This is a genomic window from Vreelandella piezotolerans, assembly GCF_012427705.1.
Taxonomy (GTDB): Bacteria; Pseudomonadota; Gammaproteobacteria; order Pseudomonadales; family Halomonadaceae; genus Vreelandella; species Vreelandella piezotolerans.
Genome location: NZ_CP048602.1, coordinates 2,068,231 through 2,125,901 on the forward strand (window position 1 = coordinate 2,068,231; position 57,671 = coordinate 2,125,901).

Consider the following 57,671-nt stretch of genomic DNA (forward strand, 5'->3'; position numbering starts at 1 on the left):
CGTGCTCGTCTGCGGGATATTCCAGAGCGTGACCGGTTGCGTGGCCATGGCTTTAGAGACAAAGCCATTAACAAGTTCCAGCCAGCGGCTGGGAAGTTTCCCAATGCGGACTACCCGCTAGCGGTCATGCAGATTGACCACACGCCTGCCGATATTATTTTAGTCGATGACGTGCATCGCAAACCGATTGGTCGACCATGGATCACATTGGCCATGGACGTGTGTACCCGTGTGGTCACGGGGTATTACTTATCGTTTGATCCACCCTCTGAAACATCCGTCGGCATGTGTGTGGCTCAATCAATGCTGCCTAAAGATGAATGGCTGCTGCTGCATAACGTGGAGGCTGAGTGGCCGGTATGGGGCACTCCCGCCACGATTCATGTCGATAACGGCCCCGATTTTCGCTCAGAGACGTTTCGGCGCTCATGCCTAGCCTATGGAATCAATCTTGAATTTCGGCCTGTTAAGCAGCCTCGTTACGGTGGCCACATCGAGCGGTTGCTGGGCTCTCTTCTCAAAGAGATCCATAACCTGCCTGGGACGACCTTTTCCTCCATTAAAGAGAAAGAGGGGTACGATCCAGAGAAGCACGCGGCCATGACGAAAAGCGAGTTTGAAGAGTGGCTGGTGACGTTGATTTGTAAGGTTTACCACCAGCGTCTTCATTCTGGGATTGGTATGTCACCGATGCGGAAATGGGAAGTCGGTGTGTTTGGCAATGCCGATGTGCAGGGAGTGGGCTTAGCGCCACGGCCTGCTGATAGACTTTCTGTACTGCTCGATTTTTTGCCCAGCTTTCAGCGCACGATCCAGACTTTTGGTGTGACCATCGATGGCATGAACTATTACGATGAGGCGCTCAGGCCATGGATCAATGCCAAAGATCCAGACACGCCGAACAAGAAACGCACCTTTGTGTTTCGGCGTGACCCTCGTGACATTAGCGTCATTTGGTTCAAAGACCCGGAGCTCGGGCAGTATTTTCGTGTGCCCTTTGCCAATCTCGCTCTCCCCTCAATGAGTGTTTGGGAGCATGCCCAGGCCAAAGCACGCCTTCGCCAGGAAGGCAGGAGTTCGGTCAATGAGTCTGAAATTCTACGCGCTATTAGTGAACTGCGAACCCATGTGGAGGAGTCGCAAGCACGTACCAAGCGAAGTCGCCGTCAGGCACAACGACGTAAAGAACATGAGAAAAAGGTGACGCCTGCTGATCCCCTTTTACATGCGCCCTCAACCGCGGCCCCCAAAGAGTCAACCGCTCAGGCAGACGGTCTCTTGTCGGGTGATATCGATGTGAACTGGGACATATCATGAACACACACCTTCATCCTGATCTTCGTTATGTCTTGGGACTGTCCGCCAAAGAGCGAATGGAGTTTATGGATCAACCTCGATGGTTGGGATATCCATTGGCCAATCGTGTCATCGAGGTCATGCGTGGGCTGATGGAGAAGCCTAGCCGTCCTCGTATGCCTAACCTGTTGCTCGTGGGTGATTCCAACAACGGAAAGACAACCATCGTTCAACGGTTTCGTAAACAGTACGGTGAGGGCTACGTGAATGAAGACGTAGAACCGGTGAAACCCGTGATCGTCACTCAAGCCCCACCGAGTGCCGATGAGAAAAGTCTGTATATTGCAGTGCTAGAGAGCTTTTGGGCTCCCTATCGGCCTTCAGACCCGGTACCCAAGCTACGCTACCAAGTGATTCATCAACTGCGGGCTTGCCATACGCGCCTGTTGATCATTGATGAGTTCCACTCATTGTTAACCGGTGGAGCCGTCAAGCAGCGGGAAACGATGAATGCCATTAAGCTCCTATGCAATGAGTTGATGATTCCCATCGTTGGCGTGGGCACGCAGGATGCCGTGCGGGTGCTGCATTCAGACCCGCAGCATGCGAGTCGCTTTGATGTGGTCGCGTTACCCAAGTGGGAGCTCAATCAGGAGTTTCAGAAGCTGCTCGCTGGCTTTGAGAAGATCCTGCCGCTCAAACACCCCTCCCAGTTACATGAGCCACAATTGGCTACCCAGCTTCACGCGATCTCTGGCGGTAATTTGGGTGACCTTCACCGGCTGCTGATTGAGTGTGCCAATGCCGCTATTCTGTCCGGGGCTGAGCGTATCGATGAGAAAATTATCCAGAGTAAATCGTGGGTGCGACCAACCCGTGGCATTAGGGAAGTGATGCTGTAATGCCCTGGGCGCTGAGTGTGCCCCTGTTGCCTGAGGAGTCCCTTTCCTCATGGTTCGTTCGGGCGGCGTTGAGGCAGGGATGTGATCCTTTGTCGCTCACCGGGGCTATTTGGCCAACATGGCGTATATGGACGAGGGATATTGACAGGGAAATTCCCTTCGTAAGAATGCGCCCATTAGTCAATGCCTCGGGGATCTCTTCTGCTGAGTTTCAGAAGGCGGGGATGCGGGACGATTGTGAGAAAGTGGTCGGTTACTCATTACCGGAAACGCGGACTTGGCCCTGGTTGTTAGCACTCGGCAGCCGAAATCGAACCCGCCATGGAGGACAACAGGTATGCACGTTGTGCTTGGCAGAGGACTCAACCCCCTACTTGCGCCGATAATGGCGATTCGCTTGGCACACTGGGTGCCGCTTTCATGGGGTGCAGCTGATAGATGAGTGCCCAGCATGTAAGGCCCCGATAGAGCCCCATCGCCTGTCAGCGGAAGATCAACATTTAGCTCAGTGCAGCCGGTGTCATGACGATTTTAGAAAGGCGGTGCACACGTCGCATTTACCTGAAGCGTTCAGTTTCCAAGTGATGGCGGATCGTGTTTTAAAAACGGATAACGTGACGTTTAGGCAGGCCTCTATCGCACCCGCCGATTGGTTTTCTATGGTGACCTTCTTTCTTGGCGTTGTACGGCGTGCAAGTCGGCGGCCTTCGTCACCCCTCGGCGATGCGCTTCTGTCATTGGGCGTTTCGGTTACGGATAGCCGGATGCCTTTGTCTGGGTTAGCGTTTGAGCTGTTGCCTGTCAGCGAGCGTCGTGCTTTATTAGCGCGGGTTGAGCGGTTAGTGAGCATAGGCGTTGAGGAAACGTTCAATGCGTTGGTCGCGTTCAATGTGAAAACGAGCGCGCTTCATGATCCCCGAAAGTCACCCCCCGTTGTGCTGTTGCCAATGTTGTCACGATTATCTCATCACCCTCATGGGCCACATCGCCGCCGCGTTCAACCGGATCATCGCCCTACGTCGGAACGTGCTGTTAGAGCCTCTTGGGCGCGTTTAAAACGCAGAATGAAAGCGGAGCCAACCTTTTGAATCAACACCAAACGGTCGGCTGCGATGAGTGTGGCCGGGAAGTCTCCAAGTTGTGGCGACGCCACAAGGGGCATGGTTACTGCTCAACCTGCTATGCCCGGGTGTTTAAGCGACGGATGTGCCCACGATGCGGTGAGTTAGCCCGCCTGCCGAAGAATGACCCAGAAGCCGTCTGTCGCCAGTGTGATGTCGACAAGCCGTGCGCAAGATGTGGAAAAGCCAGCTCAGACTACAACATCGGCAAGGTTACTCCATACGGCCCTGTCTGCAACGCATGTGCTCCCTATTTTCGAGAGCCGGAACCCTGCGAGGCGTGTGGGAGGCCGTCTCAACGTCTTACCCGGGTGACTCGCATGGGTCATGATCATCGCTTATGTCCAAGCTGTGCGACTGCAGACCACGGTACCTGCTCTGCGTGTCGTCGACATCGTTTATTGGTGGTGGTACCCAACGGGGATGCGTTGTGCAAAGCCTGTTATGAGCAAGGTGAGGTTGCCTGCCCATCGTGTGGCCATCCTATGCCAGCGGGTCGAGGCGATGCTTGTGAGCCTTGCTACTGGACGCGGACATGTCGTAAGCGGATCACCATTGGCCAAGCTGGTATCAGTGCCAAAGCGTTAAGTGAGGCATTTGGGGAGTTTGGTGAATGGTTGATTCGCACCACGGGGCCGCATAAGGCTGCCCTCAAGATCAACCATTTCTTATCGTTCTTCCTGGAGCTCGACCAGGCATGGTCACGCATACCAAGCTATACGGAACTGCTCCATCACTTTGGGGCTGAGGGGTTGCGGCGTGTGAGGCTCCCTATGCGCTGGTTGCATGAAGAGAAAGGGGTTGAGCCGGATCATCAGGCCAAGCGCATCAGCTCGGAGAAACGGCGTATTCAGGCGTGCCTCAGTTCCATGCCGTCCGCTTCGTTATCAGAAGGCGTGCTGCAAACCTATTGGCAGCAATTGGAAGCACGTATTGAGGCGGGCAGAACGTCGCATACGTCCGCACGCTTTGCACTAAGCGCAGCAGCCGCATTGTTACTCAATACTGACCGAGAGGGACAGCGGCTACCTAACCAGGGCGATGTGGACAGTTACTTGAGTGCGGTGCCCGGACAAGCAGCCTCGGTGACGGGGTTTACCAATTTCTTAAATCGCCAACATGCCACCACACTGACCCCTAGGGTGGATGAGAAACGGGCAAGAAAACGGCGAAAAGAAAAGTTGGCTCGCACCATGATGCAAATGGCTAAGTCCGCTGATCAAGGGGAGGAGTGGAAGGAGCGGTGGGTCGTCACTGCCATGGAATACTTTCATGACAAGAAAGTATCTAAAAAAGCACTCCGTCAACAGACCATAGAACATTCAGGAGACGGGGTACGGGTTAGCATGAAGGGTGTGAGCTACTGGCTGCCTATTGCATAAGGGCTCAGATGCCTTATTGATACGTTAACAAGCACCAAAGCACACATAAGTGTAAACCCTGTTGTTTGTCGTTAGATGCGTTATGGGTGTACCGCCCCGGCCTATTGGCCGGGGCGGTTCAGGTGAGATATCAAAGCATTTGCTTCAGTTCCCCATAGTCCCCCCCAACACGCAAGACGATGGTCACGTCGTTGTCATTGCGGTTACGGAAGAACCAGCCGTGATTGCCAGTGAAAGCAGCTTCAAGCTCACCTTCATCTTCGGGCACACCACGGCCTTTCTCGTAGCTAATGGAGTTCCCATTGCCATCACCGTGCGTGTCAAAGTTGACGGGGCCACCTTCGGATACCCAAGCAAACGTCGCCACCGCCCCTTCTTGCATGGTGAGTTTGTACTCCGTGCCTTCTCCTGGCGTCAGGGTAAAGCTCACCTCATCGCTCCACGGGGACGCTTCTTCCGCTTGCGCCGTCTGTTAAGCAGCTTCCTCCGTCGCTAATGCCTCCGCCAGTGCCATGCTGGCATCGGTCATCACCCTGTCAGAATCTTCGAGTGAAGGTGCTACGGGATCACTCGCTGAGGCTGAATTGGCTGTTTGGAGAGCTATCTCTGCCTCGGACGTCGCAGTCTGAGCAACAGCATCGTTTACCGGCGCAGGCTGGCGATCACTGACGATCTCTTGAGATGCCGAGGGTTGAGACGCCTGTTGGGCCATGGCTTGATCGTTGGCCTGGTCAAGCTCGGCTTCCTCAGCCAACTGGGTCTTGATTTCCCCCATCTCAGTCAGCCCCAACAAGCGCCCAGCACCGGTGGGGTCAATGGCATACTCGGCAGGCAGCACGACGGTGATCAGCAAAGCGACAGCAATAACGGCGGCCATCAGCGTAGAGCGAAGTAACTTACCCGTTGACGGTAGTTCGGCACGGGTTGGAAGATCAGTGTTATACATTAGGGACTCCCTCAATTAGGCAATGAAATAGCCGGTCAGTTGATAACCCACCAGCATAAAACCAGCACACATCATGGCGACGTTGGCGGTATACGCGTGGCGTAAGAAGCCCGTCGTGCGTCGCCAGAAGCCCATCACAATGAGAATGGCGCTCAATGCCAGTAGCTGGCCGATCTCTACGCCTACGTTGAATGCCAGGAGGTTAGGGACGAGACCATCAGGCGAGATATCGTATTCAATGATCTTGCTCGACAGGCCAAAGCCGTGAAACAGACCGAACACCAAGGTGGCGACCTTGGTGTTGGGCTGAAAGCCGAACCAGCGCTGATACGCCCCGATGTTATCGAGCGCCTTGTAGACAACGGAGAGTCCGATGATGGCGTCAATTAGGTAGCTATTGATGCCGATATTGAAGTACACCCCTAACAGCATCGTCGTCGAGTGACCGATGGCAAAGAGGCTGACGTAAATAGCGATATGCTGCATTCGGTAGAGGAAAAAGATGACCCCTAGCAAAAACAGTATGTGGTCATACCCCGTTACCATGTGCTTGGCACCGAGATACATAAATGAGATCAAATGAACACCATAGATCTCTTGGATATAGCCCTTGTCACCTTCAGCCACCGCGTGAGCAAGTACCTCACCACTGGCGCCCAGTAGCATTAACAGCAGGGTTAGAAAGGCTAAGGCGTGGCGTCGGGCCATCATAGGCAAGCCGAGCGCACCCCTTACTTGGGATGGAAACATGCAACCTCCACGGGTCTGTCATTAGTCTTGGCCATCGGATGGATGGCCCCAGTCATCAAGCGACGACTGGCCGTGGAGGCCGCTCCAAGCGGTAGACACGACGCAGGGGAAAAGCGTGTCGTTCGCCTAGCCGCAGGGCATGACGGACGTTGGGTGCCAGGGCAATGCTCGCCCCCAACCGATCCGCTTGTTCGTGGAAGTGACTGCCGCTCTCATGAGGGAGCTGGCGACCGTCTTCATGCATGTGGCCATGGGTATGCCCATGGCCGCTTAGATCACTCTTGTGGTCAAACGACGCAACGCTCGCCGCCCCATGGGCTTGCGCCTCGCCGAGGCTGGAGATGACCAGGCTCGGCAAGAACAATAGTAAGAACATAAGGTAGCCAAGACGGTGGCGCAGCCGATGGAGCATGACAAAACAACCAGAGTGAAAGTGATAACCAAGCAACACATGCTGTTTCAGCGCGAGCGTTGGCAGCATGATACCAATAGATTACCATCCCCCCTAGGGGGATAGAAACAATGAAAAGGAAAAGAACATGACACCGCATACCCACCAGTCGCATCCCGATATCATCAAGCGGCTCAATCGCGCTCGCGGCCATCTACAAAGCGTGACGCACATGATGGAAGAGGGTCGTCACTGCCTTGACATTGCGCAGCAGCTCCACGCGGTCGAGAAAGCTGTCCAGCAGGCTAAGCGCGTATTGATCCATGACCATATTGAGCACTGTCTGGATGACGCCCTTAGGCCGCTCTCACCGGAACAGCAACACCATGTCGACGATTTCAAAGCGATTGCGCGTTATCTGTGAGGAGCTAACGCCAGGCCAGCGCTCTGGTCTTCCTCACAGGGCAATATCTCAACCGTGATGTGAACGAGAGAGGAACAGTGGGCCTGGATATGGCGTTTGTAAGCCGTGGGCGACTCGGGTTCATGGGCCACGATGGAGACGATAGCGGCATAAATATTGGGGCCGATCGACCACACATGAAGATCAGTAACACGGGCATCATCGTTCTCAACAGCTTGCTTGATGGCGTTTTCCATCGATTGATGCTGATGATCCAGCAGTACTGTCCATGTCTCTTTAAGCAACTGCCATGACCAGCGGGTGACCAAGATAGCGCCCACGATTCCCATGGCAGGATCCATCCAACCCCAACCTGCATATTTACCCGCCAGCAGAGCCACAATCGCGAGCACTGACGTCAGTGCATCCGCCAATACATGCAGGTAAGCAGCACGACGATTATGGTCATGATGATGGCTGTGGTCATGATCGTGATCGTGCCCATGATGGTGATCATGACCGGCCTCGCCTAATATCCAAGCAGAAATACCGTTGACCACCAAACCGATGAAAGCGACAAAAATAGCCCCGTTAAACGAGATCTCAACGGGTTGAATAAAGCGGCCCACGCTTTCTATCACCATGTAAAGGGCGAACACGGCCAGCAGTATCGCGCCGGTAAATCCCCCCAGCGCGTTGACCTTTCCGGTGCCAAACGAGAACCGGTCATTCGTAGCATGCTTACGGGCATAGGCATACGCAAAGGCGGCAATACCCAGTGCCACCGCATGGGAGCCCATATGCAACCCATCGGCTAGCAGCGCCATTGACCCGTAGATCACCCCCGCCGTAATTTCCCAAACCATCATGGCCAGGGTCAGCCCGACCACAATGAGCGTCCGCAACTCACCGGAGCGTTTATGGTTCTGGCCAAACGTATGATCGTGCTGCCATTGGTCAAGGCGATGGTGATGCATGACTAGCGTACCTAATGGAAGAAGAACATGTTCAGCGTATGCGCTATCGAGCATTGCGACGCCACCTATCCCCCCTGGGGGGATAGGTGGGATACTAGTGGAGATCAGGTGGGTTCACAACCGGACTTGCGATAGCAAGCACAGCAAAACACAAAAGGCGATACAGGCGAGCCGGAAACGCCATCAGCGGGTGACTGCTGGCTAAAAAACCACAAGAGACGCTAAGACACCAATAAGCGCGCACCCTGCCAGCACTTTGAGCATGCCCACCTTGAAATGAAAAATCGCGACCATCGCGCCTGCCGCCAGTAATAACGCCAGTAAATCGAGGGACGCTAAGTTCGGCGCTAAAAGTCGTGCCCCCATCACGTGCCATTCGCCTACGTCAGCGAAGATAACGTGAAGTCCAAACCAAATGGCTAGGTTGAGGATAACCCCGACGACCGCAGCGGTAATGGCGGACAGCGCAGCGCTTAAGGAGCGGTTGTCACGTAGACGCTCCACATAGGGAGCCCCTAAAAATATCCAAAGAAAACAAGGAACAAACGTTACCCACGTGGTCAGCAATGCGGCCAGCGTTGCCGCCAACATGGGATCAAGGCCTGTGGCCTCACGATAAGCGCCCATAAACCCAACAAACTGCACGACTTGAATTAACGGGCCCGGTGTCGTCTCCGCCATGCCCAGGCCATCCAGCATCTCGCCCGGTGCCAACCATCCATAATTTTGCACCGCCTCTTGAGTGACGTAACCTAGCACCGCGTAGGCACCGCCAAAGGTGACCACCGCCATCTTGCTAAAGAAGAATGCGATCTGACTGAACACATTCTCGCCGCCGAATAGGGCCAAGAGCACCACCACCGGCGTTAACCACAATAGAAGTAACGTGCCTGACATGCGTAGTGACCACTGGCGATTGGGGCGAGCATGGGCAGGCAGCCCTTCACCCAGTAGGGAGTCTCGGTCGCTAAGCACTGACTCGTCGGCATCACCGTGGCCACCTCCTACCTGAAAGGCTGTCATGCCACGCTTCCCTCCCCAATACCCGAGAAGGGCCGCGCTTAGAATAATCAGCGGAAACGCCACCTCAAAAAAGAAGATGGCGACAAACGCGGCAGCGGCGATGCCAAGCATTATCTGATTTTTCAGTGCCCGCTTGCCTATACGTACGACAGCGTTAAGCACCACGGCCAGAACCGCCGCTTTTAGGCCAAAGAAGAGCCCCTCAACGGCCCCCACATTGCCCAAGGCGGCATACAGGTAGCTCAGAGCCAGAATGGCGATGAAACCAGGTAACACAAAGAGGCTGCCCGCCACCAAGCCCCCTTTGGTACGATGCATTAACCAACCGATATAGATAGCCAACTGTTGCGCTTCTGGCCCCGGTAGCATCATGCAGTAGTTAAGCGCGTGCAGGAAACGGCGCTCGCCAATCCATTTTTTTTCTTCGACAAGGATGCGATGCATCACCGCTATCTGACCGGCGGGGCCACCGAAGCTCAGTATTGCGATTCGTAACCAGACCCTAACGGCCTCACGGAACGGTACTTGATGGGGCGACTCAATGTTGGGCGGCATGGCACACTCTTTAGCGATGTAGGGGTGTTATTTTGTAGAATGTATAACAGTTAGGTTATACATACAACGAAAGAGGCGGTATGACAGATAACGTACAACACTGGTTAATCCTGATCATGCGTCTCAGTGGGCGGGCGGGCACGCCCCGTATGAGGATCTGGCGGGCGCTTCGTGGTTTAGGTGCCGTGGTACTCAGAGATGGTGTGTACTTACTGCCTACTAGCCCCTCGCGAAGGGAAGCGCTGGAGCAGCAAGTCGGCGCTATTCGGGAGCTGGGGGGTAACGCGCTGCTGATCGAGGTAGACGATTCAGCCATAGATAGCGTCGATGCGTTGCCTTCGCTCTTTGATCGAAAGCCAGATTTTCAAGCCTTACGGGCGGCGGTGGTTGAGTGGCAGCAGGCATGCCCTCAGTTGGAGGAGCGAGAAGCGCAGCGTCAATTGACCCAGTTGCAACGACGTTTACAAGGCATTGTGGAGATCGATTTTTTTCCAGGGTCAGAAAGCGAGCGCGCCATTATGGCCTTGGCAGAGGCGGAGACCGTCTTTAATCGCTATTTTGTGCCAGACGAGCCCCAGCCGATCCAAGCCGAGATCCCGCGGCTTGATCACGCTGCATTTCGTGGGAGATCGTGGGCCACGCGCTGTCGCCCTTGGGTGGACAGGCTAGCATCGGCTTGGTTGATCAAGCGCTTTATTGATCCCGAGGCTCGCTTCGTGTGGCTTGAGCATCCAAACCAGTGTCCGCAAGACGCGCTGGGGTTTGATTTTGATGGAGCCCCTTTCACCCATGTTGATGACAAGGTGACGTTTGAAGTGCTGCTCGCGAGTTTTAGCCTTGAGTCGCAGACAGGTTTGAGCAGAATTGCGGAGCTAGTCCACTACTTGGATGTGGGGGGCACCCCCGTGCCGGAGGCCGTGGGGCTAAAACTTATGCTGGCCGGGGCCAAGGAGCGTTGTGACGACGATGATGCCCTACTGCAACATACCGATATGTTGTTTGATGACCTTTACCAGGCGTATTTGGCAGGAGACCCAGGCCGGGAGTGAGCATGCGCTAATAGTGAACAAGCTGTCACACAACACAGATGAGCTGTGCTCTACCACCTGAATCCGTGAAGCCGGCGCCGACACTTTCCCTATCACCGCCAGCGAGCACTTTTTGATCATTCGCCCCGTGCAAGTTGGCTTTCGCAAGCCCGTTATTGCCAAAACCCACCGTGCTGATCGGTGCTGACGGCCCGTTTTGCCATGCCTTTCCACCCGCCAGGCACGACATATCTGGCGATCGCGTGTCGCTTGGAACTGCTTGTGGATAGAGTGTCGCCGATTGACGGTCAGCATGGCGTTCCTCGTGGATAACGCACTCGGCTCCGCAGCGTCTTGAGCACCGTCATGCGCCCGATATCCTGCCCGAAGTCGAGGATGATCTGCCGTGCCTTGTGAATCACGAGAGCCGCACGGTGCACCAGCTCTTGTAGCACGGTGCGCAGCCGGAGCCGCTTGGCCGGGTGGCGAACCGGGCTCAGCTCGCCGGTCATGCCCAGCTGTCCCATCAGGCGCAGGATGTTGTAGGCCAACTGGGCGAGATGCAGGATCAGATCGTTGGTGGCGAACTTGCCGGACGGCAAGCGCTCCAGGTCGAGATCGGTCTTGATCTCGCTGTGAAACTGCTCATGGGTGGCATGCGCCTGGTAGCGTTTGATCACCGCCTCCGGCGCCTCGTCCAGGCTGGTCCACCAGCCTTCCAACTCATAGTCCGGTTCGAGCAGCAACTGGCCATCGCGATCGGCGGTGCGCTCTACCAGGCGCATCACGCGTTGGACGACGTATTCGGTCTTGTTGTCGTCGTGGATCGAGACGGTCTGCGACCACAGCGCCTGGCGCTTGCCAGGACGCAGCTCTTCCCAGTAGTCCGCCGCCACCGCCAGCCAGGTATCTCGATCAGCCGTGGCCGAGCCACGCGGGTTCCATTTGACGACATAGTCGAGCCGGCGCCCCTCGTCGGCAAAGACCTGGCGTTGCTGTTCGAGAAGCGCCAGGTGCGCCTGGCTGTCGAAGCCGCTGTCCTCGCGTAACAGGATCGGTTGCTTGGTCAAGCATTGGGCGCGAGGCAGTACCCGCTCCAGGAAGGCGTTGCTCTCCTTCATGGTGTGCTGCTTGCCAGGCCGCAGTTCCAGACCCAGGCACCACCCTTCGTTGCCCAGATAGGCGGCGATCGGGGTGTAGCCATCGACCTTCTGGTAGGTCCGCGAGACGCCTTCCTTCTTCGAGTTGCTGTTGTCCATGACGAAGGTGTCGATGTCCAGGCAGACGTGCGTCGTCTCGGCGGTGATCGGTGCTTCGATCAGTGACAGCAGGGTCGTGGACCAGGTGGCGGTGCGCGCCTGCAGGTCGTTGGCGGCAAGTTTCTCCAGCCGCTGTCGCAGCGTCGCCGCGCTCGGCACCTTCTGCAGGGTCAGCAGTTGTTGGAAGGGCTTGTCGCGGCGGAAGTTCTCGACAGCGTCATAGTCGCTCATGCCCAGACACAGCAGGCCCAGGTAGCTCTTGATCACGTCACTGGTGCGCATGCCCAGCGTGGTGGGGAAGCGGCTGTCGATGCTGTCGACGCCAGCGATCTCAAAGCATTGCCCGATGATGGACAGCCCGGCGTGGCTGGTGAGGGTGCGGCGACTGGCGCGGAACTTTATGTTGGGCATGGCACTGTCTGGGTGAATGGCGATAATGGCTATATTGCCATGCAGGTCAGTGGGTTAGCCCGGATGTTGCATCGGGTTGGTCAGCAGCACCCAAATGCCAGGTTTGGTGGCGATGATGCCGCCCAGAGCTGGAAGTTGGCTATATATTGATCAATTTCCTGAGCTCAAGGCGCATTTCCCCCTACCCCCATGTGTTTTCTGTGCCGGGGACAGCACGCCGCGGCGCTATCCCGGCACCAGCTTGCTGGCCAGCTTCAGGAAGAGGTCCTGCTCCGGGTACTGGCTGCTCAACATCAGCCGAATCGTGCGCGTGTTGCGGGTGATGACAGCGCCGATCTTCAGCAGCTTCAGGCGGAGGGTGTTGACCTGGGCCTGGGCGAAGGCGGTGCGCTTGAGGTAGACCCGGCGCAGCCGCTCCAGCAGCAGGTAGGCCAACCCCGACAGCAGCAGTCGGTACTGGTTGGGCCGCCATTCGTGGCAGCTGGTGCGGTCGGAGAACAGGAACTGCTGCTCCTTGATACGGTTCTCCATCTCGCCCCGAGCACAGTAGCGGTGGTCATAGAGCCACTCGGCGCTGCAGCCGCGCAGGCTGGTGACCACATAGCGGGTGTTGAAGCCACGCCGGCTGGTCTCGGACTTGACGATGACCTTTCGTCGACGCTCCTTCCAGCTCTTGGCAGCGTACTCGATGAAGCCGAAGACACGCTCCTTCTCCCAGGTCTTCTCGAAGCGGATGGCCGACGCGTAGTCGATGTTCAGAGCCAGCTTGGCCAAGCGCTTGTTGCCGGCGAGGCCGATGATGTAATCGACGCCGTGGCGGTCACACCAGTTGAGGATCAGTGGACGGCAGAAGCCGCTGTCGCCTCGGAAGACGATCTTCACCTCAGGCCACGCCTGGCGCAGCCGCCGGACCAACAGGGCGAGGATGGCACCGGCGTGGTGAGCGGCATCCAGCGAGGCCGGACGCAGATAGCTGACCAGCAGCTGGTCGCCACAGAATACGAACAGCGGCAGGAAGATGTAGTGGTTGTAGTAGCCGTTGAAGTGCCGCCCGAGCTGCTGGCCATGCACCCGATCGTCGGTGGCATCGAAGTCGAGGTAGAGCGGTTTCTTGGGTGGCCGCCGGAACGAGCGGATGAACTGCTCGATCATCTCTTCGTGGATGGTGATCGCCCAGTCCCGGTCGGCTTGCTGCTCGAAGCGGCACAAGGTGGACTGACTGGCCAGCACGCCATCGGTATCGACGGCGGTCTGCAGGGCGATATCGTGACGCAGGGCCTGGTGGTCATTGAGATCCTCATAGCCCAGCGCCAGGCCGAACACGCGCTGCCGGACCAGGGTTTCGGTGCGATGCAGGCAGCGCTGAGCGTCGCGCTCGTCGCTGAGCCGGCGAGCGACGGCGCGGGTCAGGCCCATCTCGCGATTGAGCTGCCGCAGCAGCAGGATACCGCCGTCGGAAGTGAGATCACCGCCATCGAAACGGGCGATGACCTGACGGCCTTTGCAGCGTGGAAAGGAAGCGGACGGCGTGGTACATTTTGTCATGGCGGCTGAGGCGGTTGGTTCTTGTGTAGGAGCTTGAATTATAACCGATTTTCAGCCGCCTTTTTCATGTCTTATGCAATATCCAGGTTAGAAGTGCTTCCGGGGGCCGGTCTCACGGATTCAGGATTAAGTTTAGGGTGCATCCAGTACTGGAAAATCTCCAGCAACAGCAACATCGTGGACGAACTGAAAAACCAAGGCGAAACGGTGGACGACGACACACTGGCACACAACTCATTATTGCCTTACAAACACGTGCTGCCCAAAGGCACTTATTTCATCAACAAAAAGGAAACGCAATCCCTATGAGACAAAGAAAACTTTGGCCCCACATTCCCGCTTGCCATGACGAAACATTGGCGTGGGAGGTTTGATGGAAGTAGTTCAGGCCTTCTGGTTGGGCATCATTCAGGGCATCACTGAATTTTTGCCGATTTCCAGCTCCGCGCATCTGATTCTGGCTCCGGTGTTGGTTGGCTGGGCTGACCAAGGTGTCGCTTTTGACTTAGCGGTACATGTGGGCACTTTACTCGCCGTGATGTTGTATTTTCGTCGCGATGTTGGAGATTTGACCAAGGACAGCGTTACTTCGCTGATTCAGCGACGCTTTATCGGACAAGGCCTGATGGCAGGCTACCTGGTTATCGGCACCGTTCCAGCTGCACTGGCCGGTTTGCTCTTGCTGGATCTGATTGACACCCAACTGCGTTCTGTCGCGATCATCTTTTTCACCACGTTAATTTTTGGCTTGTTGCTGGGCTGGGCGGATTGGTGTCCCAAACAGAGCCGGAAGATCACCACATTGACCTGGAGAGATGTGCTGTTAGTCGGTGCAGCCCAAGCACTGTCACTCGTTCCCGGCACCTCCCGTTCGGGTGTGACCATCACTGCTGGGTTGATGTTAGGCCTCAGTCGAGAGGCAGCAGCTCGCTTTTCCTTCCTTCTGGCCATTCCCATTACCGCGCTGGCCGCTTCCGCCAAATTGCTGGAGGTGGCCACTGGTGATATTGCAGTGGATTGGATCGCGTTCCTAGTGGGCGGACTGACCTCCTTCGCTATGGCGCTAACAGCCATCCACTTTTTTCTGAAATGGCTCAACCGCTTTGGGATGTGGCCCTATGTGGTCTATCGCCTGGGGCTGGCTGCCCTGATTTACTGGGTTCTGATGAGATAAGGAGTACGATGGTAATTGTTTCAGTGGCTATTCAGGGGCTTGGCACAATAGCTGGGAAAGCCTCCAGATTGGTCAGCATGAGGCTTAAATGGCCTGTAGTGTTTGCCATCGCTTCGGTGCTATCAGGATGTGATTCATTCGACAATCAGGTGCATAAGCTGAGTGGTGCCGCTCAGGGCACTACTTGGCATGTCAGCGTCTGGCAATCTGAAGGCGTGGACGTTAACGCGCTCCAGCAACGGATCGATGCTGAATTCAATCGCCTGGATCGCTCGTTGTCGAACTACAAACCGGATTCAGATATTGAACGTTTTAACGCCACGGAGACTACCGCTCCGATTGATGACGGCTCCGAGATCGTCGAACTGGTAGAAGCCGCAAAGCAGGTCAGTCAAGCCAGCCAGGGGTGCTATGACCTGACCATCAAACCATTGTTTGATCTTTGGGGATTCTCGGGCCAAACGCTGACACCACCGGATCCGGCTACCCTGATGCAGCAGCTACAACACGTCGGTTTTAGCAAACTAGAAACCCCGACACCCACCCAACTGCGCAAAACCGACCCGCAGATTCATGTGGATATTTCCTCCATTGCTCAAGGCTACAGCGTTGGTCGGGTTGCCACCGTAGTGGAAGCTGCTGGGATACAGAACTATCTCGTGGAGATTGGCGGAGAGCTGCAAACCCGGGGGCATAAGCCGGACAGTTCTTCCTGGCGTATTGGCGTCAAGAGGCCTCTGCCCGGTGGTCATTCGGTGCAAAAAGCCCTCACCATCCGTCAGGATGCCCCAGTTTCCGTTATGACGTCGGGCACCTACCGCCATTACTTCGATGAACAGGGCAAGCGCTACAGCCATGTCCTGGATGCCCGCACGGGCAAACCGGTCACTCACAACACGGTCTCGGTCACTGTCACTGTCACTGTCACTGTCATCAATGACAATCCAACCCTAGCGGACGCCTGGTCCACGGCCCTTCTCTGCCTGGGACGGGAATCCGGTATGCCGGCCGCGGATGATAATGGTATCGCCGCCTTGTTCATCACTACACACAATAACCAGTTCGAAGAAGCCGCAACCTATCGCTGGCAATCACTGAAAACAATAGAGATCCACTGATGTTGAGATTGTTTAAAATTGAAAACGGCCTGATCCACGAAATTAAATGCCCCCTCGAGGAGTTGGGTAGCCATCTGATCCAAGCCGACTGGATTGATGCCCACGAGCCGGATGAAGACGAACGTGCTCTCTTGCAACACATGCTGTGCACCGAGTTGCCCGAACCGGATGAAGTGGAAGAGATTGAAACCTCGGCCCGCTGCTTCGTGGACCAGGCCGGTATCCACGTCCACTCACTGTTTCTCGCCCAAAGCGAGGGTCGCCACACAACCGTATCCGTTGCCTGTATCCTTCAAAAAAATTGCTTGATCACCATTCGTGAAGGAGATTTGGCCGATTTCCGCCTGCTACGTATGAGAGATGGTCGCGCAGCTGAGCGCGCAGGGTGTCGAGCTCCTCCGGCGTCACCTCGTAGTCGGCACGCATCACCTCGCAGAGCAGAGCCGCCGCGGCAAGCTCGAGGCTCGGCGCCTCGAGACCGGCACCACCCTCCCCCTCGGCGAGCATCTCCTGAAAGAATCGCTGGATATTGGCTAACACGGGTGTCTCCTTTCTCTTTGCTAAGGCTGGGACCTGCCAGCCGCTCTCGGGTTCGCCAGCCCGTCGAGGTCAGACCCCTAAGTAGATTGAGGGGTCTGACCCCAAGGGGGCGGGGTTAATCGCGGCAGCGCCAGCGTGCCAGCAGGGAGAGCAGCGCCAGGCCCAGCAGCGCCGCCGCCGTCCAGCCCACCACGTCGACAACCTGGGGGAATGATGCCGGCGCTTCCACCGGACGGTGCTGAAGGCCGAACACCACGACACGCCCCAGGGCATAGAGCATCAGTGCCAGGCTGGCCAGGGGTAACAGGGAGTGACGCGCCGCCAGCCAGCGGGTGAGTGCCCAGGGCTCGCTGGGCGTCTTGGCCGACTGCCGGGTGCTCGTCTTACGCGGGGTCGCCGCCTTGCTGGCGGCCGGCTTCCTCGCCGCAGGCTTGCGGGCTCGCGGCTTGACCTTCGATTTGCCCGCCGCGGGGCCACCGCCCAACCAGCCCAAGGCAGCACGGCCCAGACGCCATAGCGCCCAGCCCAAGGTAAAGCTTACCGAGAGGGCGAGACCGCCCATCACCAGCACATACGCCATTGGCGATCCTTGTCGAACAACAAAAGGAGTATTGTGCCATAGCGTCGGCGAGCCTACTCCCGATGATGCTTGTGAGCGCGGCTCATCAGGTAGAGGGCCCCGGCCAGGGCCAGCACCGAGAGCGCCAGGTAGATGGCATCCAGCGGTGTCTCGAAGGTGATATCCACCACCGCGCGAAAGAACTCGATGATCACCGCCAGGATCACCACCCGGGCGATCTTGTCCTTGAGCTCATCGAAGGACGAGACATTGAAGGGGTTCGAGGCCGGGTGCGACTCGGCCGGTTCGATCGGCGACACGAACAGCCGATACACCCCCAGGCCGAAGATCAGCAGCACGATCGCCACCAGGTAGATGTCCACCGCCATCACCACGCTCGGCACCACCGTCTCGTGAATATTGGGCTGCCCGCCGACCAGGTAGTAGGTCGCGGCGATCACGGTAAGCTTGAGAATATCCAGAGTACCGATGATGAACAGCACCAGTGCCCCCAGCAGGCTCGGCACCACCGCCAGCATCACCAGCAGCCGGCTGTTCCACAGGAAGCGCTCGAAGATGCGTTCATAGCGCTTGCCGCTGGTGGAAGGCACCGCTGTATCGGGTCGAGGTTCGGGAGGGGTGGGCTGGCTCATGAGGGCTCCTTGCGATAGTAGATCGAGGCCCAAGATAGCACAAGGGACAGGTGGAAGTGCAATCCCCACAAGACCTGTTGGTCACGCTGTTGGAGCAGAAAGTGGAGAACCATGCCGATGCTCTGGAAGATCTGCATCGCCAACTGGAAAAGATCAGTTATATGGTTCTAGAGGACGAGGAGTCGGAGTTGGAAGACGCCATCGGCAAACTGGCCCGCCTGGAGGACAGCAACGGAAAAATCCGCCTTTGCCTCATGGACACCCAACGGGATATTTCGTTTTTGCTGCGTCATCTAAAAACCCAACCGGAGCAGTCGGAAAGCCTACGTGAGATTATGCGCGATATCGAGACTCTCATGTCCCATACCACTTTTCTGTTCGATAAAATCAACTTTCTGATGGAGTCGACTCAGGGCTTTATTAATATCGAACAAAACCAAATCATCAAGACTTTCTCGATTGCTGCCGTAGTGTTCCTGCCGCCTACTCTCGTTGCCAGCATCTATGGAATGAATTTTGACTACATGCCGGAATTGAAGTGGTTGCTCGGCTATCCCTGGGCACTGGGGCTGATGGTTATGTCAGGCATCGCACCGTATTGGTACTTTAAACGTAAAGGATGGCTCTGATGGAAGGAAGCGAGCCGTAGGTGAAAATCGTTAAAGAATTTAAACTGGGTATCCTGATTAAATGGTTGACGATCCATTCTGATCCACCAAAGACTTAATCTCCCTAGAAGGTTGATAGATCGACGCCGCAGTTCTTCTCGACTCGGGGAAACCCCTGTTGTAGGTCATGGTGGCCTTGCCTAGGAACGGGGGACACCTTGGTCTGCGGCGCCTTCTGCTTGTGCTTGGTGGTATTGAATATTACGCACGCATCAGTGAATCATATCGAACAACCTCAGGCTGCCGTGTAACAGTGCTACAGAGACACCACTAGCCAATACCGCAAGGCTCATACCAACCAATACTGCAATCCCATCTTGCCTCGCGAGGCCTAGCGATAGAGCCAGAATCGCCAAGCCAGGCAAGGTATTTCCAAATGGGATGGGCAATGCAATCAGTAACGCCATAACAACAATAACCCCTCCGATAACTCGCATGGCCAAAGGGGACATCAGCCCGGCCAGACGGATGCTCAGGCGGCGTTCTAGCTTATCTATAAGTGGCGTAGCGCGCTGGAAGACTTGGCGCAGCACTTCTTGCCCAATACGCCGCTGAGCGATGAAAGACGGCAAGCGGACACGCTTTGCACCGACCACCATTTGCCCACCGAGCAGCGCAAGCGCCGAGCCGAATATCATGCCAGCTGGAATGCCTGGTGTCGGAATAATGGCTGGGATCGAAAAAATTAATAGAACGAGCCCAAGTCCACGATCCCCCAGAGCGCTCAGGATATCATTCAGCGTCGGACGCCCAGCTGGCAAACGGTCAGGCAGAACACGCAATGCAGAAGCCAGGCTTGAGTTGTCACCGCTCATGGCGAAATGGTTCCCGTCTCGTAAAGGTTAGGCCTTTAGGCTTACTAGGCGTGGTCAGTCGCTTCTCCCACTCTTGCCCCGCTTAGAGAAGCACACTGTCAATTAGACCGCTGAATCCTACAATAATCAATACGAGCCAAAGCGGAATTTTCCATGCTGACGATCTCGACCTTGTCGTGATCGGTCATGGTAGCGTTTGATCACCGCCTCCGGCGCCTCGTCCAGGCTGGTCCACCAGCCTTCCAACTCATAGTCCGGTTCGAGCAGCAACTGGCCATCGCCATCGGCGGTGCGCTCTACCAGGCGCATCACGCGTTGGACGACGTATTCGGTCTTGTTGTCGTCGTGGATCGAGACGGTTTGCGTCCACAGCGCCTGGCGCTTGCCAGGACGCAGCTCTTCCCAGTAGTCCGCCGCCACCGCCAGCCAGGTATCTCGATCAGCCGTGGCCGAGCCACGCGGGTTCCATTTGACGACATAGTCGAGCCGGCGCCCCTCGTCGGCAAAGACCTGGCGTTGCTGTTCGAGAAGCGCCAGGTGCGCCTGGCTGTCGAAGCCGCTGTCCTCGCGTAACAGGATCGGTTGCTTGGTCAAGCATTGGGCGCGAGGCAGTACCCGCTCCAGGAAGGCGTTGCTCTCCTTCATGGTGTGCTGCTTGCCAGGCCGCAGTTCCAGACCCAGGCACCACCCTTCGTTGCCCAGATAGGCGGCGATCGGGGTGTAGCCATCGACCTTCTGGTAGGTCCGCGAGACGCCTTCCTTCTTCGAGTTGCTGTTGTCCATGACGAAGGTGTCGATGTCCAGGCAGACGTGCGTCGTCTCGGCGGTGATCGGTGCTTCGATCAGTGACAGCAGGGTCGTGGACCAGGTGGCGGTGCGCGCCTGCAGGTCGTTGGCGGCAAGTTTCTCCAGCCGCTGTCGCAGCGTCGCCGCGCTCGGCACCTTCTGCAGGGTCAGCAGTTGTTGGAAGGGCTTGTCGCGGCGGAAGTTCTCGACAGCGTCATAGTCGCTCATGCCCAGACACAGCAGGCCCAGGTAGCTCTTGATCACGTCACTGGTGCGCATGCCCAGCGTGGTGGGGAAGCGGCTGTCGATGCTGTCGACGCCAGCGATCTCGAAGCATTGCCCGATGATGGACAGCCCGGCGTGGCTGGTGAGGGTGCGGCAACTGGCGCGGAACTTTATGTTGGGCATGGCACTGTCTGGGTGAATGGCGATAATGGCTATATTGCCATGCAGGTCAGTGGGTTAGAAGTGCTTCCGGGGGCCGGTCTCACGGATTCAGGTACCAGGTAGACACATCGATAGAGGGAGTACACGCTTTAAAATATCAACGAGTGTCCACCTTGCTTTTATCCATCGAGCCAGCTTGATACTACACTAGGTCTCCTCGCGTGATACCGATCTTGCTAAAGGCATTCAACACTGAAGCTTCGCAGGGAACGTTTTCGTTTTTGGCTTTAGGGTGTTTGAACGTATCGGCGAACCCTGGGCAGTGTCGAACCAGTTTTTGAACGACACCTTCTACGTGCCGCACGTTAGAAAGCACTTGGCGCAGCCAATGTTCAAAGCTGCCTTGAGGGCTCAGTGTGAATACTAAACCTTTGTAGGAGGGAGGTTTGGAGGCCTCCTCACTACCGCCGGCTCTAGGTTTAGGAGGGCGGCGTTGGATCTCCATGAGATAGAGCGTTTGATCTAACACATGCACTCTAATGACGAGTACCCCGCGAGGCACCTTGGTCTGAGTATCAATGTAAACCCAATTAGCGACTGACGTTTCCACCTCGTCGTCTATTTCGAAAGGTTCCAGGCTGATCAACCGAGGGTCGGGGGAAGTGCTAAAGCCGTCTTCAAAGGTAAACCAGCTGACGCTATGAACCGTCTCGGGATAAGCCGATTTTAAATAAAGAAGCGCATTCCACATATCACGTAGAAAGCCCTGCGACTCCAGTGTAATAGGAGCGTGAATAGAGGCCTGTCCGACCCCTTTTCCTGATCCATGTGGCTCCCCGGTGGAGAAAATGGTTTCGTCGCCAGGAACGGGGACGCCTCGTGTATCGGGCACGTTTTTTCGGGTATATCGTTTATCCAAGACGGCGCGAGGCTTACCTAATATAACGAATTCGTCCTCAGGAAGGTCTAGCCAAGAAGAACCATGGTCGGGTTCGTCATCATCCGTGAGGTCAATGACATCGGGGATGTCTTGAAGCTGATGATAGGGAAACTGAGAGGGGGTATCGTCGCCATCGGTGGCTGGTACTGTCGTTGATTTCTCTCTTTCACGGTGGATCGTGGCACCATCGGGCTGCGTACAGCCTAATATCTGCAAGCCTAGAAATGCGTTGCCATCATCAATAGGTACTCCAGAAACAGAGATCTCCCCGTCCCCCTGGAACCAAGGGGTAACCTCTAAAAGCATCTGGTCTGGGGTGAAGCTGGCTTCAATCTGCGAATAAATTCTTCTGGCAGCCCGCTCGGCATAGGGATCGTACAAAATGTGTGCGAGCAAAATCGCATCGTGCCTATGAACTCGATGAGTAAATCTGACGGGCCATGTGCCCGGTGATGCAGGTGCATTAAGCGGTCGATAAAGCCGTTCTTTGACCTCCTCCCAACGGTAAGTGGCGAGGACACGCTTAATTTCAGAAGAGCGACCGTAACAGCGTGCAAAAAACTCTGTACAAGGGATGAGCAGATGTTTGTCATCCGGGAGGTCAAAGTCAATCAGGTACGTTTTGTGCTGACTTTTCTGGGGTAAGTAGTTCGAATCATGAAAGGAGGTATAGAGGCTGCGCCCTTCTCTGAGCAAGTCGTCTAGGGAGACGATTCGCCAGCCGCCTGGAGAGAACGAAACGGGGAATTTTCTCTCCTCGTAGGCAATACGGGAGTTACTCACGCCCTTTTCCCATACGGAGCCGATTCTCAATAGCCCCACATGCGTTAAGACTGTCTCACGTCTAACCACGCCTCCTAAGTTATTCTCATGGTCGATGGTTCTCAAGAAGATATGGATTTTAGGGACGCTTCGTAAGCGATTATTCTTGAAGATAGGCCCATACCACCAAACGACCAAGCGCTCAGCTTCGTCTTTAAAGGTGCCATCTGGGAAGCTAAAAGTTCTGCATTGTTTGAGAGAAACGGTCACAAGGGCGCGCTCTATGTAAACTCAACATAGAGATTGTCGCAGCAATTATTGTTTAGTCGCAACAATTGTTGAAAATGACAACTAAAAAAGATGCACAAACCAAATATAATCATAGAGCTTTTCAATGAAAAAAATATAGAACAAAGCATAAAGCTAGAAATGTTCAATAGAATAGCGTACACAAGCATTTTAGCGTTCCAATTATGGGAGCAAAAAGAAGATGCTCTTGACTGGCTTTCTCGACCTAACCAATCTTTGAATGGAAGCATTCCTTTATTGCTTTGTGAAACTGAGATAGGTATGAAAGAAGTTCATCGCGTACTAAATGCTTTAGAATGGGCAATCCCATCTAATGCATTTTTTATGGGGTTATTCTGTTGCGACAGCTAACGGCCAGGAGCTGCCTTTTAGTCATCTCTGATATAACGCCCTGGCTTTGCGGCGTGCCGGAGCACCAGAGTAGGTGCGATCGCCAACAGCCACTGGTTAGCTTTTGTTGATAGATGGTTTTGCAACGAGGTTCCACGAGTGAACATCGGGTTCACATTGCATCATCTTGATATCTTTTCTCCCCCAAGACTGAAGCACAACTTTCAACTCTTCACCGGTAACAGATCCGCCTTTGGTAACATTTCTATATAAATGTCGCCCCAAGTAAATTTCTTTAAGCGAGTTCTCCGGCACATCAAAGCAGTATAGAGGTCGTCCAGACACAGTCACCTTATTCCAGTCACGATAGCGACCACCACCTGTGTGATAACCGAAGGGGATATTTTCTATATCTTTTACAACACGGATCTCTTCTTCGTATGCCCACTCGAGAGACTTATACAGAAAAGCTCTTTTCATTAGATTGAAGGCATTCGAGTCAAAACGAAGGCTACCACCAAGATTCATTAGCTCATGCTCGCCAATCACGGGTAGATCGTTATGCGGCTTTGTAGCTGAGTAAACCATCTCTCCATACTGGCTTGGAATCAAATTGCTTTGCGGGTCTGAAAAGCCGGCCGAATCACAATCGAACCCAAGAACTACCCCACGGTGAGAGTCTCCATAATGCGACCACATAAGCGTGTTCAAAGGCTGACGAGTCAACGATAAGACACCGTATTTTCTCGAGAAACGGTTTCTACAAGCATCCGTGGCGGTTTTCGCGCTTATAGACTTATCGCTATCCTTAAAACCAAAGGCTGTACATTCAAAAGGGTCGTTCAAATCTTCAAGGCATGAAAATCCTAGTGATAGGGTATCGATCACATTTCGCGCGGCGCCGAAGGACATGTACTTGTATAAAATCATGAAACTCCTTCACAAGAAGCTAACGAGGCTGTAGAAAAACTCGATTTAGAGCCGTCTCCACCGCCTGTTGTCCTTCTTTATTTACCCACCCGGTCATCTGGCTGAGTAATCTTAATATTGGCATTTAGCCACTTGAGCAGCCAGCTAAAGCTTGTTGAAGACGGTCTGTTGCTCTTAAGTGTACGGAGTGTTCAAAGGTGTCTGGCTGGAGCAGGTCCTGGTAGTTGATCACCACCATGGCGTTCTGATCGTAGTTATAAATCTTGAAGCGCGGCATGCTGACCACTCCTCGTCTGTTTTCTCGAGCCTACTAAAACTTAGCCGTCATCGGGGTTTTGCTACAGGCTCAACGCCTTGCTCACCGGAAAATTGCGAGCGCAGCGAGTAATTTTTCCGAGTGCAGCAACTTGTTAAGTGACATTGTTCCATGCGCCAGGACTGTTGCTTCGGAAAAAGTGTATTTGAACATTAGCGCCAAGAGTGTTCTGGATCGTATGACTCACCCTATTACAGTAGACTTGATCATTCCCATGCACCGAAACAGCAACATGGCGAATTTGAGATGAAGCAATACGCTGAAGAATATAAAGGTCTTGTTCCCAGAAACCCCATCCATATATAACCAACGAGGGCTCCAAAGTAGTGAGAACTTCTCTGTAAACTGTATTTAGATAGCTACTACTGCGTATTGAATTTATTTTTTGCTGAGATGTCCCTTCGCTAACGAATAAAGGTACTACTGATTCGGATTGCCAGGCTTGAAGTATTGCTTCAAGCAGGCTATTTCCATTACCTGTTACTTTGAACTCTGACTCAATGTTATTACGCGAGAGAACTAAGCTACCATGAGGGTAAAACGCAAGAGTTGTCGATGCATCCCCGTAGATTGGATCGCGCAAACGACGCCAATCCTCGTAAAATTGTCCATTAACAAAACAGTCTTTTAATGAATGACGATCACGCACGTCTATACCATACATAATGGCCCAGTAAAGTATCAGATCATAGTTTAGAGAAACCACTGTACTGAAATGCTTCAAGAAAGCATAGATAGCAGGTAGATGCTCTGAAATTTCCTGATACTCAGGATGGACATCCCTAACTGACTGGATAAGGCACTCACGCACCCTTACATAAGCTGCATGTGTTCTTTCGTCGGGAATAGCAAGAGAGCGATTAACATTAGAAGCTTGCCATACTAGGCGCAACACAAGTTCGAAGTCCGAGGTCTGAAAAAAATCAAATAGTTGGTGAATATCATTAGTGAGAAGACCATGCTCACGTGCATGATCGATAAGAGACGTATATCCAAAGCGTCCATCAACAGCCATACTGGCGCCATTGCCTAGCAGCAATGAACCCCTGTAATAATTCTGGGCAATTTCTTCCCATTCAAAAATTCTATGTGGCACTGCTTATCACTCCTTACCGCTTAAAAGCGTATTTGATCCGCGTGATTGCGCTTTTTGAACGGTTCTTCCACTGAGCTAGAAAAACTCTTTGATAGTGTATCCACTGACCTTGAGTTCCCTAGCTATTTCAGTTTTCCAGGCACCTGAAAAATCTAGTTGAGCGTACACCACACCACTAATATCGTTCGGTGTTTCAATTTCTCCCTTAACCAATGCACAAACGTTTTCACGACCAAGCTTTGCCATTAAATAACCATGTTCAAATACTACATTTTGTCTGGCTCTTTGCTTGGGATGAACTTTTGTTTCATGAATGCCTCGACCATGGTCACAAGCGGTATATAAGACAATGGCGTATCCTGCTTCTTCACTGTAGTGCTCAATTTTTTCAATTATCGTCTTTCCACCACTAGCTTGTTCGTGAAGAATAATCGGTATTAAGCCAATTTTATTAATAAAACGTGCGACTTCCTGCTTAGCTTCATTATCACGTCCGTGTACGATAAAAACCTTATTCTTTTTGACCACTGAGTTAAAAACCGTGTTTTCAGGAGCAGCGATAGGCTGTTGAAATAATTGGGGTTTTGGTAGTGCAGGCTTGGCTAAGTTTTGCCCAAACTCCAAATAGTTACATACTTCTGAAAACTGTTCAGATATATATGTTCTTCTTTCTGCATAGGTGCCGTATTGGTTCTTTATAAAGCCCCAAAATGATCCCAAGCTACGATGAAGCTTTAGCCATTCTGGGAGCATGGGTGCCAGTGTTGTATTCTTTAGCAGCTCGTGGCGGAGCTGCATATATTCACCCTCATCAGCAGACCCGCCTGTAGCATGATCTGTTAGCAAATTACTTAAGTAATTAACCCTATCTAGATCGTTTTCAAGAAACTCAATACTCATAATCTGAATTCTATTCTCTATTCGATTTTGGAACTTAGCCAATGACGTTTAACCCCGCAGCACGCGCGGCTTTGTAATGGAGGCGCAGCCGCAATGGAAAAGCCGTCGCTGTGCCTGCGATTGTTAACCATGTAGAACTCCCTCAAATATTTCTTGGATCTCAGAAGTCGCATTTTTCAACGTGTTCAAACGCGTCGTTTGATTAACCGCTGGAGAATAGGCACTCCAAATCTCGCTCTTTAGCTCTGAAAACCTTTCCCGGGTGCTACCTGTCAGATACAACCTCACGATATGTTCCTGGCTATTAAGCTCATAAAAACATTCAGTAATAGCCATGTCCTTGTCTTCTTGATCAAGGCTCGTATCGTAGAGAATATCTACAGCCGCTTTGCGAAACTGATTCAAATGGCTTATGAATCCCGCGAACGCGATGCTTCGCTGTTGCCGAAGCCACTTTTCATATTCTGTTCGGCGAGTTAGAAAGGCGCCCAGGAAACCGCCTAACAGGGAAAACAAACCAGCCACGATGGCAACAATCAACTCAATGTCTTCCACACCTTCAATACTCCATTTAGGTCGACTAGGAATGCTGGCTAACAGATATTAGGCTGCCCATTCTTTTACTGGATGAATGTGCTGTTTTTTTGTCCAGCAAATGCAGCCTACCAATTATCCCGGGCCTATGATCTTATAAGATATAAATTTTCATTAGGCCGTATGACCAGAACTCTCGCACCTGCTGCTTGTTACGGCAATGTCCGCTCAGGGTCGAAACCTGCCTAAAGCAGCACTTTGTAGCCAGTCCTAAAGCGATGCAAAACCACCTATCAAGATTTTGTATCCCTGTCACCAAAATAGTCATCCTTCGCCACGAGCCCAATGCGGTCATCTGTATTAAAGGCCTGATCTCTGTCGCTATCTTCGCTGAACAAATTTTGCACGCGGCGTTCTTGCTTGAAGTAAGTCAACGTGCTGAAAAAACAGCTTTCGCACAGGTGGACTTCATAGCGCTCGCCGTCGTGTTGAGAGCCATAGCCCCAATGTGCCTTGAGGGTGGCGTACTCAAGATTTTCATTTGCTACACGTGTTGTGGTTAGGCATACATCGCACACCACATCAGTGACGGCCTCGACTTCTACTTTTTCAGTCACTTTCATTGCTATGTTCCTCGCCTACCGACCATGTACTCACTCACATGGCTTGTGCAATGCGTGCCTATCTCGGCGAATGCTCATCACCTGATTGGGTGGCTGGAACAGGCTCTTCCACCTGCATGGCTTCCCAGTCGTCAACGCCTATAGGCTCAAATGGCAGCTCATATTTGCCGACCGAGCCCTTAAGCCGCTGCAGAGGGCCGCCGTCTGCTTTTATATCACTGGACTCATTAGATTTTTGCATCTAAGTGCCTTCTGCAGTGCGTGCGAAACAATGAATGCAGTATCACGGTAGACTCATTAACCTTAATCCACCCCAAGCGCTTTGACCACTGCATCAATCGGTTCGGCGTAGAAGCTGGTCTGGAACTTGGTGAACAGCTCTCCGGGGATGGTAGGAATATCCATGGCGCTGCTCATGGGTAGGGTGACGCGCTTGCCACCAGCATCAAAGGCAACCTGCAGGCATTCCGCTAGGCTTTCGACGGGTTTTAGGCTGCCCCCTAGGCTCATATCGCCCAGCACGACCATTTGGCTCTGAGTAGGTTTACCTACCAGACCTGAAGAGAACGCGACCAAGCTGGCGAGCGAGAGGTCACGCAAAACGCCGCTATTTTGCAGATCGACCACATGAAGGTGGAAATCATGCTCCAACACCTTGCGGGCTCCACTGATACGGCTGGCGTTGGCCTTGAAGTAATCAAACGCCATTTTGACCTGCTCTTTGGCGGCCGTTGAGTTCCAAAGCCCTGACATGGCCAGCTTGCCGCTGCCTGCGGTTACTTGCATTTCGATGCGATAAACGCCCGGCATGCCTTTATCGCTGAGGCCAATGGTATGCACCACGCCTGGCTTGCCCTGGCCTTCTGGAATCAGGCCGCCACCGCCCTGCTCTTTCACCGACACAAAGTGCTCTTCCAGGGTCTCCTTGTCGATGTAGCTGAAATGGACATCGTAGAACTCCATGCCACCAATCTTTTTCAGCTGTTCTTTCACGCGGCGACGTACCTGCATGGCGTATTCCAGGCAGTCCCGTACATCGTCTTTCATGTATTCCCCATGGGGAAACATCAGCTTCAGCAGGCCCGACACCGTTTTACGTACCGCGATCACGTCACGCTGGTTGAGGTTATCACCCAGAGAGAAGTAGCGATCAATGGCATCAGCGAAGCTGCGCTTGCGCATTTCACGGAAGAATTCAGCTAGGTAATCGACGATAAACCCATAGCGCTGAGTGAAGAATGAGGGCCGCATCTTGGGGATTTCCCAGCCGGGAATATAGGCATGGAAGCGATCAAAGAACGCGGCATCAATCATGGCATCAGGGAATGGCGTCAATAGGTGGCTGGTTTTCACCAGCGACTCCACGCTTTGGTTGATGTTGCCAACGAACACCATCGAGGCTGAGGCTTCCATCTGTTCGCGCCCACGGGCAAAAGAACCAGAGGCCATATAATCCTTCATGATCTGCACCCCGTCCTTATCCTTGAACGAGATACCGGCCACTTCATCGAATGCCACCAAATCCCACATACCCACCAAGCCAATGCGCCGCGAGCTCATGTTGTAGAACAGGTTAGCCACCGTGGTTTGCCCGCCAGAGACCAAAATGCTGTTGGGCGAGCACTCTTTGTAGATATGGCTTTTGCCGGTGCCCCGTGGCCCTAGCTCGCAGACGTTATAGTTGTTCTCGACAAACGGAATCATCCTGGCCAGCAGATGCCATTGCACGTTCTCATCCAGCTCGGCAGGTTCCATACCAATTGAGCGAATCAGCACTTCACGCCATTGAGCATTGGTGAACCCACGCCGCCCTTCAAACAGCTCGTCCATATTCATGTGGGGCATCTGAATCGGCTTGAGCAGGCTGACACCAAACGGCGAGCTTGTTTGCCCCTCTTCGTGGAAGTAACTGAGCGTGGCGATCACCCAAATACCGCCTACTAGCAGCTTCTCGTGCTCTTTAACAATGCCTGCAGAGATTTCGGCATCTTTGATGCCCAGGTTACTGAACGCTGCTTCATAGCGGTCTTTTTTCTCATTCAGACGCACCGTGACCCGATCAATCACCTTGAAGCTGCCGCGCTCACGCACGATGGATTTCACTTTCTCCGCTTCATCTGGGCGAACGTAGTTATCCGTTAAAATCGCCTTGACGTTTTCTAACCCCTTAGCGATCACCTCGGTATCGTCAGAGGCGCAGTACATACCCAACAGGTACTCCAGCACATACACGGGCACATTAGCGCCCTCTTTCACGCGCTGGGTGAGATCCTTACGCACCACGCGACCCGCAAAGTGCGTGTTGAGCAGCGTATCCAGATCGGCGTCCTGAAGGGCATCGGTCAAGTGCGTGGCGGAAGATGAGTCAAAATCCATGTGGGCGGTCACTCCTGAACGACGAAAAAAGCACAATGCACAAACATAAAAGCTTCCCAGCTGATGACGGGCCTAGAAAAAATCATCCGTAAACGCGAGATCAATCACCACCCGGTAGCGCTCCCGCTCGGTGCCCAGATCTTTATCGCGCAACACCAGGAAGTAGTCGTTTTTACGGTCGAATGAAGTGCCCGATAGCGAGAGGCGCACCGACTTCATGCGCTCGTTCATATTGTCGCTTGCGCTATCGAAGGTCACGACCTCCTCACTGGAAACCACCTCGCTGCCCGCGTAAACCGCCACCGACAGCGTGACCGGGCGGAGGCGCTCGCTCACCGCTTCGGTTTGCAGCAGGTCGAAGCGCTGAATGTTATTGACCATCTTCAGCGATGCCTTGGGTGAGATCACTTCCACCTTGCGGCTGGTGCGCTTTTCTACCTTCTCTCCCCGCAGCTGCTGAACAGTGAGCACGGGCACCACAATTTCCTGGGGCATAATGCCCCCGTGTACAAAGCGCGCCCCGCCGACAAAGTGAAAACGGTGCGCGCCTTTGGGTATCCAGAACTGGGTGTCGCAGGTGGTGCCAGCCGTATCGCGGGTATGGCCGTGCCACACGCTGGGGTTATCGGGCAGCGACTCGCCCAACACATAGCGCTTTTTGCTTTTGAAGGCCGACGTTGGCTTGTCTGACAGCGCCGTGCGGTCGGTAGCATCCAACGCGCTGCGCTGAAACAGGAAACCGTGGTCGGCGGTGACCAACACGGTGCTGGTGTTCAGGTGCATGAGAATTTTACGGGTCAGCTGATCCAGTTCATCAATGGCATCCTCCACCGCTGCGAACGTCTCGCTTTCAGTGTTAGCGGCATCCCCACGGGCATCCACCACGTTGTGGTAAACGTACATCAGCTGCACGCCTTTGATCTTTTCGCGCCCCTCTTCACGGCTCCAGCCTTTTACGTCCTCGGCGGTGACGGCTAACGCCTCCCCGCCTAGCGCGGCTTTAAGTAACTTGCTGCGGTTCGCCGTACCTTGGGTGGATTGGCCATTCACCAGCACCGTATCGCTGCCCGGCTGATAGCTGAGCTCTCGGTGCGGTAACAGCGAGGCCATCCCCAGCGTGGTGTAGCTAGGCACCACACCTAACTGGCTTTTTAACGTCGCTTCGCTATAACGCTTAGCATTAATGCGCTCACGCAGCTCTTCCGCCGCTTCATAGCGGAAGGCATCGCTAATCACCACCACCACACGCTTTTGACGGCTAGCGGCTAGCTGGGGCTGCACCCAGTCGCGGTAAAAGTGTTGCTGGCTGGGGATATTGGGCAACTTCCAATGAGTGAGCCGCTGTTCGGCTTCCACGCGCTCGCTCCAATTACGGGTGAGCTGGCCTAGGAACCACTCGTCATAACAGCGCTCAACAGCGGCATCCAGGTTTTTAAGCAGCTCCACGCCAGTGGCATCAGACGCCACGGCATAATGGCGATAGGCGGTATCAAAACGGTAGAGATCTGTTTGGTAAGCGTGGTAGAGCGCCTCAACACTCTCGTAATGAAAGCCTTTAGCATGCAGATGACGCAGGCTAAACAGCGCAATCGCCGCGGTAAGCGCGGCGTACAGCTGCCGGTAGCGCTCGCGGCGGGCATCGTTTTTATGCCGAGACGCCCAATAACCGTCCAGGCGCGCCACAATGATTCTGTCGAATAGCTTCAGGTCGCGGGCATCCGCCGTGGGAATCGCCTGGCAGAGATCGACAATGATCTGCTTCTCCACCACCTCAAACGTCGCCACATGGCTTAGCTGCTCTAGCGGCACATCCTGCAGCTTGTCATCAATGCGCTGGGCATCTGCCACCCACCCGGAGATCACATCGAACGCGGGGTAAAAGCGCGAGCTATCTCGCCAGCGGGTGAGCAGCGCCCGCGAAGATGCTCGCGCATTAACAGAGGGAATGGCCACCTGACGCGCCCAGTCAGGAATATCAGAAATGCTCTCGCAGTAGCCAGTAATCAATAACCGCAGCATCAGTTGGCCGAAGTTCAGCGGCGCTTCACCGTTGAGTTCTGCTTGGCTAGCAGGGTAACCCACCTCGGCCTGCAGAGCACGCACCAGCGCAGGCACCAAGGCGTACTTCTCGGCTTCGACCAACGCCGCTGGGTTCGTCTCTAACCCCAGTTCATTGGCCACCGCTTCTTCAGCCAAGTGGAACAGCAGCGTGGCCACGTCAAGAGACGTGGCCCCCACCACCACGGCCAGCATCGCCAGATCCAGCTCATCTTCACTAAGGGAAGGCGTGACCAAACGCTTCAGGGCATCAATGCGCTTACGGCTGGCTAAAAACGCCTGCCGCTGCGCCAAGTGCTCGCGCAGTACGTGGCGCGTTAGGCCCAGCTCATTGAAAATCATCGAAACGCGGTCGGCGTAAAAGCGGCCAGAGTACAGCTTGATATCCAGCAGCCAGTCGTCTTCTGGGGCTGGCTCGGCAGAGGGAAAGTAGAGCAGCGTAGGCGTTTCAGGCTCTTCCAGCTCCAGGCGTAGCTTCACGCCCAGAGTAGACTCCGCCGCCATATTGATCACCTGCACGCCTTCCAGCGCAAGCTCATTCAACGACTCAGCAAAGTGGCCAGGGGCGTCGTACCAGAAGACAATCCGATGACGATCAGTGAAGAAGGCGTGTTGTAAGCCCTGCTGGAGTTGGTCGAGCTGCATCTAGCCTCCTTGCCCATACTGCATAGATCAGCGCACTGAAAGGGGGTGTTCATCCATGCGGGTGATCAATAATTAATAAAACGTAAGATAATGGCCGGATTCTATCACGCGTAGTATGAAAAGCGCCGAGCCAGTGGCGCACTACGCTCAGTACGCTTCCAGCCGGGATACCGCACGTTCAACCGGGGTTCGGTAGCTTTCTCCAAACAGGAGCAGATGGTTCAGTAGCGGGTAGAGCTGAAAAAGCGCCTCTCGTCTTGGCCAATCATCGGGGGCGCTGCCGTTCCAGTACGCCTCGAAGAAAGCCGAACCGGGCGAGCCGAACAGCGTCAACATCGCCAGATCCACCTCTGGAAAGTGGCGGTAAACAGCAGGATCAATGATCGCGGGGCCTTGGGGCGTGAACAGCACATTGCCCGACCACAAATCGCCGTGCACTAAGCGAGGCGCAACATCCGGCAGCCAACGCTCTAAGCCGTGAGCCAGTGTTTCAAGGCGTTGCCGCAATCCGTGATCCAACAGCCCCTGGGCATAACAGGCGTTAATGAGCGGCAGCAAACGTCGCTCGCGCTGAAAAACGCGGCCATCCTTCATTGGTGCATTGGGTTGGGGCGTTTTACCGCAGGCATTATCGCGGGGCCAACCGTGCTCGCCCCCCGAAACCCCATGCAGCTTACGCAGCCCCTCCCCTAATGCTGCTTCATCGCCATGGCGGTGCGGTACTGTTTCCAACGCCTCCATCACCAGCCACTCCCCCTGCTGGGCAAGCACCGCCGGCACCATCAAGCCGCTATTAGCGTTGGCGAGCGCCTTTAACCCATCGGCTTCACCGGCTAGCCGAGCGGGGTGATCTTGCTTCACCACAACATCACCCTCACGGGTATGCAGCCGATACGTCGCGGCACTGTCACCACCACTAAGCGGTTGAAGCGCACCTTGGGGGCTAATCCCAGCTTCGTGTAACAATGCGGTGAGCGTGTGGTTCATACGCTAACTCCCATAAACATCCACGCTTAACTCAGTGCCGAACAACCGAAGGCCAAGAAAAACAACCTTACTCTGAAGCCTCACTCGTTACGCTTTTCACCAGTGCGATAGCGCGGCGTATAACATCCACAGTGGCTTGCATATCTAATTGGCCGTTGTGAACTGCCTGACGGTAGTCTTCGCTGTTCAGTATGGCGACAACCATCGAGTGCCCGTGGCCAAACCGAGTAGGTTTCTTGGTTTCAAAGCCAAACGCTTCAGAGTGCGTCACTATCTTATGATGCCAATGACGCCGCAGCGCCGCTCTTCTCGAAGCCTCTGGTACGTCAATACGAAAACGCAGCTCTTGGTTATCAACGAGCTGAATATGCAAAATATCCTCAAAGCCGCACCAAAATCCTAAAAACCCACCTGACTGGTTGGGCACATAGCCCCAGTTACCTTCGCCAAGCTGCTCCTTGAGCGCTTTATAGAAGCCTATCCAGGCATACCCATCCCACTTCTCAAGAGAAAGTGTCTGATAAGCCGCCACCCGCGCTTCCCACTGATATAGCCACTCAAAATAGTCATGGAAAATCGCATTGCTTGTCCCGGTTCCTGTTTCAAGCACAGCCAATACCTCACTGCGTAGGAAGGGCTGGAAGCCATGCTGGTAGATCGCCTTGTAGCAGCTCTGATCACCCGTTTTGAAATACATCGCCAGGATATTCTCTGGCTGGTAGCCCCTGCCCTGAATGTTGGTAAGGTACTTAGCCAGCTGGTTGGAGTGCACTTCGGTATGCGTTTTATCCTCAATAACGATGGCATACGTGCCATCTAGCACGCACAACACATCAATATGCTTACTCTGGCGCGTTACGCTAACCTCGGTAAACTGCGGCAACGGTTTGCTATGCTTTGCGAAAAAAGCAGCGATCAGCTCTCTCGCACACGCATGGAGCTGGGGGTCTGCTGACGCATACTGGGTATCTGCCCATGCCAATAACCACGCTATAAAGGCGTCCTGTGATAGCTCTGTTGTGGCAAATGAAAAAATGTTGGGTTTTTCAAGCATTAAATTACCAATTTTAAAAAAACCAGCTGATAGCTAATTAAATTTTTATCAGTGTTGATAAAACCAGTGTCAGTGATACATCAACTGGCTGCCCTTTAAAAACAACTACATATTCAGTTCATAATTAACGAAATCGTTCCACTCACCAATTGCTTCGTCGAGAGCTCTAGAGTGGTTGCGTATCGCATCCTCTTGCTCACTTACAAACTGCTGTATGCAAATACGATACATATCTACTTCGTCATTAAACATATCAACTTCCCACTGAGACTGAAACTCATAAGGCTTGATAGGTTTAAAGCAACTGTGGCTAGCCCGCCAACGATCATGTGCAAATAATTCCGCAGAAGCGAATACAGAAATTAAGGCTAAAATCATGCTAACTTTCATAGGAGATCCCCCTGCAATGAATCTCTCTTTACTTTTTCATTTCTATCTGAAATAAAACTATAAAAACTTTCTGAGGAAGAAAGCGCTGTCTCTAACACACCCATGTGCACCATAGAAACATACAATGCCGACGAGTAAGCTTGGCAGTTGATTGATTTAACGGGATTGAATTCAATATCTGTAAATGCAGAAAAATCTACAATTTTTTCAGATAAATGCTTATTTTTTTGTAAGGCATTGATATACAGCCAATCATAAAAAAAAGTCTTCGGCTCGATAGGGAAATTTTTCCCAAAAAAATTAAAACCGACTACTTCGCCTGACTCTTTAAGCCTTGGATCTTTCTTTGCCTCTCTTGAACTTTTATCTAGCAAATCTCTATAAGGTCCACCTTTTTCAAATACCTTACTCGACTGAAATGCAGACTCAACTGAAAACACTCGCTTTTTATTATTTGTCTCAATCATCAAATTGAACGCACTTAACGATACTCCCACTTCATGCAATGACTTACTTGACACTTCAAGTATTGGTGAAAATCCATGTTTTTCACTAGCTTCATGAAGTGACAATACTGACTTCTGCTTTTGTGACTTAGACATACCAGGAAACCATTGAAAATCAACCTCAAAGATCTCAACACCTGGTACACAACCAGTTTTCACAGGTATAAAAAGAGGCCTTTTCGCCATATCATGCAGTCCTTCTTTTTCTGGAATATTCTCGTGACGAAAAAAAACTGGCATCGACAAATGAATTTTTCCCAGGATAATAAAAGTCAAATTGATCCATAGCACTTTTGGAATCAAAAATGAATGCATTAATCTTATCAGCAGAGACTTTATCCAAAGAAAGCACTTCTGCTTGAGGGTTAGTAGGGTCATACGTAGCTAAAGGAAGTACAGATCTCGAAGCATCGTCCAGATCATCGTACATTTCTTTTAGTGCCGAAACAGTCCCCAAGCTACGTTTATTTTTATAAGTCATTCGCTTGTCTGCTGCATTGTATTTGCAAAATAGGCAATTATTTTCCCACAGCACCGACTTGTCTATCACTAGCATAACCCAAGTAATGCTAGGATCTTTGCAACGATACTTATAAAACATTTTATAGTTTGGAAAACCAATTGACAAAGATACTGATTCCCTTACTCCATCCAGCCTGAGGGCGTCGTTATATACATAATTAGCCCCACTAACATCCAACGCAGTCCTTGTTAGCAATCCATTAGAAATTATATTGGGTATATTATATGCCTGGGTAAAATGCACCAGGTATGGTATCTCCCTGACACTTACAAAATCTTTTATTTCATTTATCTTGTCAAATACACATGAGTTAGAATTAGCTGCACCATTATTCTCTACTTGGGTGACAGCACACACCTCTTTTTTTTCATTATCATCAACTTCAAGTGAAGGCTTATTTTCCACAAAAAGGCTATTTACTAACTCTTTATCTTGCATTTCCTGAGACAAACGACTTATTCGCAGCAATGCTTCACGACGCTCCAAATCAGACATAGCATCTACAGCAGGGCTGCCTGACTTTTTATAAGACGTTTCTCCACCATCATTTTTCTCAGAGCTGTTTAGCTCATAAACCCAAACAAAAAACAAAATGACCAGAATAACTAAAAACGCCAACATAAGAACCCATCCTTTGATATTGGTCTTAATGTAATAGTTTAAGAAACCTTTTCCAAATACTTGGATTCAAAAAAGGAAATCAAGCTTTCTGGGCTTTTATCTAAAGCTTCAGAGAGCTTGACAACATCCTCATCTATCGAGTTATTTAACCTAATATAGCTGTCATAAGACAGCCTACCATCCTTAGCCATTTTTCTAGCTTCTTCAGCTTTTTGTTTTTTTCTTGCAATGTCTTGCATGATAATAAACCGTATTTTTAGCTCACGCTCCTTCTTTACTTCTATCAACTTGGCCTTTGTTTTTTCAACCTGCTTCTCAGCTTCGGCGTCCAAAACATTAATGCCTTCCTGAACAGCACTTAGTGTATTGCTAGCAACACGCTTTGATTCATCTATGTATTGCTGCGTTTTGGCAGCAGGTTTAGCAATAAGCATCACCAAACCAGATAGCGTAATAAATGGAATCGCTATGTACGTTAGGTAGACTCCAACATACGTCACTGTAAACAGTGTTACTAGATAGAGACCTAGCGTTGTCCAAAAAACAAATGCAGCTTTTTCGTACATTTCCCCGCTCCCTTTCTTTTATTATCTATCCAATTAAAATTTTAATTATTTTCCAACGACCTGCTTCACTTCCGCCAACAGATTCCCAAACTTGCCGTAATTCACCTTCACCCCATCATCCAGATCCAGCGAGATACGCTGGTCGGCGTAGTGACGCAGCTTCTCGTCGAAGGTGTTAAGTTCGGCTTGCTGTTTGTAGAGCTTGCTTAGCTCTTTTTCGATGCTTTTCGCTTCGGCGGCGGAGGTGCTGGCGTCTTTGTCTTGCTCTAGCTTTTCCACGTAGCTGGCGAGCTTGGTGGTGAGCGGGATAACGTAGTCGGTGCGCATCTCGGCCAGGGTGCTTTCGTTGTAGCGGTGCAGGTAAACCAAGCACTCGAAGGCTTTCTGTTTGCCGGAGGAAAACAGCCAGTAGATCGGGCGTTTCTTGTAGGTGCGCAGGTGGTCCTTGAAGAATTGTGTACTCAGGTAGCGGCGGATCGTCTCTAATGCGGCTTCGCCTTTCTTGGGCTTGATGGCATGCAGACAGAGGCTTTCGGCGACAAAGTCAAGGTTTTCTTTGAGATTTTCATCGCCCCAGACAGTACGCACGAAGTCGCGGAAGCGGTTGGTGGCGTCGTCGGGGAACCATTCCTGATCGGTGAGCGGGATGATGGCGTTGTCATCCGGCGCAAAGCTGGGCTCGGGGATCTGGGCGAGGTAATCGCGGACAGTCTCGCCCTGGCTGGCGAGAATCAGGCCGGGCTTGTCCAGCGAGTAGCGGCCCATCATGCAGCCGATAGCATAGCTGACCAATTCCTTGAGGGTGTCGCACTGCAGCAGAATTTCCAGCTCTTCTTCGGAGCGATTGCCGCCGTAACGGTAATGCGGATTACAGGTCAGGGTAATTTCATCCAATGGCACATCCGACGTCAGTTCGTCCTTTAAACCATAAGCTTCGATAAATAAGCGGTTGTTTTCCTCTTCAAGACGCTGCATTTCTAGTGTTGTTTCTAACCAGTAAGTACGGAGAGCAGCATAATTGACAGATAACTTTGATTGGTGGAAACGTTCATCAAAAAGATGCAAACAAATAAAGTCCCAGGATGTTTCATAGGCATCCCAGTCCTTTTTACTGAGCAATAAAATTGAATCACAAACTCTGTGAACTGATGTGACAGAATTTGAGTCTCTAATTTCTCTAAATGGAAGGTTTCCTACATCTCCAACCTGATAGTGCAACGTTGGGCTTGTTAAGCTAATAAAATGTGTTGAAAGTTTAGAGCATAAATACCCAAGAAGTAATTTGATATCATGGTTGTAGGCACAGGATCCGCCTTTTTCATAAAGCATTCCGCTAGGCATGTACCTAGCACCAAAGTATGCGCTGCTTATATCAGTCCAGGTAACGGCAGGTTCGAAGTAAGGGTTGGATCTTTTGAGAACCAAACCTGAATTTCCTTTTAAGTAAGGATATTTATGAATGATAGTATTGTGTAAATCCTCACCATCATTTTTCCATAAAACCACATACTCTAGATTTCCATACCACCGCCGATAGTTGCCACCCTTGTTAATCGGAAACCAGCTAAATTCACTGTTGATAGCTTCAGATCTACTCAGCTCAAATCCAATATTATTGTTTTCCACTTCGTACCAACGCCTTAAGAAGCGTTCATTATCCGAGGTAAGAAGTCCTTGTCGTATTTCTCCCGATGAACGAATTGATTCACCTTCAAACAAACCTATAGTTTTGGCGCTTGCCCAATACGCCACCGGACTCCCCGGAATCTTCTTGAAATCATCCGGTTTGGCTTTATAGAACCAACCGCAATCACGGTTCTGAATGGCTTCCAGAGTTTTCGGCCCTTGGTTTACAGCGCCTCGAAAATCCGATAGGCGGATATAGCTGCCTGTGTAGCTGGCGATATGACCTTTGCTTAACGTAAAAGTACAAATCGGCACTGTTGCACCATCAAAGCCTGAATACTCCAGCTGAATAAGGCTGGTGATGACATCTTCTTCAATCAAGCGCTTGCGCAGCTGCTCGTAGCTGGAAATGAACATCCACACGAAAGGCGTCATAAAGCCAAGCTGGCCGTGATCTTTGGCAAAGTCTAAATTGCGGACGATAAAGGCGGAAAACAAATCCTTTTCGTAGCCTTTGTAGGCATCTTTCAGGTATTTCTTCACCGCTGGCGTTTGATACTTACTGCCCATATATGGCGGGTTAGCCACTACTGCTTCATACCGCTGGGCCAATACCCATGCCTGCTGTATCACCGGCACTAACCGCTGAGCGGCGGCTTTTTGCATCATATCGCCGCTGTTGCTTAATTCGCTCAGTTCCTCCAGCAGTGCTTTAAGCGGCGCTTCCCATTCATTGGGGACTTCAATCAGCGAGCCGAAGGTTTTGGCATCTTGGAAGCGCTCGATTAAATCAGCAATCAGCTTGTAAGTGGCGTCGTTGCTGGAAAGATCTTGCTGTTCGCTATCAAACAGGCTTTGGGATTGGCCCTGGTGCCAGTCGCCGGTGAGGTTCAGGTCGCGCCATAGGGTATTAACATCCAGGTATTGGCTACTTTGCATGGCCAACACGTTCAGGCGCACGTTTCGGGTGAGAATGCGGCGGTCGTCTTCTCGGGCTTTCATCATCAGCGCAAAACCCGCCAGTTGGGCAGCGCGGTCGTCGATATCCAGGCCGAACAGGTTGTTTTCCAGAATCAGCTTGGGAATATCGCGGGTGCGGTAGCCACGTTCTTCGTAGATCGCCTTCAGCACGTTGTAGGCTTCCACCAAAATATGGCCGGAGCCGCAGGCGGGATCGAGCACCTTGATGGTTTCAGGGTCGAGGCTGGCCGGGTTGATGGCGTCCAGCTGGGCCTGTACCTCGGGCTCCTGCTCGGCGGGCTCGATGTAGTACGGCATCTCGGCCTTGAGCTTTGATGTGGGGTAGGTTTGCAGCCACTGGCGGCCTACCGAGTTCTGCACCAGGTATTGCACGATCCAGTTGGGGGTGAACAGCTGAGTGGCGGCGGGGATGTCTTCGCTTTTCACCACCTTACCGATCACTTGGTCTTTTTTCTCACTGATGTAGAACTGGTAGAGCCAGCCGATCACTTCTACATCCTGCCAGTCGGCTTCGGGAATCGCCTCGACCAGCTCGCGAATCAGCGAATCGGTTTTGGTCAGGTTGTTGGGCAGCAGCAGTTCGCTGGCGTCGTCCAGCGGCTCGAACAGGAACGGCATGGCCTCATGCAGGGCGTGGCACTGGGCCAGCAGCAGCTCGCGGTAGAGGGTTTCATCCTGGGTGCCGTCGAGTTTGAGTTCGCGCACGCGGGCGGTGTCTAGCCCTGGTAAATCTACCTCTAAGCATTCATCCAGAATCTGAAACTGCCCGGCTTCGCCCCCTGCCCCACTCAGCACGCGGCGACCGTGGTCTAGGTAGCCGTGAATCTCCATATAGCGAACGGCGCACAGGCGATTGAACCAGCTATAGGCGGCCTGCTCTATCGCTTGGGTAAAGCTATCGCGCTGCACCCACGCGGCCAGCGCTTCCCGTGCGCCTTTTAGGTGGGCGGGCACGGTGTGGGTTTGGCCATCCTGGGCGGTCATCACCAACACATCGCCCTTTTGTGCCAGGGGGGCAATCACCACACCGCCTTTGCCATCTGGGCTAATGCCCACTCGGGCCGCCTGGCGCGTCATGGTGTCGATAAAACGGGCGCGGGCCTTGGGGGCGTATTTTTTGATGTTGGCGGTGTTCATGTTAGATCCTTGAAAGTGTCTTGCAAAAAGCGCTGGCCTTTAGCCGTTAAGCGGTATTGTTGAAGGCGGCTATTGGGCTTTTCGGGCAGCGTCATTTCAATCAGCTGCTGCTGGCGTAAATTGCCTACTTGTTTATTGAGCTCACCGGAAACGCCCTTGTGACCCAGCTCACGCGCTATGGCAGCTTTACCCAGCGGCTCCTGCTGCAGTATCAACAGCACTCTGGCTGCCAGCGCTGACTCTAGCCGTGACTCTAGCCGTGACTCTAGCCGTGACTCTGACTGCACTGACTCAGCCTGGGTCACTGAAGCTGACTGCTGGATAGAAACCGGCGTTGCCAGCCGAATACTCAAACGCACGCGGTTGGCAATTTCTTCAATATGCGGTTCAGGCAGCCCTTGGACTTGGGCTTCCGAGAAAATGCGCTTCACACCGCTGCCCCACTGCTCTATCAGCCCAAGCTCACGAAACACGCGAGCAATCACTGGGTTGCGAATCATGGAGACGCCGCGTTTCATGTCTTCAATGGTCATGCCGGGCATCAGTAGTCCTGGGCTTTCAATCTCGATACGGTCATCAAAAAACGCAATGCGTATAGGGCTGCCCCTTTGGGAGTAGTCGCTGTGTACCAAGGCGTTAATAATCGCTTCACGCAGGATGGTCAGCGGGATACTCCACACATCGCGGCGACGCATGGCGCCAAACTCTGCCTGCTTGAAGGCATGTTTTTTGAGAAACAGCTCGATGTCATCAACCGCTTTGGGTAACGGCGCGTGAATATCTGTCTGGTCGAAAATCTCGACCTTATCGGTGCCGCGAAAACGGCCGCACTGAATCCAAGCATCTTCAAAGTGCCATTGGCGCTCGCGGCCAAACAGCAAAATTCCGCCCACGCTGGGTACTAGGCGACCTTGATAAGAGACAAGTAGCCGTAACGTGCGAAGCTTATTGTCATCAAGCAGTTGTTCGCTGCGAAAGGCTTGCTGTATGGCGTTTTGGTCAAGGTCGTCACGGCTCAGCTCAGGCATGGGCTGAACGTCAAAGGTGGTTCCGCTCGCTTGGCGCTGCATTTCTTGAATGAGGGCCAGCCCCGCCTGCCGATTGCTAGAACCAAGCCGCACCAGCACACCATTTTCTTCGCCAAGCGCTTTGAAAAAGTGTGGGCGTGCGCTACTCAAAAACACCTCAATACACACCAGGGTATGTTCGCCCACACTCACCAGTTCAATATTAGGCAGTAGCCGGGGGTGAATAGCATCCGCGATCATGCTGGTCAGGCGCTCTTCCATATCCAGCGGATCATCCACGCCTAGCACGGTGCCATCATCGTCAACACCAATGATCAACTGGCCACCGGCCGTATTGGCGAAGGCGACCAGTGTTTTCATCAGTGGCTTAGGCGATGATAGATCGCGCTTGAACTCAAGCTGCTTGCCTTCTAGCTCGCTTAGGCGCTGTTCAATGGTCGCGGTGGTCATAGGTGTCTCGTTGACTTTTCATGTTTCTTTCCGCTTTGCTGTCCCGCGTCCTAGGACATGGGACAGCAGTGAACAGGCACATTGCCCGTGTCAACAAAAATCGTTCGAACACTAACGCACCTGTACCCGTTTGCCCGCTGAAAGTGACCCTTCCAGCTCTTTTCTCAGCTCGTCCATAAACGCATCGACTTCCGCTTGGCTTTCCAGGTACACCCCGCTATGCACGCGGCTAAGTACGTCGCTTACACGCACTCTTGCCACGGGTTTGGGGGCATTTACCGCAGCCGGTGCTGTTTCGGTATGCGGGTCGTACGTTTTATCACCTGGTGCCGTTTGTAGGGCTGGCTTGGGGTTCTCTGATGTTGGAGCCGGTGTTGTGGTGTTTCCCGCAGGCGCAGGCGGCTGCCGCTTGGCCGCCTCAGCCTGGGCGTGGTGAAGCGCATCCAAACTTTTTTCTTCTAACTCGACGGCAGTTTCGGTTTGCAGCTGGTAGATTTGCGCGACGCTGACCGATTGATTGACCGAGGCTTTGAGCTGCTGCAGTGGGTGCAGCAAGCGGTTGCTGAGCTCGGCGGTGCCAATGCCGCTTTTGGCTATTTCAGCGCTCACCTTGGCAATGCGCGTGTCGATACGGGCAATGGCGTGCTGACGCTTTTCCTCTACCAGGCGGTTGTTCACCTCATCCAGCGTGCGTACCAAGCCATCCACCTGGTTCAGCATGGCGTAAGGCGCTTCGGCGCGGTAAATGCGCTCACACTCGGCCAGCGCTTGCTGGGCCTGGGTGTTTTTCTCAAGCTCTAGGCGGTTCACCGCAAACCGGTTGAGCGCTTGCTCCAGCTGTAGCCACGTGGTGAGCTGCTTAGTAAAGAAGTCGTTGAGATCGCGGTAGTCCTCTTCGACATCGAGCAGCGTGTCTTGCTGGCTGGCGACGGTTTTGAAGAAATCAAAGCTGTCGTCCAGGCACAGCAGGCGCTCCACTTCGCGCAGTGAGTTGTCAATGGCGTTGCGACCGGGGAAGTTGCCCACGTCGGTTTTGCTTTTATACGCTTCTAGCTCCCGCCGCCAGTGGGATAAGCGGTCTACGTAATAGGTAAACAGCTCTTTTTCACTGGTGGGGCCTAGCTGGCCAAACAGCTCTTTGGTGAGGTTACGGGCTTTGTTGAGCACCGCATCTTCGGTTTGGCGCTTTTTCTGGAGGCGGACTTCACTGCGGCGGCGGGCGTTGTTGAGTAGCTCAAAGGCTTCTTTACCGCTGAGCGCGGGGCCAGCGGTGTGGAAGGTTAAGCGCCCTACGGCATGCAGGCGGCCTAGTATCAGTAGCGTTTCACCTTCCGGCCAGCCGAAGGGTCGGTTGCTAAAGCGCTCAATCAGCGGGGTCAGTGGCACCGGCTCGCCACCGTGCAGGGTGATGTACTGCTCCACCTCTTTCACGGCCTGGGGGTTGCCCTCCTCGCCGTCTAAGTTCAGGTTCTGGATGCCCAGGTCATCGGCGGTTAATACGGCCTGCAGCTCGCGCATCGGCTCGGGGCTAAGCGCCGTGAGCTGGCTCAGCTTGTTGTAGGTGTTTTCCAGCAGGTAGCGGCAGGCCTCATCCAAACGGGTGTTGAGCTGGCCGCGGTTGAGATCAAGCTTTTGGCCGAGTGCGTACACGTCCGCCTCCAGCAGCATCTCTTCTAAGCGCACCCGCAGGCGTTTTTTGCGCTCCTGGTTTTCACGGCCACGGTCGGCCAGAATGCGCTCCACGCTGTGGTCGTTAGCCGATAGGTTTAGTCGGATAAACTTATCGGTTTTCAGCAGGGTGCGTAGTTCATCGGTGAAGCGCTTATCATCGGGCAGCTTAATCAGCACCTGCCCACCGTTATCGCCGCTTTTGTGAATGCAGCCTGCTTCGCTTAGCTGTACGTACTCCACATCCAGCGGTGAGACCACCTCCACCCTTAGCTGGCTCTGGTAGCGGCCATCCAGGGTGTGGCCATCCAGGTAGCGGCCAATGCTGTAGTCGGTTTTGTTGACCGGGTAGCGGTATTTGGTGCGATCGCGCAGCAGGTCTTTGAAGATCAGGCTGGAGAGCTCTTTGTTCTCGTCGCTGCTGGTGACTTCGGTAGCTTTGATCTTGCGGGTGATGTCGCGCTCTTCATTGGTGAGGAACTGGTACTCATCGCCGTTGCGGGTAATCAGGCTCTCTTTTTCCAGTCGTGCCAGGGTCGCTTCCAGCTGCTCACGAATGGCAATACGGTCATCGTCGATTTGGGTCAGCGAGAGTGTCACCAGGTTATCGACCGTACCCTTCACCAAGTCCACATAGCGGATCATAAACAGCGTGCGTAGGGTTTCGACATCAAACGCCTCTAACACGGGGTTTTCGCTGGCCTGATCAATGGTGCGTTTCACCGCCGTATCGAGAAAACCTTCTACCGCTGTGTAGAAGCAGTGCATTGGTACTAGCGCGCCAATCGCTTTCTCCTGCACGGCTTTGGCGGCCATGTGGAACGCATCGAGCATGGAGCGCTCGCCATAGGCCAAGTGGGCGCCCGTCGCTCCTACCTTGCGGATTTCTTCAAAGACTTTTTGCACCAGCTGGAAGTGGTACGGCACAAAGGGGTAATTGGAGATAAAGCTCTCGACGCCTTCGATGTTTTTTAGCGTGGGGCCAGAGCGGTCAAAGGTCAGCTGGTTACGCAGAATGGAGCCTTTGGCCTCAAACACGCCTTCCAGTTCCGCGCGTGCCGGGTCGGTCTTCACCAACAGACGCTTACGGATCACTTCGTCAGAGTTGGAGCTTGAGAGCGATAAGCGGGTTTTGAAGCGTCCGGCGATTTTGGAAAAATCGTTGGCTTTTGAGGCGGTCATTTCGCCTAGCACGGCATCCATATCCGCTTGGGAGGTGACCACGATCCAGGCGCGGCCCCCGCAAATGGTGCCCAGGTTTTCGGTGAGCGTTTGCAGAGTCAACATTAAGCGTGTGTCGCTGCCAATGAACTGGCCAACTTCATCCACCATGAACACCATGCGCTGGGTGGCTGACTGCGACTCCAAAAACTCTTTCACCCAGTGGCAGAAGTTCTCTACAGAGACGCTGAAGTTGGTTTCAGATTCCTCAAACCATTTATGCGCCGCTTCAGGAGAGAGATCGAGCGCCGCCCCAATCGCTTGCTCGATATCATCCTGGTAGAACTGATAGCCGTCTCGCTCGTCTTCCCACACCACGCCACTGGCCTCGTTAAAGGCCTGTTTAAAGCGCTCATACACACCGCGCTTTTCTAGGTGGCGCTCCATATGGGCAATATGCGGGTAATCGGAGCTAAAGCCTTGGTACTCGTTAAATACGCGTAGGAAGACGTTCAGGATGGGGTTGCCATCGTCGTTCGAGCTGGCCTTGCTGTCGATATTAAACAGCACCACATGGGCCGGTTCACGGACAGCCTTGTTGATGTCTGCCCGGATAGAGCTGTCTACCAGCTTCTGCTCATCAAAAAAGTCGGCGGCCCGCTTGGCATTACCGTTGGCATCAAACGCTTCCTTATTTTCCAGCAGGTAAGAGAGCGTTTTCAAAAAGTGAGATTTACCCGACCCAAAGAAGCCACTCACCCAAACGCCCACGCGGTTGGCGATAGAGGGGTCATCCAAAGGGGTGGTGTAGGATTCAAAAAAGGCACGAAAGTGCTTTTCTAACTCATTGGTGACGACATACTCATCCAGCTCTTGGTAGATGGTTTCCTGGTCACGCTGGTCGGCCTTGACCACGCCGTTGATTGATCGGCTGAGCGGTTTGAGGAAGAGCTCTTGAATGTGCATATCAGTCCTATAAATATGTAAACCCTGGGTGTTTCGAGCTAGGAGGTACCGCGATATCAAAGACCACGACTCACCAAGCGAACGTAGTACACGGAATGACGTCATCCGTTGCGCTAGGGCACAAGCGCAAACGCACGATAGTAGTTATTGCTTTCTATCCGCTTAAACAACGACATCGTCTGCCCGTCGTAACGGCCTGGATAGAACAACACCAGCGGCTTATGACCGAGTGGCCCGTGTAACGCATTTAACAAGCTGTGCGCTCGCACCATGGGCCATAGGCTGCCCACACCGGTGAGCAGTACGATATCGGGGTCATGCGACAAGGAGTGTCGGAGCAGATAGGGAGCAAACTTATCCATGTGCAGCGGCCCACGCAGCGCCTTGAGCAGTGCCGCATCGCCTTTGCTTTTTTGCATGGCAATGGCTTTGTCTAGGAAGCCGCGCTCGGTCAGGTAATCCTTTAGCACTTCCAGCAGATTGACCTGCGCTATTTTAATGTCGGGGTGCTGGCGTGCCATTAACGAGGGGAGGAAATTCAGGTAGGCACGCACCTGGAGTTCATGTTCAGGGGCGTAATCAAAAATCCAAAAGCCAATTTCGTTACCCAGCCCCTGGCCCGCTAAAAAATCGGGCCGAGTGATTTTCTCAGCGACTTGGTTCAACCGTGCCCGTAGCTGATCATCCTCGTGGTGGCTAAAACCGCTGGGGGGTGGGTAGTGATTGCTCTGTGACATGCGGATGCGTCCCTGTGTCTAGCATGTTTGATGCAAGGCATTTTTAATGCAAAAGGCTTATTTTTGATAAGACTATGTCGCTTGCCACCTGCGTTGCAAGGTCTACTTAGTCGCGTTTTGACGTCAGCAATGAGAGTAGAGGGATAAAATTACCGCAACTGGCGACAACAGGCACTCAAGCGGACGTGCTGGTAGGTTTCAAGCAAGCTTTTTACTTCTGGACGCAGCAGCAAGGGCTGTAACTTGCGCGAGCGACTGGAGGCCAATACGCCGACTTCCGTCAACATACGATACACCACCTGCCCCATTTTACGTTTGGAGCTTTCCGCCCACCCTGCTATTGCTTCATCACGATGGGCACGCTCGGCTAAAAACTCATCCCACTGGTAGGCCTGAAGCGCCTCCGCCTGGGTTAAGAAAGCATCGGCGACGACACTTTCAAGAAACTCCACCAATAGCAGGTTACGTGCCATGGCCGCACAGAAAGACACCTGTGTGGCGAGCTGGTCGTCGCCATCGCGCAGCGCTTGCCAAAACGGTGGCTCCAACTTCTCTAAGCGCTTGCGAATCGCTTGCCCTGCACGTTTAGCAGTGGCAGGACGGTTCTTCTGGAGGCGGTTATCAATGAGGATTGCCTGGTGCCACTGCCCTTCATCCGCATCAGACAACAGCAAATCAGCAACGGCACGGCTCTCGCGCACCATCAGCCCACCGCCAATCAGATCAGAGTTGTAGCTGAAAGAAGTCAAAAGGTGCTCATCAAGGTCAATTACGTTGGAGTTGCAGGCGGCTGATCAGTAACGAGATCAGCTTTCGCTAGGCGCACTGCCCTTTTTAAGCTGTTCCAACAAGCGTTGGCGTTCTGCAGGGTCGAGTTTATCCAACTCAAGGATCAATTCTGCCACGGTATCGTCTTCGCAGAAAAAATAGGGAATCGGCACCTCTAGAGCCTCTGAAAGCCTCTTCAGCAACTGGAAATTGGGCGCATGCTGCCCCTTTTCATACTGCGTCATACGCGCACTCGCCAAATTCGGCTCCATGCCGAGGTATTCACCCAACTGCCTTTGTGTCATACCCGCTGCTTGCCTGGCGGCTCTCAAGCGATCTGGAAGCGGACTGTCCATGAAAACACCATCGCTACTTGGAAAGCCGCTAGGCTAGCGCAAGATGACACAAAAATATGCTAAGAGATTCTTAGCAGTAATGCAATGGTGTTTTGAAGGCGCCTTCATTTTGATTTAACAAAAGGAAGTCTTTCTCGATAATTTATTAATTTTTAGAAAATAATTCTCTAGTCGAAATTTTCCGACCAAACTGAGTCCCTATAAAAGTCTCAGACTCAACTGATGAATAGCGATTATAAGATGCATATCGAGATACTTCACTCAGTGGGACATCATCAATAGGTAGCTTGAATGGGTTATTTTTATCAAAAAAAACGTTATCCAAAACATCAACAAAATGCTGCCTATGAACAGTATTATCCCCCTGCGACAAGGCTAAAAAAAGAACCTCATCGAGAATGTGTTTGATTTTTCTTACCTCACCTCGCGTTGCAGAAAAAAGTGGAAAGAGTATCTCATCACTATGAAGTGGCGGCGGTTCATGAAAGCCCATCCTTAGCGCCAAGCCTTTTAAAAATCTAACAAACTCTACACGATCGCTTTGTTTAAAAATTTTAAAATACGGCAGTTCAATTGAACACATTAATCGTGAGGCCCATTGAGGCTCGTTAGATATTTCAGAAGCCCAGGGCATACCTACTAAAACGATAGGTATACAAGCCTGCTCGCTGATCAACTTAAGTCTATTGGCAACACGTTGACGATCTTCAACCGACTTAAACTCTATTAGCTCTTGAAATTCATTGATGATGATTATTTGTGTTTTACATTTTTTTAATACTTTGACTAATGCCTCTGCTAGACCTGTCTCACGATGACTACCTTTTCTTGCTTCTGAACCAAACTGCCCCAAATCGCTCAATAATTGAATCATCATTTTTTCAACATCAGGCTTACTTGGTATGCGTGAAACGAGCACTGGCTTTACGAGAACATCGCCCTCTCTGTAGACTGGAAATGCCGAATAAAACTCATTGATTAATTTACTTTTACCAGTCCCTGTATCTCCTAACAGCAACATACACTGCTGCTCTCCGCCTAATAGCTGATTATTTTTCAATCGATTCAAAGAACTCATCGCCTGTATTAAGGCTGCATGTTGGACAAAACAGTTTCTAAAATCGATCAGTTGACTAAATTGAGTTTCAGACAGTATGCTGCTCATTAATAAGGCTCCACATCATCAGCAATATTGTGCCAATCATCAACATGCTCAAAGTTTTTTGAATCTGTTAAGCCGCCTTCTGAAGAATCACACATAGAATTATCTCTACTTTTCAAGTCACGGTGCACACTTTCAAAAGTCGCATCACCATCACTATCCACGCCTATGAAAGCAGCAACGCTTTTCATTCCTTTTAGGCTACTTTTCTTCTTGGCTAAAGCATTTTCCTTTATATCATCCATTCTCTCGCTGAGCTTCATATTTGCAAGGGCAAGCCCCTCATGATCGGTATTAATTTCTATATGATTATTTAACAACCTTCTCATAACTTGGTACTGGAAAATAGAGACGCCCTCTAACTGAAACTCCTGGCTAGTAGCATTAACCTTGATATACTTCTCCAATTCAGGTAAGAATACATACACAAAAGAAACATCAGACGGGTCTCGCTTAACACAAAGCTTATGCTTTTTCTGACCAGGGGGCGGGGGGTGATTTTTTCTGAACTCTACTAGCATTTCGCTACTATAGTTTATATGATCTACCTCTATCCCAATTGGTCGTAAATCGCGATAGACGGTGGGAAAACTTTCGATTTTAAACCTTTGTTTTTCAGTGCCTTGGTAAACAACCGGCGGAAAATCTTGACACCCAATCTGCCAAGACAAAGCAGGTATATTGGTTCTACGTTTATTTGGCTGCTGATTGTAAATATCTACAACCCATATATGCAGTAGATGTAGAAACCTGGAAAATGGTAATAGCGCATCTTTCTCAGGTTCATAACCTTCTAAATCTTTTGCACTTGAGAAAGTTTTTCCCGGTATTTGATGAATAAACTCTGTATTGTAGGTGTTAAATATTCTCTCGACTAAAGGTTTCTTCCATGGTTTTCCAACTGGATTGTACTCAACGCTCATTCCTATTGAGGCAGAAAACCTCTCAAGATCTTTCGACCAAAACTCTGCGCCGTTATCAACAACAAGTGCTTCAATACGCCCTTGACATGGCCAATCTTTTTCGATGTCTGGATACTTTTCCAACAAGTCTTTTTTATCCAAGCACGCATTTAATACTGCACACCTTACAGAATTATAGCTCGGCCCTCTAAAGCTTAAATAAAAACCTACGATACATTTACTAAATGTATCAACCAAGACAGTTATGGAAGCTCTGAAAAAGTCACTGCCATCAGTGATAATACGGCTATCGTCAACTGCATAGGTTTCAGTGCTGCCATGGATCAAATCACCTTCTCCGAAGCCGAGTACCAGAACAAGAAGAGAAAGACTCGCCGCGAACTCTTTCTGGAGCGGATGGACAAGCTGATCCCCTGGACGCAGCTGGAGAAGAAGATAGCCCGTTATTACCCCAAGGGCGAGAGCGGGCGGCCTCCGTATCCGTTGTCTGCCATGCTCCGCGTCCATTGCATGCAGTTGTTTTACAACCTGAGCGATCCGGCCATGGAAGACGCCCTCTACGAGATCGAGTCCATGCGCCAATTCGCCGGTTTGAAACTAGACCGATTGCCGGACGAAACCACGATTCTCAAGTTTCGCCATTTTCTGGAACATCACGGCCTTGGCAAGGTGCTGTTCCAGGAAGTGAACAACCACCTAGAGAAAAATGGCCTGATGCTGCGCGAAGGGAGCATTGTCGATGCCACTATCATCTCTGCGCCTAGTTCCACCAAAAACAAAAAAGGCGAGCGCGATCCGGAAATGCACCAGACTAAAAAAGGTAGCTCTTGGCACTTTGGCATGAAAATGCATATAGGTGTCGACGATAAGCTTGGGTTGATTCACAGCATCGAGACCACGGCTGCCAATGTCCATGACATTGTGCCTGCCGATAAGCTCCTTCACGGTGAAGAGCAACGCGTCTTCGGTGATGCCGGTTACCTGGGTATTCAAAAACGCGACGAGCACAAGCACCGCAACGATATCTCTTGGTATATTGCCAAACGGCCTGGCACACGCAAGAAGCTAGATGCCAGGCGACAGAAAGTCGAAAACATCAAAGCCAGTATCCGTGCCAAGGTGGAGCACCCCTTTCGGTACATCAAACAAGTTTTTGGTTATGGCAAGGCTCGCTATCGTGGACTGGCCAAAAACACTCAGCGCCTGCACTTGCTGGCGGCGTTCAGCAACCTGCTGATCAGTGAGAAATACCTATGGGAATAGGGCGATTGCGCTCCTTTCCCGCTCAATGAGCGGGAAAGGAGCAAAAATACACAAAGAAAGGGAGAAGAGTGTCTGAATTTTCGATTTTTTGTCGGCTCAAGTAAGCGTTGATGAATATCGGCAGTTATTCAGACCTTCCTTATAAATGGCCTTCCAATAGGGACATTCAAGTTATCATCAAGCAAGATCAAATCAAGAGCGGTATGATCGATTTCAACACGCTCCATCACCCTAGTAGATTTTGTAAAACTATTGATCAATCGATAATTTTTATCTGCATATCGTTTGCCATAACGCTTCAAGTCACAAATATAAGGTGGAAGCTTTTTAACCCTATCGTAAAAGGCACTTCGCCCAACAGCTACAAACTTATCATCTGGATTTTCATTATTATGGACTAATATTAAATCCTTATAAAATTGATAAGTGGTCGCAACAGACCCCCTCACTCTTGTAAGATATTTCTTTTCGATTGCGTCCCAAAAAAAAGTATCTTTTGAAAAAAATTTAAAATCACAAAAATTATTTTTTATAGCTCTCATATCAACCAAGGAAAGCAAATCTTTATCGGCACGATACTTTGCATTCCATCTAGCTACGCTTTGCCACCCAGGCTTTTTATCTATAACACCTTCATTATACAATTCATAGATAATTGGCTCTATATTCTTCTTCGTCCAGCCTCCATTAAGCCTTTTATTGACCAATTTTATTACTTTATACCTGAACAAAGCTTTATCGGCGCACTCCTCATCAAGATCATCTATTGTTATGAATGCCACATCCTCAATTTCATCACGACTTTTTTTACTCGCTGCATGGGAGAAATCTATGCCTACTAAAGACTCATCAAAAAAAGGATCTTCCAACATAAGTCACCTCAAGCCCAAAGAAGCAAATCGTCACCAATTTCTTTTTCCAATATATTGGCCTTTAATTTCCCAGAGGCTATTAACGAAACCAGTGAGCGAATAACTCTGGGACGGAAACTGATTTCATATAGAGCACAAATTTCATGCACGAAAATGGGGGAGTGCCTTTTTACAAGGCCATAAACACTATCATACAACTCACAATGGCTTTGAAAACCAGCGTAACGATGTAGCAGCTTAAAATTATTCAAGACTGGATACTTTCTGATTTGAAGCTCAGTTACTAAGCTCAGCTCGAAACCTAACTGACATGCTGCTTCTTTTTTTGCCTGGAATTTTTGAACAAATTCTGGATGGAGGGTTTTACTATGGGGTTTGACCTCAATAAAGGCTATTTTTTGATTATTATTTATTACCTTAAAATCAGGAGTATAAGGATTAGTTTTCCCATGAATTGAGTAAGTAAAACCTATAGGCTGGGCAATAAAAGACTTAACTTGAGGGGAGTATTCAAAGGCTCTTCGACGTTGGGTGTGGAATTCGCCCCCTGAGCTGGGCCAGAATATGACCTCCACAGCGGCAGGAGGTATGACATGGACGGCACCCAGATTCTAACACTCGGCCTGGGCTTGGAAGCGCCCTGGATCCTCAAGAACCAGTACCTGGATACCGCCGTGTCGCCCCACCGCTTGGACCTCTATGTCGAGGCGGAGCGAGGCAGTCTCTATCCCTGCCCAGAATGTGGTAAGGCCTGCCAAGCTCATGACTTTGCCGACAAAACCTGGCGGCATCTGAACTTCTTTCAGCATCACTGTTACCTGCATGCTCGCGTGCCGCGCACGAAGTGTCCTGACCATGGCGTCAAGCGCATAGAGGTGCCCTGGGCCCGGCCGGGCAGCGACTTTACCCTGCTGTTCGAGCAAGCGGCCATGTCACTGGTCAAGGAGATGCCGGTACTGGCCGTCTCCCGCCAGTTGGAGATTTCCGACAAACGACTATGGCGCATCGTGCACCACTACGTTGGCCGCATGTTGGGGGAACTGGATCTGTCCAAGGTGGTGACGGTCGGCGTGGACGAAACCGCCTCCCGGCGCGGTCATCGCTATGTCACGGTGTTCCTCGACATGCAGCGCAAGCGGGAACCGGTTATCTTTGCCGTCCCAGGCTGCGGCAAGGATGCCATCCAGGCTTTCAGCGCCTTCCTGGCGGCCCATGGCGGCGACCCGAATAATGTGGTCGAGGTCGTCTGCGATATGTCGCCAGCCTTCCTTAGCGGCGTGACCGAGCACCTTCCCAAGGCCGAGGTAACGGTCGACTGGTTCCATATCGTACAGACCTTCACCAAGCGGCTGGACGAGGTGCGCAAGAAAGAGCGCCGGGAGCAGGGGCACCCCAAGTCGCTGCGCTGGGCCCTGCTGAAGAACCTGGATAACAAGAACCTGACACCCAAACAGCTTTCGGCGCTCCAGGAGTTGGTGGCCGATCAGAGCGCCACGGCCGATGCCTGGGTGATCAAGGAGAAGCTACGCTGGATCCAGAAGGCTCCAACGCCCAGAGCGGCTCGGTGGCGCATCACGAACTACCTCAAGGTCATGCAGGCGGCGGTGTCTGAAAAGTCACTGCTGAAGCCGATGGGGAAAGCCCTGGCGACGCTTGAGCGGCACGCCGACGTGGTGGTCAGACGCTGGCTCTCGGGACTGACGAACGCAAGACTGGAAGGAATGAATGGTCTGTTCCAAGCGGCTCGGTCACGGGCACGTGGCTACCGGAACGAGGCCAACTTTATCGCCATGATCTACCTGATTGGCAGCCCGGTGGGCCGCCTATTCGATCAGGCCAAATCCACGTGAAGTGACGAAGAACCTATTCAAAATGGTAGCAGGCATCAAATTCTAGGGAAGACTCTACAGTGTGAGCAGAAGCAGTTTTGAAGCTAGCAAATTTGTAGAGGTTCTTGACACGGGAATGACGGAGCTTACGCCTGTACATGACAACACCCCATTTCGTAGGTTTACTACAAAAATAGGTTATGTCACGAGGAACCGCAAATTATGTCATTTTAACCGGAATTTATGTCAAAACAGACCGGAAACGACAAGAAATGGAGGCGGCCCCAAAAGCCACATCCCGGCACACGCAGCCACCACTACCGTTGCTCCCTTCCGGGCCTGGCGGGGTTCGCAGTTTAGCGTTGCGGGAGGACCTAAGGGGCCACCATAATAGTATGCGTTTGAATGCATACTGACGCTGATTGGTGGCTACGCCCTGATTTGAACAGGGGACCCCATCATTATGAGTGATGTGCTCTAACCAACTGAGCTACGTAGCCTTTTCGACATCAGCGGGTGCAGAGTATGCCTATATTAGCGTCAAAAGGCAAGCCGAAACGGCCTGCCTTTTTTTCATCGTGCGATTCACTAATCGCAAACGGGCTTACAGCGCTGCTTTGACAACAGGCAGTGCCTCTTCACCTTCACGCGTGGTCACGCCTTCTAACCAAGCCTCGAGTACTTCCGGGTGATCATTGAGATACGTACGCGCCGCTTCGCGAGGTTCGACACCCTCGTCCATGATGGCGCTCATCAACTGGTTTTCCATCTCCAGCGTGAACGTCATGTTGCTCAGCAACTCACCGATGTTCGGGCAAGACTCGACGAAACCAGCGCGGGTATTGGTATAGACCGTCGCGCCACCGAGATTGGGGCCAAAGTAGTCGTCTGCGTCAGACAGGTACGCCATCTGGTAATTGGTGTTCATGGGGTGCGGCTCCCAACCCAGGAACACCATCCACTTCTCATTGGGAACCCGCGCACTCAGCTCGGCCAGCATGCCCGCCTCGCTGGAGTCGATCACCTGCCAATCACCTAGCCCATAGGCATCATCATCGATCATTTGCTGAATGAGTTCATTGCCGTCATTGCCCGCTTCGATGCCGTGAATGCGCTGCTCGAACCGATCGGCATGCTCGGCTAGATCATTCACCGACGTCACGCCCGCGTCGTATACGTATTGCGGCACTGCCAGCGTATATTTGGCCCCTTCGAGGTTGGCCGTTAGACGTTCGACCTCGCCACGCTCGATGTAGGGGTCACTGATGGAGGCCATGGAGGGCATCCAGTTACCCAAGAAGACGTCGAAATCGTCATTACGCATGCCGGCGTAGGCAATGGGGACCGAGACCGTATCGACACGGGGCTCGTAGCCTAGCGCTACCAGTACTTCGCTGGCCAAGGCCGTAGTGGCGGTGATATCGGTCCAGCCCACCTCGGCAAAACGAACGCTACTACACTCATTGGCAGCAGCCGTCATCGGCAGGCAGGCGGTCACGAACAGAGCACTCAAGTGGCGTTTGGTTAACTGTTTCATCCGTCGTCTTTCCTCGTTATCCGTTATGTTGAAACGCCCTCTACGGCGAGCAATGCAGAGGCGAGAAACTATTCGACACACTTTTATTGATTGAACGTTCAATAAAAAAATGCCATCATAGTTAGGTAATCATGCCTACTCCTTCATTTCAAGGTGAGGAGCCAATGGGCATTCAACGTCATTAGGAGATAGCTGTGCCAAAGGTGGGAATGGAACCAATACGCCGCCAGCAGTTAATCAAGGCAACGATGGCGGCCATTGACGAAATGGGTCTTGCCGAGGCGACGGTCATGCGTATCGCCCGTCATGCGGGAGTTTCCGCTGGCATCATTAGCCACTACTTCGGCGGCAAGGATGGCTTGCTGGAAGCCACGATGCGGCAAATTTTGACCGATCTCAGCGATGCCGTTGCGGCGCGACGCCGTGCACTAGAAGATGACTCTCCCCGCGCCCATATTGGTGCCATTATCGAGGGTAACTTCGACAGGACTCAGGTCACCGGGCCCGCCGCGAAGACGTGGCTTGCCTTCTGGGCAAGCAGCATGCACAAGCCAGTGTTGCAACGTCTTCAGTACGTCAACGACCGCCGCCTATACACCAATCTTTGCCACCAGTTTCATCGCGTCATGCCCCGAGCCGATGCCCGCAACGCCGCCCGTGGCTTGGCCGCCATGATCGATGGCTTGTGGCTGCGCGGTGCACTGACGCCCGAAGGCTTGAATGCCGACGAGGCACGGCATCTTGCGCACACCTATCTCGACCAGTTACTGACACATTACGGATGCTTTCAAGATGCATCCACTGCCGAACTTTATTAAGGAGATCGACATGGCCGCTCAAGACGTACAGCCCCTCTACATCGATGGACGCCCGGTTTATGCCACCTCCGGCGAGACGTTTACCGTGACCAATCCTTATGATGGCAGCCTGCTAGCCACCATTGGTCAAGCAAGCCAAGCCGATGTCGATAGCGCCGTTCAGGCCGCACAGCGTGGCCAGCGCGAGTGGGCCGCCATGACCGGCATGGAGCGCTCGCGCATCCTGCTACGCGCCGTGGCACTTCTGCGCGAACGCAACGATGAGCTCGCCGAGCTGGAAACCCGCAATACCGGTAAACCCATCAGCGAAACCGCCAGCGTCGATATCGTGACCGGTGCCGATGCCCTGGAGTACTACGCAGGCCTTGCCCCTGCCATCGAGGGCCACCAGATTCCTCTGCGCGACAGCTCGTTCGTGTATACCCGCCGCGAACCGCTAGGTGTGATCGGCGCCATTGGTGCCTGGAACTACCCGATTCAAATCGCCTGCTGGAAAGCGGCTCCGGCGCTGGCAGCGGGTAACGCCATCGTCTTCAAGCCCAGCGAAGTGACGCCGCTGACGGCGATGAAGCTTGCCGACATTTTCACCGAAGCAGGCCTACCGAACGGCGTGTTCAACGTGGTACAGGGCGATGGTCGCGTCGGCGCCATGCTGACCGAGCACGAGGGCATTGCCAAAGTCTCGTTCACGGGGGAAGTCGGCACGGGTAAGAAGGTCATGGCCGCTGCCGGTGGTTCCACGCTAAAAGACGTGACGATGGAACTCGGCGGTAAATCTCCGCTGATCGTGTTTGCCGACGCGGATCTTGATCGCGCAGCCGATGCCGCCATGATGGCGAACTTCTACTCTAGCGGCCAAATCTGCACCAACGGTACCCGCGTGTTCGTCGAGCGCAGCGTCAAAGAGGCGTTCGAAGCCAAGTTGGTCGAGCGTGTAGCGCGTATCAAAGCGGGCGACCCGATGGATCCGAGCGTCAATTTCGGTCCGCTTGTCAGCTTCGAGCATCAGGAAAAAGTGCTCTCCTATATCGCACTGGGCAAAGAGCAAGGCGCACGCGTGCTGGCCGGGGGCGACGCGTGGGACAGCGGCGAATGGGCCAAAGGCGCCTGGGCAGCCCCCACCGTGTTCACCGACTGCACCGACGAGATGCGTGTCGTCAAAGAGGAGATCTTTGGCCCGGTCATGTCAGTACTGGTCTTCGACGACGAAGAGGAAGTCATCCGTCGCGCCAAC

Annotated in this window: 53 protein-coding genes, 1 tRNA gene, 1 other RNA gene and 2 pseudogenes (2 of these 57 only partly in view); 15 read left to right on the plus strand and 42 right to left on the minus strand. The window is 52.6% G+C overall.

Annotated features, from left to right (window positions below; all coding sequences use genetic code 11):
• The 4 genes from GYM47_RS09515 to GYM47_RS09530 all read left to right on the plus strand — a co-directional run.
• Positions 1–1,317: the 3' portion of a Mu transposase C-terminal domain-containing protein gene (locus tag GYM47_RS09515; RefSeq protein ID WP_153844165.1), read on the plus strand. The gene continues 612 nt to the left of window position 1, outside the view; only the last 1,317 of its 1,929 coding nucleotides appear in the window; the start codon falls outside the window, past its left edge; its stop codon occupies positions 1,315–1,317.
• 65 nt (positions 1,318–1,382) lie between these two features.
• Positions 1,383–2,198 carry a TniB family NTP-binding protein gene (locus GYM47_RS09520; protein ID WP_231125677.1) on the plus strand — a complete coding sequence of 272 codons (816 nt, stop codon included), beginning with the start codon at positions 1,383–1,385 and terminating at the stop codon, positions 2,196–2,198.
• Positions 2,198–2,584, plus strand: coding sequence for a TniQ family protein (locus GYM47_RS18580; RefSeq protein ID WP_168444448.1), 387 nt, complete (start codon positions 2,198–2,200; stop codon positions 2,582–2,584). Before GYM47_RS09520 ends, GYM47_RS18580 begins: the two co-directional genes overlap by 1 nt.
• A 1,352-nt stretch (positions 2,585–3,936) precedes the next feature.
• Positions 3,937–4,701, plus strand: coding sequence for a hypothetical protein (locus tag GYM47_RS09530; protein ID WP_231125676.1), 765 nt, complete (start codon positions 3,937–3,939; stop codon positions 4,699–4,701).
• Positions 4,702–4,831: 130 nt separating this feature from the next.
• On the opposite strand, the gene GYM47_RS18350 is transcribed toward GYM47_RS09530, so the two are convergent.
• The 4 genes from GYM47_RS18350 to GYM47_RS09545 are packed head-to-tail and all read right to left on the minus strand — an operon-like array spanning position 4,832 to position 6,773.
• On the minus strand, positions 4,832–5,131 hold the full coding sequence (locus tag GYM47_RS18350; RefSeq protein WP_231125675.1) for a hypothetical protein: 300 nt from the start codon (positions 5,129–5,131) through the stop codon (positions 4,832–4,834).
• Positions 5,132–5,173: 42 nt separating this feature from the next.
• On the minus strand, positions 5,174–5,647 hold the full coding sequence (locus GYM47_RS18355; RefSeq protein WP_231125674.1) for a hypothetical protein: 474 nt from the start codon (positions 5,645–5,647) through the stop codon (positions 5,174–5,176).
• 15 nt (positions 5,648–5,662) lie between these two features.
• Positions 5,663–6,397 carry a HupE/UreJ family protein gene (locus GYM47_RS09540; RefSeq protein ID WP_194928599.1) on the minus strand — a complete coding sequence of 245 codons (735 nt, stop codon included), beginning with the start codon at positions 6,395–6,397 and terminating at the stop codon, positions 5,663–5,665.
• 55 nt (positions 6,398–6,452) lie between these two features.
• The gene (locus GYM47_RS09545; RefSeq protein WP_153844162.1) at positions 6,453–6,773 is read right to left on the minus strand and encodes a hypothetical protein; all 321 of its coding nucleotides are present in this window, start codon (positions 6,771–6,773) and stop codon (positions 6,453–6,455) included.
• 163 nt (positions 6,774–6,936) lie between these two features.
• On the opposite strand from GYM47_RS09545, the gene GYM47_RS09550 reads away from it, so the two are divergent.
• Positions 6,937–7,212 carry a metal-sensing transcriptional repressor gene (locus GYM47_RS09550; RefSeq protein WP_085919469.1) on the plus strand — a complete coding sequence of 92 codons (276 nt, stop codon included), beginning with the start codon at positions 6,937–6,939 and terminating at the stop codon, positions 7,210–7,212.
• On the opposite strand, the gene dmeF is transcribed toward GYM47_RS09550, so the two are convergent.
• On the minus strand, positions 7,203–8,168 hold the full coding sequence (dmeF, locus tag GYM47_RS09555) for a CDF family Co(II)/Ni(II) efflux transporter DmeF (protein ID WP_153844161.1): 966 nt from the start codon (positions 8,166–8,168) through the stop codon (positions 7,203–7,205). The genes GYM47_RS09550 and dmeF overlap by 10 nt on opposite strands.
• A 201-nt stretch (positions 8,169–8,369) precedes the next feature.
• Entirely contained in the window at positions 8,370–9,746 is a 1,377-nt protein-coding gene (gene chrA / locus GYM47_RS09560) for a chromate efflux transporter (protein ID WP_153844160.1), read from the minus strand.
• A gap of 80 nt (positions 9,747–9,826) precedes the next feature.
• Here chrA and GYM47_RS09565 point away from each other — a divergent pair, with 80 nt between their 5' ends.
• Positions 9,827–10,795, plus strand: coding sequence for a chromate resistance protein ChrB domain-containing protein (locus GYM47_RS09565; protein ID WP_153844159.1), 969 nt, complete (start codon positions 9,827–9,829; stop codon positions 10,793–10,795).
• 287 nt (positions 10,796–11,082) lie between these two features.
• Here the strand turns inward: GYM47_RS09565 and GYM47_RS09570 are convergent, their stop codons facing one another.
• On the minus strand, positions 11,083–12,444 hold the full coding sequence (locus GYM47_RS09570; RefSeq protein WP_168444449.1) for an IS1380 family transposase: 1,362 nt from the start codon (positions 12,442–12,444) through the stop codon (positions 11,083–11,085).
• 225 nt (positions 12,445–12,669) lie between these two features.
• Positions 12,670–13,989 carry an IS1380 family transposase gene (locus GYM47_RS09575; protein WP_153844201.1) on the minus strand — a complete coding sequence of 440 codons (1,320 nt, stop codon included), beginning with the start codon at positions 13,987–13,989 and terminating at the stop codon, positions 12,670–12,672.
• A gap of 373 nt (positions 13,990–14,362) precedes the next feature.
• Here GYM47_RS09575 and GYM47_RS09580 point away from each other — a divergent pair, with 373 nt between their 5' ends.
• The 3 genes and pseudogenes from GYM47_RS09580 to GYM47_RS18360 form a co-directional block, all read left to right on the plus strand.
• Entirely contained in the window at positions 14,363–15,163 is an 801-nt protein-coding gene (locus GYM47_RS09580; protein WP_023006435.1) for an undecaprenyl-diphosphate phosphatase, read from the plus strand.
• Positions 15,164–15,171: 8 nt separating this feature from the next.
• Positions 15,172–16,281, plus strand: coding sequence for an FAD:protein FMN transferase (locus GYM47_RS09585; RefSeq protein WP_196781546.1), 1,110 nt, complete (start codon positions 15,172–15,174; stop codon positions 16,279–16,281).
• 140 nt (positions 16,282–16,421) lie between these two features.
• Positions 16,422–16,556, plus strand: a pseudogene (locus tag GYM47_RS18360) (magnesium transporter CorA); the annotation flags it as partial.
• A gap of 34 nt (positions 16,557–16,590) precedes the next feature.
• Here GYM47_RS18360 and GYM47_RS09595 read toward each other — a convergent pair.
• The 3 genes from GYM47_RS09595 to GYM47_RS09605 all read right to left on the minus strand — a co-directional run bounded on the left by GYM47_RS09595 (position 16,591) and on the right by GYM47_RS09605 (position 18,033).
• On the minus strand, positions 16,591–16,821 hold the full coding sequence (locus GYM47_RS09595; RefSeq protein WP_227406337.1) for a TerB family tellurite resistance protein: 231 nt from the start codon (positions 16,819–16,821) through the stop codon (positions 16,591–16,593).
• A 115-nt stretch (positions 16,822–16,936) separates the two neighbouring features.
• Complete coding sequence (locus GYM47_RS09600) at positions 16,937–17,401, minus strand: hypothetical protein (RefSeq protein WP_023006437.1); 465 nt, start codon at positions 17,399–17,401, stop codon at positions 16,937–16,939.
• Positions 17,402–17,454: 53 nt separating this feature from the next.
• Positions 17,455–18,033: a YqhA family protein gene (locus GYM47_RS09605; protein WP_153844200.1), complete on the minus strand. Its 579-nt coding sequence runs from the start codon at positions 18,031–18,033 to the stop codon at positions 17,455–17,457.
• Between the two features lie 56 nt (positions 18,034–18,089).
• On the opposite strand from GYM47_RS09605, the gene GYM47_RS09610 reads away from it, so the two are divergent.
• The gene (locus GYM47_RS09610) at positions 18,090–18,662 is read left to right on the plus strand and encodes a CorA family divalent cation transporter (RefSeq protein WP_457853336.1); all 573 of its coding nucleotides are present in this window, start codon (positions 18,090–18,092) and stop codon (positions 18,660–18,662) included.
• Between the two features lie 251 nt (positions 18,663–18,913).
• Here GYM47_RS09610 and GYM47_RS09615 read toward each other — a convergent pair whose 3' ends face one another.
• From GYM47_RS09615 to GYM47_RS09625, 3 genes and pseudogenes are all read right to left on the minus strand, one after another.
• Complete coding sequence (locus GYM47_RS09615) at positions 18,914–19,516, minus strand: exopolysaccharide biosynthesis protein (RefSeq protein WP_081712043.1); 603 nt, start codon at positions 19,514–19,516, stop codon at positions 18,914–18,916.
• A 189-nt stretch (positions 19,517–19,705) separates the two neighbouring features.
• Positions 19,706–20,710, minus strand: a pseudogene (locus GYM47_RS09620) (IS1380 family transposase); the annotation flags it as partial.
• Positions 20,711–20,891: 181 nt separating this feature from the next.
• Positions 20,892–22,661 (minus strand): hypothetical protein, encoded by a 1,770-nt coding sequence (locus tag GYM47_RS09625; protein WP_153844157.1) that lies wholly within the window; start codon positions 22,659–22,661, stop codon positions 20,892–20,894.
• Positions 22,662–22,751: 90 nt separating this feature from the next.
• Here GYM47_RS09625 and GYM47_RS09630 point away from each other — a divergent pair, with 90 nt between their 5' ends.
• Positions 22,752–23,051: an MbcA/ParS/Xre antitoxin family protein gene (locus tag GYM47_RS09630; RefSeq protein WP_153844156.1), complete on the plus strand. Its 300-nt coding sequence runs from the start codon at positions 22,752–22,754 to the stop codon at positions 23,049–23,051.
• A gap of 96 nt (positions 23,052–23,147) precedes the next feature.
• Here GYM47_RS09630 and GYM47_RS09635 read toward each other — a convergent pair whose 3' ends face one another.
• The 23 genes from GYM47_RS09635 to GYM47_RS09745 form a co-directional block, all read right to left on the minus strand.
• Positions 23,148–23,960 (minus strand): DUF2971 domain-containing protein, encoded by an 813-nt coding sequence (locus GYM47_RS09635; protein WP_153844155.1) that lies wholly within the window; start codon positions 23,958–23,960, stop codon positions 23,148–23,150.
• Between the two features lie 124 nt (positions 23,961–24,084).
• Positions 24,085–24,237, minus strand: coding sequence for a hypothetical protein (locus GYM47_RS09640; protein ID WP_168444450.1), 153 nt, complete (start codon positions 24,235–24,237; stop codon positions 24,085–24,087).
• 133 nt (positions 24,238–24,370) lie between these two features.
• Positions 24,371–25,372 carry a DUF4917 family protein gene (locus tag GYM47_RS09645; RefSeq protein ID WP_153844154.1) on the minus strand — a complete coding sequence of 334 codons (1,002 nt, stop codon included), beginning with the start codon at positions 25,370–25,372 and terminating at the stop codon, positions 24,371–24,373.
• Positions 25,373–25,447: 75 nt separating this feature from the next.
• Complete coding sequence (locus tag GYM47_RS09650; protein ID WP_153844153.1) at positions 25,448–26,272, minus strand: TIR domain-containing protein; 825 nt, start codon at positions 26,270–26,272, stop codon at positions 25,448–25,450.
• A gap of 123 nt (positions 26,273–26,395) precedes the next feature.
• Entirely contained in the window at positions 26,396–26,827 is a 432-nt protein-coding gene (locus tag GYM47_RS09655; protein WP_153844152.1) for a hypothetical protein, read from the minus strand.
• A gap of 272 nt (positions 26,828–27,099) precedes the next feature.
• Entirely contained in the window at positions 27,100–27,429 is a 330-nt protein-coding gene (locus GYM47_RS09660) for a hypothetical protein (RefSeq protein ID WP_153844151.1), read from the minus strand.
• Between the two features lie 58 nt (positions 27,430–27,487).
• Positions 27,488–27,670 carry a hypothetical protein gene (locus GYM47_RS09665; protein ID WP_153844150.1) on the minus strand — a complete coding sequence of 61 codons (183 nt, stop codon included), beginning with the start codon at positions 27,668–27,670 and terminating at the stop codon, positions 27,488–27,490.
• Positions 27,671–27,732: 62 nt separating this feature from the next.
• Positions 27,733–29,805: a protease Lon-related BREX system protein BrxL gene (gene brxL / locus GYM47_RS09670; RefSeq protein ID WP_153844149.1), complete on the minus strand. Its 2,073-nt coding sequence runs from the start codon at positions 29,803–29,805 to the stop codon at positions 27,733–27,735.
• Between the two features lie 72 nt (positions 29,806–29,877).
• Positions 29,878–32,508 carry a BREX-1 system phosphatase PglZ type A gene (gene pglZ, locus GYM47_RS09675; RefSeq protein WP_153844148.1) on the minus strand — a complete coding sequence of 877 codons (2,631 nt, stop codon included), beginning with the start codon at positions 32,506–32,508 and terminating at the stop codon, positions 29,878–29,880.
• Between the two features lie 147 nt (positions 32,509–32,655).
• Positions 32,656–33,495, minus strand: a complete 840-nt coding sequence (locus GYM47_RS09680; RefSeq protein WP_153844147.1) for a fructosamine kinase family protein — start codon at positions 33,493–33,495, stop codon at positions 32,656–32,658.
• A 67-nt stretch (positions 33,496–33,562) separates the two neighbouring features.
• Entirely contained in the window at positions 33,563–34,549 is a 987-nt protein-coding gene (locus GYM47_RS09685) for a PD-(D/E)XK nuclease family protein (RefSeq protein ID WP_153844146.1), read from the minus strand.
• A gap of 105 nt (positions 34,550–34,654) precedes the next feature.
• A complete protein-coding gene (locus GYM47_RS09690; protein ID WP_153844145.1) occupies positions 34,655–34,939 on the minus strand; it encodes a hypothetical protein in 285 nt (94 codons plus the stop codon).
• Positions 34,936–35,685, minus strand: a complete 750-nt coding sequence (locus GYM47_RS09695) for a DarT1-associated NADAR antitoxin family protein (protein WP_422822692.1) — start codon at positions 35,683–35,685, stop codon at positions 34,936–34,938. Before GYM47_RS09695 ends, GYM47_RS09690 begins: the two co-directional genes overlap by 4 nt.
• Positions 35,633–36,589 (minus strand): DarT ssDNA thymidine ADP-ribosyltransferase family protein, encoded by a 957-nt coding sequence (locus GYM47_RS09700; RefSeq protein ID WP_153844143.1) that lies wholly within the window; start codon positions 36,587–36,589, stop codon positions 35,633–35,635. Before GYM47_RS09700 ends, GYM47_RS09695 begins: the two co-directional genes overlap by 53 nt.
• Positions 36,590–36,627: 38 nt before the next feature.
• Positions 36,628–37,155, minus strand: coding sequence for a hypothetical protein (locus tag GYM47_RS09705; protein ID WP_153844142.1), 528 nt, complete (start codon positions 37,153–37,155; stop codon positions 36,628–36,630).
• 45 nt (positions 37,156–37,200) lie between these two features.
• A complete protein-coding gene (gene pglX / locus GYM47_RS09710; protein ID WP_153844141.1) occupies positions 37,201–40,899 on the minus strand; it encodes a BREX-1 system adenine-specific DNA-methyltransferase PglX in 3,699 nt (1,232 codons plus the stop codon).
• Complete coding sequence (locus GYM47_RS09715; protein ID WP_153844140.1) at positions 40,896–42,377, minus strand: AlbA family DNA-binding domain-containing protein; 1,482 nt, start codon at positions 42,375–42,377, stop codon at positions 40,896–40,898. The genes pglX and GYM47_RS09715 overlap by 4 nt, the downstream gene beginning before the upstream one ends.
• Before the next feature lie 111 nt (positions 42,378–42,488).
• Entirely contained in the window at positions 42,489–46,172 is a 3,684-nt protein-coding gene (gene brxC / locus GYM47_RS09720) for a BREX system P-loop protein BrxC (RefSeq protein WP_153844139.1), read from the minus strand.
• Positions 46,173–46,285: 113 nt separating this feature from the next.
• Positions 46,286–46,909 carry a DUF1788 domain-containing protein gene (locus tag GYM47_RS09725; RefSeq protein ID WP_196781549.1) on the minus strand — a complete coding sequence of 208 codons (624 nt, stop codon included), beginning with the start codon at positions 46,907–46,909 and terminating at the stop codon, positions 46,286–46,288.
• Between the two features lie 149 nt (positions 46,910–47,058).
• The gene (locus GYM47_RS09730) at positions 47,059–47,658 is read right to left on the minus strand and encodes a DUF1819 family protein (protein WP_153844138.1); all 600 of its coding nucleotides are present in this window, start codon (positions 47,656–47,658) and stop codon (positions 47,059–47,061) included.
• A gap of 57 nt (positions 47,659–47,715) precedes the next feature.
• A complete protein-coding gene (locus GYM47_RS09735; RefSeq protein WP_009095642.1) occupies positions 47,716–48,033 on the minus strand; it encodes a helix-turn-helix domain-containing protein in 318 nt (105 codons plus the stop codon).
• Between the two features lie 145 nt (positions 48,034–48,178).
• Positions 48,179–49,198 carry a TniB family NTP-binding protein gene (locus GYM47_RS09740; RefSeq protein WP_153844137.1) on the minus strand — a complete coding sequence of 340 codons (1,020 nt, stop codon included), beginning with the start codon at positions 49,196–49,198 and terminating at the stop codon, positions 48,179–48,181.
• Positions 49,198–50,445 (minus strand): DDE-type integrase/transposase/recombinase, encoded by a 1,248-nt coding sequence (locus GYM47_RS09745; protein WP_168444451.1) that lies wholly within the window; start codon positions 50,443–50,445, stop codon positions 49,198–49,200. Before GYM47_RS09745 ends, GYM47_RS09740 begins: the two co-directional genes overlap by 1 nt.
• On the opposite strand from GYM47_RS09745, the gene GYM47_RS09750 reads away from it, so the two are divergent.
• A complete protein-coding gene (locus GYM47_RS09750) occupies positions 50,437–51,381 on the plus strand; it encodes an IS5 family transposase (protein ID WP_153844212.1) in 945 nt (314 codons plus the stop codon). The genes GYM47_RS09745 and GYM47_RS09750 overlap by 9 nt on opposite strands.
• A 128-nt stretch (positions 51,382–51,509) precedes the next feature.
• On the opposite strand, the gene GYM47_RS09755 is transcribed toward GYM47_RS09750, so the two are convergent.
• Together GYM47_RS09755 and GYM47_RS09760 are read right to left on the minus strand one after the other, a co-directional pair.
• The gene (locus GYM47_RS09755) at positions 51,510–52,253 is read right to left on the minus strand and encodes a hypothetical protein (RefSeq protein WP_153843727.1); all 744 of its coding nucleotides are present in this window, start codon (positions 52,251–52,253) and stop codon (positions 51,510–51,512) included.
• Between the two features lie 8 nt (positions 52,254–52,261).
• Positions 52,262–52,828 (minus strand): TnsA endonuclease N-terminal domain-containing protein, encoded by a 567-nt coding sequence (locus tag GYM47_RS09760; RefSeq protein WP_168444452.1) that lies wholly within the window; start codon positions 52,826–52,828, stop codon positions 52,262–52,264.
• 18 nt (positions 52,829–52,846) lie between these two features.
• Here GYM47_RS09760 and GYM47_RS09765 point away from each other — a divergent pair, with 18 nt between their 5' ends.
• On the plus strand, positions 52,847–54,103 hold the full coding sequence (locus GYM47_RS09765) for an ISL3 family transposase (protein WP_153843725.1): 1,257 nt from the start codon (positions 52,847–52,849) through the stop codon (positions 54,101–54,103).
• A gap of 261 nt (positions 54,104–54,364) precedes the next feature.
• On the opposite strand, the gene ffs is transcribed toward GYM47_RS09765, so the two are convergent.
• The 3 genes from ffs to GYM47_RS09785 all read right to left on the minus strand — a co-directional run bounded on the left by ffs (position 54,365) and on the right by GYM47_RS09785 (position 55,619).
• Positions 54,365–54,461: signal recognition particle sRNA small type (gene ffs / locus GYM47_RS09775), an RNA gene on the minus strand.
• Positions 54,462–54,505: 44 nt separating this feature from the next.
• Positions 54,506–54,582 (minus strand) — tRNA-Met (locus tag GYM47_RS09780).
• A 104-nt stretch (positions 54,583–54,686) separates the two neighbouring features.
• A complete protein-coding gene (locus GYM47_RS09785) occupies positions 54,687–55,619 on the minus strand; it encodes a choline ABC transporter substrate-binding protein (protein ID WP_153843724.1) in 933 nt (310 codons plus the stop codon).
• Between the two features lie 209 nt (positions 55,620–55,828).
• On the opposite strand from GYM47_RS09785, the gene betI reads away from it, so the two are divergent.
• Positions 55,829–56,437 (plus strand): transcriptional regulator BetI, encoded by a 609-nt coding sequence (gene betI / locus GYM47_RS09790; RefSeq protein WP_153843723.1) that lies wholly within the window; start codon positions 55,829–55,831, stop codon positions 56,435–56,437.
• A gap of 10 nt (positions 56,438–56,447) precedes the next feature.
• Positions 56,448–57,671, plus strand: partial view of a betaine-aldehyde dehydrogenase gene (betB, locus tag GYM47_RS09795; protein WP_153843722.1) — the 5' portion only. The gene runs 246 nt beyond the window's last position; the window shows 1,224 of its 1,470 coding nt (coding positions 1–1,224); it begins with the start codon at positions 56,448–56,450; its stop codon lies off the right edge, out of view.

Excerpts from the sequence above, each read along its gene's own strand:
- brxL (WP_153844149.1), bottom strand. The coding sequence starts at position 29,805 with ATGGATTTTGACTCATCTTCCGCCACGCACTTGACCGATGCCCTTCAG.
- GYM47_RS09565 (WP_153844159.1), top strand. The coding sequence starts at position 9,827 with ATGACAGATAACGTACAACACTGGTTAATCCTGATCATGCGTCTCAGT.
- GYM47_RS18580 (WP_168444448.1), top strand. The coding sequence starts at position 2,198 with ATGCCCTGGGCGCTGAGTGTGCCCCTGTTGCCTGAGGAGTCCCTTTCC.
- brxC (WP_153844139.1), bottom strand. The coding sequence starts at position 46,172 with ATGCACATTCAAGAGCTCTTCCTCAAACCGCTCAGCCGATCAATCAAC.
- GYM47_RS09765 (WP_153843725.1), top strand. The coding sequence starts at position 52,847 with ATGGACGGCACCCAGATTCTAACACTCGGCCTGGGCTTGGAAGCGCCC.
- GYM47_RS09570 (WP_168444449.1), bottom strand. The coding sequence starts at position 12,444 with ATGCCCAACATAAAGTTCCGCGCCAGTCGCCGCACCCTCACCAGCCAC.
- GYM47_RS18355 (WP_231125674.1), bottom strand. The coding sequence starts at position 5,647 with ATGTATAACACTGATCTTCCAACCCGTGCCGAACTACCGTCAACGGGT.
- GYM47_RS09700 (WP_153844143.1), bottom strand. The coding sequence starts at position 36,589 with ATGTTGGCGTTTTTAGTTATTCTGGTCATTTTGTTTTTTGTTTGGGTT.
- GYM47_RS09575 (WP_153844201.1), bottom strand. The coding sequence starts at position 13,989 with ATGACAAAATGTACCACGCCGTCCGCTTCCTTTCCACGCTGCAAAGGC.
- GYM47_RS09735 (WP_009095642.1), bottom strand. The coding sequence starts at position 48,033 with ATGGACAGTCCGCTTCCAGATCGCTTGAGAGCCGCCAGGCAAGCAGCG.
- GYM47_RS09600 (WP_023006437.1), bottom strand. The coding sequence starts at position 17,401 with ATGGCGTATGTGCTGGTGATGGGCGGTCTCGCCCTCTCGGTAAGCTTT.
- GYM47_RS09750 (WP_153844212.1), top strand. The coding sequence starts at position 50,437 with ATGGATCAAATCACCTTCTCCGAAGCCGAGTACCAGAACAAGAAGAGA.
- GYM47_RS09540 (WP_194928599.1), bottom strand. The coding sequence starts at position 6,397 with ATGTTTCCATCCCAAGTAAGGGGTGCGCTCGGCTTGCCTATGATGGCC.
- GYM47_RS09695 (WP_422822692.1), bottom strand. The coding sequence starts at position 35,685 with ATGCCAGTTTTTTTTCGTCACGAGAATATTCCAGAAAAAGAAGGACTG.
- GYM47_RS09690 (WP_153844145.1), bottom strand. The coding sequence starts at position 34,939 with ATGAAAGTTAGCATGATTTTAGCCTTAATTTCTGTATTCGCTTCTGCG.
- pglZ (WP_153844148.1), bottom strand. The coding sequence starts at position 32,508 with ATGCAGCTCGACCAACTCCAGCAGGGCTTACAACACGCCTTCTTCACT.
- GYM47_RS09615 (WP_081712043.1), bottom strand. The coding sequence starts at position 19,516 with ATGAGCGGTGACAACTCAAGCCTGGCTTCTGCATTGCGTGTTCTGCCT.
- GYM47_RS09685 (WP_153844146.1), bottom strand. The coding sequence starts at position 34,549 with ATGCTTGAAAAACCCAACATTTTTTCATTTGCCACAACAGAGCTATCA.
- GYM47_RS09705 (WP_153844142.1), bottom strand. The coding sequence starts at position 37,155 with ATGTACGAAAAAGCTGCATTTGTTTTTTGGACAACGCTAGGTCTCTAT.
- dmeF (WP_153844161.1), bottom strand. The coding sequence starts at position 8,168 with ATGCATCACCATCGCCTTGACCAATGGCAGCACGATCATACGTTTGGC.
- pglX (WP_153844141.1), bottom strand. The coding sequence starts at position 40,899 with ATGAACACCGCCAACATCAAAAAATACGCCCCCAAGGCCCGCGCCCGT.
- GYM47_RS09650 (WP_153844153.1), bottom strand. The coding sequence starts at position 26,272 with ATGAGTATTGAGTTTCTTGAAAACGATCTAGATAGGGTTAATTACTTA.
- GYM47_RS09725 (WP_196781549.1), bottom strand. The coding sequence starts at position 46,909 with ATGTCACAGAGCAATCACTACCCACCCCCCAGCGGTTTTAGCCACCAC.
- GYM47_RS09520 (WP_231125677.1), top strand. The coding sequence starts at position 1,383 with ATGGATCAACCTCGATGGTTGGGATATCCATTGGCCAATCGTGTCATC.
- GYM47_RS09545 (WP_153844162.1), bottom strand. The coding sequence starts at position 6,773 with ATGTTCTTACTATTGTTCTTGCCGAGCCTGGTCATCTCCAGCCTCGGC.
- GYM47_RS09580 (WP_023006435.1), top strand. The coding sequence starts at position 14,363 with ATGGAAGTAGTTCAGGCCTTCTGGTTGGGCATCATTCAGGGCATCACT.
- GYM47_RS09585 (WP_196781546.1), top strand. The coding sequence starts at position 15,172 with ATGGTAATTGTTTCAGTGGCTATTCAGGGGCTTGGCACAATAGCTGGG.
- GYM47_RS09605 (WP_153844200.1), bottom strand. The coding sequence starts at position 18,033 with ATGAGCCAGCCCACCCCTCCCGAACCTCGACCCGATACAGCGGTGCCT.
- GYM47_RS09755 (WP_153843727.1), bottom strand. The coding sequence starts at position 52,253 with ATGTTGGAAGATCCTTTTTTTGATGAGTCTTTAGTAGGCATAGATTTC.
- GYM47_RS09635 (WP_153844155.1), bottom strand. The coding sequence starts at position 23,960 with ATGATTTTATACAAGTACATGTCCTTCGGCGCCGCGCGAAATGTGATC.
- GYM47_RS09640 (WP_168444450.1), bottom strand. The coding sequence starts at position 24,237 with ATGCCGCGCTTCAAGATTTATAACTACGATCAGAACGCCATGGTGGTG.
- GYM47_RS09785 (WP_153843724.1), bottom strand. The coding sequence starts at position 55,619 with ATGAAACAGTTAACCAAACGCCACTTGAGTGCTCTGTTCGTGACCGCC.
- GYM47_RS09550 (WP_085919469.1), top strand. The coding sequence starts at position 6,937 with ATGACACCGCATACCCACCAGTCGCATCCCGATATCATCAAGCGGCTC.
- GYM47_RS09665 (WP_153844150.1), bottom strand. The coding sequence starts at position 27,670 with ATGCAAAAATCTAATGAGTCCAGTGATATAAAAGCAGACGGCGGCCCT.
- chrA (WP_153844160.1), bottom strand. The coding sequence starts at position 9,746 with ATGCCGCCCAACATTGAGTCGCCCCATCAAGTACCGTTCCGTGAGGCC.
- GYM47_RS09715 (WP_153844140.1), bottom strand. The coding sequence starts at position 42,377 with ATGACCACCGCGACCATTGAACAGCGCCTAAGCGAGCTAGAAGGCAAG.
- betI (WP_153843723.1), top strand. The coding sequence starts at position 55,829 with ATGGAACCAATACGCCGCCAGCAGTTAATCAAGGCAACGATGGCGGCC.
- GYM47_RS09660 (WP_153844151.1), bottom strand. The coding sequence starts at position 27,429 with ATGAAAGTGACTGAAAAAGTAGAAGTCGAGGCCGTCACTGATGTGGTG.
- GYM47_RS09630 (WP_153844156.1), top strand. The coding sequence starts at position 22,752 with ATGCACAAACCAAATATAATCATAGAGCTTTTCAATGAAAAAAATATA.
- GYM47_RS09740 (WP_153844137.1), bottom strand. The coding sequence starts at position 49,198 with ATGAGCAGCATACTGTCTGAAACTCAATTTAGTCAACTGATCGATTTT.
- GYM47_RS09680 (WP_153844147.1), bottom strand. The coding sequence starts at position 33,495 with ATGAACCACACGCTCACCGCATTGTTACACGAAGCTGGGATTAGCCCC.